Origin of the sequence: Variovorax sp. CF313 (assembly GCF_000282635.1) — a bacterium.
Classification (GTDB): Bacteria; Pseudomonadota; Gammaproteobacteria; order Burkholderiales; family Burkholderiaceae_C; genus Variovorax.
The window spans coordinates 1-46,110 of the sequence record NZ_AKIW01000010.1; the positions used below are offsets into that span (position 1 = coordinate 1).

Sequence of the window (46,110 nt, forward strand, 5' to 3'; positions counted from 1 at the left end):
GCGTCGTTGATGAAGTTGTGCGTGCGCAGGTCCGGCTGGGCGGTCTGGCCGACGTCGCCGGTGGACCTCAGGTGTCCGTTGGCGTCGTAGTTGTAGCCCATGATGCCTTGCGACAGGATCTGAGTGGTGCCGGCGCGCGCGGTCACGCTGAAACTCGAGCCGGTGCGATAGCCCTCGGCGCGCTCCACGGTGACGGCGGTGTTCGTGAAAGTGCCGTTGAGCGTGTCAGCCACCAGGTACGAGGTCGCGTTGCCCACGGCGTCATAGGTGTAGTCGACCACGCTCGCGGCGGCCATGTACTCGACCGTGCTCTGGTGGGTCAGACGGCCGTTCGCGTCATACTGGCTGCTCCGACCCTGCAGGGCGTCGGTGCCATTGACGGCGCGGTACTGGCGGTGTAGGTTGACGTAGTCCACACCCAGCCCATCGGGCATGGACTGGATGACGCGGCTTGCGCCGTCATAGCCACGCGTCTCCACCCGCGCGCCGTCGCGCCAGGTGGTGGTCAGGCGGTTGAGATTGTCGTAGTCGTACGTCTCCACCACATTGCCGCCCACGGCCGTCCACTGGCCGTTCTGCTGGATGATGCGCACACCGGCGTGCTCATCGCGCTTGCGGTTGCCGTTCTTGTCGTAGCTAAGGCGGTGGCCGTCTGCGCCCAGCACGCTGCCGTCGCCGGTGGCGGAATCCACAAGCGTCTGGCGGTTCATCTGGTCGTAGGCGAAGTAGCGGTCGCTCTCTTCGGCTTGCTCGATCTGTCCCACCAGGCTGCTCACGCCGCTGTAGTTCAGCTTGGTGTGGATGTGCGTGCGGTTACCGACCTTGTCGTAGTCGATGGAGATGTACGCGTTGGTGTCGGCCACCCAGCGCAGGCGACCGAGGGCGTCATACGCCATCTGGTTATCCTGGTAGGCGACTCCTCCTTGCGTGGTGGTCTCACGGACGTGACGGCCTGCCAGATCGTAGGCATAGGTAGTGACCTTGCCCACGCCCGCGTCGTCGATACGCAGGAGCTGGCCGGCCCTGTCGTACGAGTACTTGAGGTTCTGGCCCCGAGAGTTGGTCTGCTGCGTGAGCTGCCGCGCATTGTCGTAGGTGTAGCTGTAGCTTGCCCCGCCGATGTCGACGTGACCCGTGAGCTGCCCGAAGTAGTTGTAGCTCCAGGTGGCCAGCGCGCCGTTGGCGTCGTATTCGCCGACCTTGCGGTTCATCGAATCGAAAGCAGCGCGCGTCACCTGCCCCAGAGGCTGGGTGGTGCTGATGACGTTGCCGCGCAGGTCGTAGGCATAGCGCAGGATTTCGCCCGCGCCATTCATCTGGGTGAGTTTGCGTCCCGCTTGATCCCACGTGTTCGCCTCGATGATCGCCGTCGTCGAGGTCACCGATGGGCCGAACGGGCTTGCCCATCCCCAGATGTCGGCGGCCATGTGCGTGGTCGTCAACAGCCGGCCCAGGTTGTCGTAGGTAAAGCTCGTCGAGCGCCCCTCGGCGTCCACCGTGCCCACCTTGTCGCCGAAGACGTTGTAGTTGTTGTTGATCACACCGCCGTCGGCGTGCACTTCCTGAATCAGGTTGCCGCGCGCGTCGTAGACCTGGCCTTGCACATTGCCATTGGCATCCTTGACCGCCACCTGGCGGCCGAGCTTGTCGTAGAACAGCTGGGTGGTCGCGGCACCCGCTGTATCTTGGGCGCCGTTGGCGTCGGGTTGCTTCTGCTCGACGAGCTGATTGTTGGCGTTGTAGCGGTAGGTGGTGACCCAGGCGGCCGAGCGAGGGTCGCTGATCGAGATTACGTTGCCCCAGCGGTCCACGTTCTGGTTGACCGCCGGGCGCGTGGTGGTGCTCGCGCCCTGGATCGTTGGCGTCTGAGTTGCCGCCGCACCATCGGTGTTGTTTTCGCTGGCTGCGGCGCTGCCGGCTCCGGTGGTGTTCTGCGAGGCGAACAGCGGCGGAATGGCCGGCGTCCAGTACCCCGGCGTGTAAGGCGGCGTGGTGTCCTGGACCGAGATCGGCGTGGTCCCGACCTGCACTTGGTAGGAGTAGGGCACATAGTTGTAGCGCCACTCGTACACCGGCTGATATCCCGTGATGACGGGACGCTGCACCGGCACCTGCACTGGAACGGTTGTCGGCTGCCAGCCGACAACCGTCCAGACGTTGTCGTAGACCACGCGGTATTGCGTCTGATAGACCGTCTCGTACTGGATGTTGCCCCAGGCGTCGCGCACATAGATGGGGTTGTTCGACTCGTCGTAGCCGGAAATCATGGGGCCGCCCTGGACAGCGACTTGATAGGCCTCCACCCGTGGCACTTGTACCCATCCCCACACGGGCACTTGCTGCGTCTGGTACTGCGTCTCGTAGACGGTCTCGTAGATGATGTTGCCGCCTTCGTCCCTCGCGTAGATCGGGGTGGAGCCCACCTGGACCTGATAGGGAATCACGTTGACGCCCGAGCGCGTCTCCATGATGGGGGTGCGGGTGTTGTCCAGGATCCCCGTGGCCTGAGCAACCGATTGCGTGGTGCCCAGGGAGGTGTAGGTCGCCAGGATCTGGAACTCATAGCGTCCCGCTGGCAGGCTGGTGACATCGACGTTTTGCGTGCCAAGCGGCTGGCTTGACTCGTCGCTGCCGGCAACACCCTGAATAGGCAGTGTGCTCCAGGCACTGTTGCTGCCTTGGAGACGGTACCGGAACGTGACCGCGTTGCCTGCGCCGTCCGAGGCGACGTAGGGCCACTGGATCTTTGTCAGCGGGGTGCCGATGGGATTGTTGGACTCGTCGACTCCACCGGTACCAACGATCTGGACAGAGACCCCGGTGATTACAGGCAGGTTGACCGGCGGGACCCACTGAGGAAGCACCCAGCCCGTCGAACTGATCGGGCCCGTGGCGTGCGCATACGGCACGCCTTCGCCCGAACGGGTCCACAGCAACTCGTACTCGTAGTTGCCTGCGGCGATGGCCGACAGGTCGATCCCGTCGCGGCCGTTGCCGCGGTCGGAGACTGCCACCGTGGTCCAGGCACCGTTGCCGCCTGCGGCGCGGTAGCGGAACGTCTGCTCCACCGAGGCGCCTGGCGAGGGCCAGGTGAACAGCCCGCCCGTGTACAGGCTCGTCTGGTAGAAGCCCATGGGCACGCTGATCGTGGCCAGGGGAGGGGAGGTCAGCACCACCGTGCCGCGAGCGGTCACCGTCGCGACGCCCGCACTGGTCGTCTGGGTGACGCGGTACTCGTAGTTGCCCGGCGGCAAAGCGCTGGCGTTGTAGCGCAGCATGTCGCCGAAATTGACCATTGGCGCGTCGCTCCAGCCGGTCTCGCCGGTGCTGCCTGCGGCGCGGATCTGCAAGCGCATCGAACTGGACGGATCGGTCGGTGCGTCGATGTCGATCACCTGACCGCTGTAGCCCACCGTGCCGTCGGCGATCACGGGCTGCCAGTTGCCGTAGGTGTCCTTCTTGTAGATCGTGATCTTGGTGACTCGCCCGACGCCGCCATTCGCATCGTTCGCGGCGTCGTCCCAGCGCATCGTGAGGCTGTTGGTGTTCTCCGCCAGGTTGGTGACGATCTGCGTGCGGCTGCGCGGCTGGCCCGCGACCATTTGTGGCGGCGGCAAAGGCTGACCGTTCTCATCGGTTATGACGGGATTGCCGTTGGCGTCCAGCGGGACGGGCGTGACGGAGTACGGCTTTGTCGTGTACTCCATGACGACCTTGATGTCGCCGCTGCCGAGATTGCGCAGCGCCGACCAGGCCAGATTCACGACGTTCGTTCCAACGCTGCCGTTGGCCATGCCGCTTTCGTCGCGGGTGGGTGCGCTGGATCCGGCAATCGTGCCTTGGGTGAACAGACGGCTGACCTGCGCGCCACCGGTGGCGTCGCTGCGCTGCGGCGCGATGGTCGACGCCAGGTGACCCAGCAGGTCATAGACCATGTCGGTGCGGCGCAGATCGGCTGCCGCCACGGCGTCAGGCGTCGAGTAGCTGTTGAGCAGGTTGACATCGCCAGCTGTGCTGCCGTAGCTGGTGATGTTGGCCGTCTGGTTGCCTACGAGGTCGTACAAAGCGACCTTGTCGACCCCGTCGCCCGAGTTGGTGCGCCAGATGTGCCCGGCGTTGTCGTAGTTGAAATACTCCTGGCGCCCGCCGTTGACGCCCTTGCGGGTGACCTCGCCGAAGCCGTTGTATTCAAGCGCCGTGTCCACCAACCCAGCTTGGGCTTGCGTGACGGTCGTGACAGTGCCGCCGCTGACCTGACTGCGGGAGGCCGGGTCAATGACGTGCGTCTGCTGGCCCAACTTGTCGTACTGGTACGCCCGGAACAGCGTGCTCGAGGCGTTGTTTCCGTCGGTCACCAACTGCCATTCCTTGGCAATGTTGCCGCGCGCGTCGTACGAGCTGTAGTGGCTGTAGCCCGCAGCGTCTGTGCTCTGTGTGGCATGCCCAAGCTTGTCGTACTGCGTGTAGGTCACGCGGTCGGCATTGATTGCGGCATTGTTGTCGCCCCCTGTGTACCAAACTGCCGCACCGGCTGCGGTGTAGAGGACCAGGTTGCCATCGCCCTGCATGACCAGGCTGGCGCCACCCTTGGTAGCGGTCCCGGAGGACCAGATGGTTCCGCTCGGCCCGCTCAGAACCAGGTTGCCATCGGTTTGGAAAGTGAAACTGGTGGCGACCCTTCCGGAGGTCTGCGAATTCCAGACCGCCTGGTTGTTGTCGTGGCGATCGTAGACCACCAGGTTGCCGTCGGTCTGAAGCGTGAAGTTGTAGCGGCCGTCGGGCGAATAGATGCTCTGTCCTGGCGTCAGACTCTGACCTGGGGCCAGCGTCGTGGCGCCAACCGATGCATATGCGTCTGCGGAGGCGCTTGACTTGTAGACGTGCGTCTCGGTCTTGACGACGACGTTCCCATACGCATCACGCTGAAATCTCGTGCCGGCCACGAGGTTGCCGTTGGAGGTGGACGGCGAGACCGTCGCGCTCACTCGTCCGAGCGCGTCGTAGTAGCTGTAAGTGGCTCCGCCGTTCGCATCGGTGGTGCGCGTGAGGTTGCCGACCGCGTCGTACGCGTAGCTGGTCACCAGGTCCGCCCGTGAGGTGGTGCCGTTGCTGCTTGCGCTGTACTCCACATTGGCACGCGTCTCGCTGAGCTTCTGGCCCATGCGGTCGTACGCGTAGCTGGTCTTGCGGTCGTTGAGCACATCCGCGGTGGTTGTGGGCGGCGTCGCAGGCGCGCTGGCGGCGTTCCAGTTTGCGACCGCATTGGCGAACTCGGTGTGGACGCTGACCTTGCCGAAGGAATCAAAGGACTGGGTGGTCAGATAGCCCAGCGCGTCGACGCTGGCGATCTGCTGCCCGTTGAGGTTGTAGTAGTTGTTTGTGTAGATCCAGGTGTTCTGGGTCGCGTTCTTGAGCAGGCCGACGCGGGTGAGGTCGCCGAAGGCGTTGTACGTGTTGACCGTGGTGCGACCAGCACTGGCGTACTGCGACCCTGCCGGGGCGGAGGAGTCGTAGGTGTAGGTCTGAGGCTCAACGACCTTGGTCGCCCGCCCGGCACGGTCATAGGTCGTCGTGATCTTGCGGTCGGGGCCATGGTCGATGCCAGCCGCGTTCACTGCGGTGGTGACCTGTGTCGCAGTCAGGCTCGCTGGTGAACTGTCGGCCAGGGTGGTGGCGTTGGCGAAGCGCGTCAGCTCGATGACTTGCCCCCAGGTGTTGTAGACGTACCCGGTGACGAAGCCCAGCGCGTCGACGTCGTACTTGACGCGGCCCAGCACATCGTACGTCTTGTAGCTATAGCTGCCAGCCACGTCGCGGTTCGTGATGGCGTTGCCGAACACGTCGTATGTCGTGCGTGTCTCCAGCGTCGTAGCCACTTCGGTGCGCGAAGCAAGGCCGCCCGCGCCGTTCGTGGCGAGCGAATCGCCGGCGGGGCTGTACACGTTGACCGTCGGGAAAACCGTACGGACCTGATGTCCCACCGCGTCGTACTCATAGCTGGTGACGCGCTGCTCGGGGCGCCCCACAGCTTCTGTGCGCGACCTGAGGTTGCCCAGTGCGTCGTAAGTCAACTGGGTGATGACGCCCACGGTGGCGGAGTTCGCGGCATCGACGACCAGGTTGCCGTTGGCGTCCAGCTTGACCGCCGTCACTTCGACGGCTGGCGCGGTCTCCGTGGTCATATGACCCGCCGCGTCGTACACGTACGACCACACCGAGCTCTTCTTGTTGGTGAAGGTGACCTTCTGGCCCAGGCCGTTGTAGGTGTAGCTCTCGGTGTAGCCGAGTGCGTCGGTGGTGCTCAGCAGACGACCTGCGGCGTCATAGCTGAAGCTGGTGGTTCGGTCCGAAGTGGCTTGCGGCACGATGGCCGCAGCCACGGCGGCGGTCGTGTTGGCCGTGGCCGCCGGGATGGCATACCAGTAGTTGACCGTCTGGGTGATGCGATCGACGCCGTCGTAGACGTTCTTGCTCACGAAGCCCATCGGGTCGACGGTATAGACCAGGCGGCTGGCACTGTCGTACGTGCGTTTGACCGTGCGATCGTTGGCCGTATCGAGCGCGAGTAGTGCCTTGAGTGTGGCGTAGCTGGCGGTCCAGTTGTTCTGCAGCGTCGTCAGAACGATCGGCTTGGCATAGCTTGTCGTCTTGATCGCGTTGCCCGCGGCGTCGTAGAAGGTCTCCACCATCGCGCCTGTGGCGTCGACGTTCAGGATGAGGCGATTGGCTGCGTCGTAGGCAGCACGCGTGACGCGATCGCCGCCCGCGTAGTCGTAGACGCGCGCAGTTCTGGCCTGCGCGTCGGTCAGCTTGCTGGTCGTCGTAGGCACGGCCACCGGCTTCGAGTACGCATAGCGCGTGGTGACGTTGCCGTTCTTGTCGTAGACCGTCTCGGTGAGCGTGCCGAGTGCGTCCGTGACGAATGTTTGGCGGTTTGCCGTGTCGTAAACCGAGTCCGTGATCCGGTCGCCTGCAGTTGTAGTAACCGTCGTGAGCGACACCGCGCCGGTGATGGCCGTCGCGTACTGAATGGTCTTCAGTACATTGCCGTTCTTGTCGTAGACCAGCTGCGTGACCGCGCCGACGCCATCGGCGCGCCAGGTCAGGCGATTGGCACGGTCATAGACGAAGCGTTCGCGCACGCCGGTCGCCACTTGAACCACCGCTGCCGTGGTGGTGGTCGTGTAGCGGCTGGCAACTTCGGCCTGTTCCACCTGGAAGCCCGAGACGCGGAAGGCGCGAGCGTCATTCCCGGGGTACTTGAGTACCCCGAAATAGACACTTGCTGCCGGCGGTGCCACTCCTGTGACCGACACGCGATAGCGGCCCGAGCCCATGTCCTGGACCACATATTTCAGCGGATTGGTGGAGCCCATGAACAGCGCCAATCCGAACGAATTCGCGGCATTCGTGACGCTCGCGTTGCCGAACGACGGCGGCAGACCATCTTCCATCTCCACGATCACGGACAGCGTATAGCTCACGCCGGGGACTGGGGCCGGTGTCAGCGATTTGTACGCGTACGTGGTGACGCTCGGATCTCTGTCGACCCTGATCGCACCCGCCATCCCGGTCATCGTCGCCGCCGTGATGCCGCCGCCCTTGGCTTGCAGATCGGTCACGCCATTTGCGAACTCGCTCTGCGTCAGGAGGTTGGTGCCTGCTTGCTGAGGATTGGTCGCCAGCAGAACGGCCGCGGCAAGAGCGCTGGCGGTGGCTGCGGTCGCGACAGGGACCGGGGTCGCGTACGCAAGGTGCTCGACGACATTGCCGTTGGCATCATAGATATTGCGCGTAACGGCGCCCGTGCCGTCGATCGTGTAAATGGCCCGATTGAGCTGGTCGTACACCGTGCGCAGGCGTAGATCTCTCGTGGCATCGGCCGTGGGGGCGGGCACGCTGCCCACTGTCCAGCTCGCAAGCGTGATCCTGTTGGCGTAGGCCGTGCGGTCAATGACGTTGCCATTGCCGTCATAGACGAACTTGACGACCTCGCCCAAGCCGTTCACTGTCGCGACGATGCGCCCGTTCTTGTCGAGAACACGGTATTCGATCGCATCCTTGGCCGTGTTGACGATCGCGGCGACCTTGGCTTCGATCTGTGCGACCGTCGGCGCTGCTCCGAGCCCGGTGACGTCTATGGGGGCTGCGTAGCCGACGGTCTGGATGACGCGACCCTCGGCGTCATACTTGGTCCGTTGCAGGTTGCCTAGCGGGTCCAGCGTGAAGATCAGTTGATCTTCTGCGTCATACGCGTAGCGCGTGACTTGTAGATTGGGATCCGTGCGACTCGTGACATTGCCATTCTTGTCGTACGCATAGGCCGTCGTCAGGTTCAAGCCGGCGGGGTCCACGCGCGTCTGCGTGCGGCGACCGAGCTTGTCGTAGACGTACTGGGTCGTCACGCCGTTCGGATCGATGACGGTGAGGGTGTTGCCCACACCGTCATAGGTGTACTGCGTGAGAAGGTTAAGCCCTGCGGGGTCGACCGCACGGCTGAGGACCTGACCCTTGAGGTCGTAGGTGATGCGCGTGACGACACCGTTGGGGTCCGTCACCGTGTATTGCTGGCCCTTGGGGTCGTACGCGTACGTGGTGATCAGATTCAACCCGGTCGCGTCGACGGTGCGCGTGAGCACTCGGCTGGCGGCGTCATACCCCAGCGTGACAACCGTGCCATTGGCGTCCTTGGTGGTCGCTAGGCGACCGGCACGGTCGTAGGTGTTTGCGGTGGTCGTCAGCGCTGTCACCGCGGTGAGCTGATTGCCGTTCTTGTCGTACGTGTAGGTAGTGGTGTTGCCGTTGCCATCCACCACGCTCTGGGTCTGGCCCAGCCGGGTGTACACGGTAGTGACCGTGATGTTCTCGGGCGTCTTCACCGCCACGCTGCGCAGTGTCTGGTTGTAGGTGAAGGTGGTGACCTGGTTGAGCGCGTCGGTCTGCGTCATCACGCGCCCGAATGCGTCATAGGTGCTGGAGCGCACAGCAGCGAGCGCGTCGGTCGTGCTGACGGTACGCCCGAGCCGGTCGAAGCTTTGCTGGCGCACGTTGCCATTGGCGTCGGTGCTGCTCTTGACGCGTCCAAACGCGTCGTAGACGGCGCTCGTGATCGCGTTGATTCCAGAGGCATCGGATACCGTGCCGGTGACCAGCCCGCGGCGGTCCACCGTCATCGACTGAACCAATTGCTGTCCGCTGCCCAGGGCTTGCGTACGGCCCGTCAGTTCGCCGAAGGCGTTATAGCTCGACTGGGTGACGTTGCCGAGGGCGTCCGCGGCGCTCGCGACCTGACCGGCCAGCTTGTAGCTGAAGGTCTGTGTGGTGTCGAGCGTGGTGTTCTTGATGCCGGTGACGGCCGTGGTCAAGGCCAGGGTGACGAGCCCGCCGCTCAGGTCCGTCAGGCTGGCCAGCCGGGTGCCATAGCGTGTAGTTGAATCGAGCTGGCCGAGCGCGTTGTAGTGCTGCTCCGTGACCTCGCCCAGGGCGTTGATCGTGTGGGTGAGCCGGCTGTCCTTGTCATAGAAGTACAGCGTTCTGTTCCCGTACGCATCCGTCGTGCTGACGCGGCGGCCGGCCGCGTCGTAGGCGTGGGTGAGGCCGTACTGCGACCAGATCGCGTCAATTTGTGCTTGCGTCTGCCCGGCCACCAGCAATGCGCCGCCTTCGGCCGTCAACTCGCCCGTGAGCCGTCCCTGCAGGTCGTAGCGCGCATTGACTGTTTGCACTTCGGCCGTGCCCACGGCATTCGTCGTCTTCACGAGGTTGCCGACGTTGTCGTACTCGTATTGGAAGACGGTGCCTTCGTAGTTCGTGCGCTGGGTGACGCGGTTGAGCTTGTCGTAGACGCTGGCGGTTGTGCGTACGCCGCCAGCCGTGGCCGGCCGCAGGGTCGCCACGGTGGTGGCCGTCGTCATCTGTGACAGCAACGTGGCGTTGACCTGCGTGGCGTAGCGAGTGGACGTCGTGACGTTGCCGTTGGCGTCGTACACGAATTCCGTCATGTAGCCTTCGGCGTCGATCTGCGCCAGCACGCGGCCCTGATCGTCATACAACCAACGCGAGGTCTGATCCTGCGCGTTGCTGCCCGGAATCAGCTGCGCGATGCTTCCGTTTGCACGCAAGGATGCCGTCGTCGCGGTCGCGTAGGCAATCTGGGTGATCAGGCGCCCCTTGCCGTCGTAGCGCGATTCGGTGAGATAGCCTTCTGCGTCCAGCGTGCCCAGCAGCAGGCCATCGTTGTCGTAAAAGCGCCGCGTGACCCGGTCCTTGTTGGCGTCCGCAGTAGGTGTCGTGTTCTCGAGCGCAGGCGCGCTGGTCAGCGCACCCGTGGCGATGACCTGATCGTACTGTGTCGTGCCAGTCAGACGGGATGCCCCGTCGTAGCGCAGATCCGTGACGGCGCCAGCGGCATCGACGGTTCGTACCAGGCGTCCGGCGCTGTCGTAGATGCGCCAGGACTTTTGGTCGGCGGTAGTGCTTGCCGGGCGGATGTTGTTCAGGTTGCTCGCCGGCACCGAACTCGGGTCTGAGTAGTAGTTGCTGACAGCGGTCGCGTTGGCGGCCGTCGCATAAACGATCTTCTGCGTAAGTTGGTTGTTCCTGTCGTAGAGGTACTCGGTGACGCGGTTCGTTCCGTCAATCTCTGCGACCAAGCGACCGGCGAGGTCATACACGCGGCCTGTCACAACGCCAGTTGCATCGATTTGCTGGATCAGGCGACCGGCATCGTCATACGTGTTGGAGGCCGTGCCGAGGTTGGTCGACTGCGCCGAGCTCTGCGTGATGCTGGTCAGGCGCCCGTTCTTGTCGTAGGCGCTAGTTGTAATCAGCCCGTTGGCGAGCGTGACGACGGTCTTGTTGTTCGCGTCGTCATAGCTCGTGAGGGTGGTCTGCCCTAGCGCGTTTTGGCTCGAGAGCTGGCGACCTTTGCCGTCGTAGGTGAACTGGGTCGTGCCATTGGTGGCGCTGATGCTGCTCAGCAGCAGGCCTGCGCGGTCGTAGACATACTGGGTGATCGATTGGGTGGCGTCGGCCACGCCGTTGCCGCTGACGTCGACCGTGCCGAACACCGTCACCTTCTGCACCTGGCCGCGCGCGTCGTAGACCGTGTCGGTGCGGCTGGCCTGTGTGCGGTCCTGGGTGCCGCTCCAGGTGACCAGTTGCGCCTCTGTCGGCACGGCGGTCGTGGTCAGGGCAGAAACGTCGTATTTGCCGCCGGCATACTGCAAGGCCGACGTGCGCTGGCCGTAGCTGTCGTAGCGATACTCGGTGACTCGGCCTTCTGCGCTTACGACAAAACGCAACTGGTTCTTGCCCGCGGCGTCGTAAACGTAGCGCGTCGTCAGCGGTTGAGTGGGCGGCGCGGCGCCTGCACCGTCGGGATCGGGTGTCAGGTAGACCGTCTCGGTCAGCAGCTGATTGCGCGTGTCGAACGTCCGGGTGATCGTGTTGCCCGCGGCGTCGCGCTGCAGCGTCTGGTTGCCGTATGCGTCGTACTGCATCGTCACCGTGAAACCTTGGGGATCGGTGACGGAGGTGATGTTGCCGGCGGCGTCGTAGCTGAAGAGCGTCGTCTGCGAGACGCCACCCACTGCGGGTGCCTGGATCTGCGTGAGTTGGCCCGCGGCGTCGTAGGTGTAGACCGTTTGAAGACCCATGGGGTCGATCACGGTCGTTGCACGGTTGGTGGTGTCGTACGAATAGAGCGTGGTCCGCCCGTCGCCGGTCTTGACGCTGGAGACGCGGTAGTCAGCGCCGACCAGTGTGTACTTGAAAGCCAGGCTGGTGCCGTCGCTTTGCGTGACGGATGCCACGCGCTTGCTTGTGCCGTCGTAGGTGTAAGTCGTGACGTAGGTCTTTTCGTCCGCCACGACGTTATCGTCCGGCGTGAGGTCCACGGTTACGCTCGTCAGCCGATTGGACGCGTCGTAGGCGTAACGCACCCGGGTGAGGACGACGTTGCCGGTTGCCTCGGTGCGGATCTGCGTGAGGTTGGTTCCGGTGTAGTCGAAGTAGGTGGTCTCGCCGTTGGCGTCGGCGATCTTCTGCAGGGTGCCGTTGGCGTTGTAGGTATAGCTGAGCGTGTTGCCGGCAGGATCCTTGGCCGTCAGCAGGCGCCCAAGGGACGTCGACTCGTAGCTCTCCTGCAAGCCGGTGTCGCCGTCGGTCCAGTTCAAGCGCTGGGCAGTGGCGTCATAGGCGATCGTGTCGAACGCCCCCGCGCCCGCGGAGCTGACGTAAAGACTTCGCGCTGCGTCCCAGGTGTAGGTTGCCGCAGCACCATCTCGGTCCACGCGTACCAGCGTGCTGCTCGCGGCGCCCAGCGTGCCGCTGAGCAGTTTGACGCTCTGACCGTAGGCGCCAACCACCCAGTTGTCGCCGTTATCGTCGTTGAGCAGCCCCTGGCTGTTGTAGGTCCGCACGGCGCTGATGTCCAGGCCGCGCCCGACTAGCTTGTCGTCGAAGTCCTGCAGGACCAGGTTGCCGTTCGCAATGTTGACGAACGCCTGCTCGCCGTTGCGCCCTTGGCCGGCTGCACCTTGCGTGCCGCGCTGCCCAAGGGTTGCCAAAGACGTCAAACTCAGGCCGAGACTGTTGCCGCTGACGATCGCTACCATTTTTATACCCGTGTCTTGGATGGATCCACTCCGCGCGCATTCGGCCTGCCTTGCGCCCGCTGCCTGGCAGATCGGATGCAATATCCAGGGCTATGTCCCTGGTGGCTGCCCATCCGACCTGCAGGTCAAGGATCGGCGCACGGTTCCTGGCAATACATCCACGCGCCGTGACATTTGTTTAGCGGGCGCCAAAGTGTTCGGCGCCGCTGGGTCACTAAACAACTTTGCGAAGCGACGGATAAGCTCCATGCAAGCCACATCGACTGGGGCTGCACAGGTCGCGAGGACGGTCGGGCTCGCGGATGTCCGTTGCGATTCGAATGAATACGAAAGGCTGAAAAATGGGATCGATTCAAAAGGAAATGCCGCTGTTCGTTGATGGTGCGGAAAGCTGTGTGAGCAGCAGAGCGCCAGAGCAAGATGCCAAGGAGGGCTGGTCGGTCACGGTTCGCCCCTACCGCAGCAAGCCTGCCGAAGATCTGCTGACCGATTACTCGTGCAACAGCTGCACTTGCTTCCTGGCCGGCAACCGTGTGCTCATGGCCGACGGTTCGCAAAAGGCGGTGGAAGACGTGCAGGTGGGCGACATGGTCATGACCATGTCGGGGCCCGATCGCGTTCGCATGCTTGAGCGCCCGGTGCTGGGCATGACACGCCGCGTGCTGGAAATCCGCGGCGTGGGCGACGAGTGCCTGTTTGTGACCGACGAGCACCCGCTGTGGACGAGTCGCCGCACAGACGATGGAACAGTCGAGAACTGGGGTGTGTACAACCTGAGCCACTACCTCTACGAGCAGCGCAATGCCGTGGAGCCCAAGATCGAAGGTGCGCCCCATGCACTGGCCTTCGATCTGCCGGAGCAGGTGGCACATACGACGGGCTGGCTGCACGTGCGTCCGATCTACCATCACATGGAGCCGTCGACGCAGCTGTACAACATCGTGACCACCAACGCGTGCAGCGTGTTCGTCGAAGGCTTTGCTGCCTATTCGCACGGAACGGGCAGGCAACGGCCTGAAGCAGGCTGGACCGGAATGCAGGCCGACTCGCACGCTGAATCGTTCGTGCGCAAGTTCAGCCTGCAGAGTGCCTGACTGCGGTTCCTTGAAACCACGGGAGAAAGATGCGGCCGGACATACGCGGCCGTGTCTTGCTGGCTGCGTGCAGATTCGAGGCGGCCTCCTTCGGTTGCGCAGCCAGGGGGGCGAGCTAGAGGTAAAAGCGCCCGGACGATTCCTCAAAGGGTTGGTCGACTGGTGCGACGGTGATCGCTCCTTGAGCGAGGTTGAAGCGTTGGCGCAGAGGAAGTGGGGCGCCAGCTCGTTCGCAGGGTTCCTGCGCGCAATGCTCTCGTCGGGGGTGTTGGTCGACGCCTCGACGGTCGCATTGCGTGCGCTGGCCTCATCTTCGGCGGCAGCAGTTCAAACTTCCGCAGGCGAAAACGAGCTTGATTGGCAGGCGGTCAGCGAGCCGGCTCGATGGCCCAAGTCGCGCGTTGCTGGTCTGGACGAGGCGCTGGAGCTCGTCGCGCATGCGCTTGCGCCCTACATTGCTGAAGGCTCAGCCGCGATGCGTGTGGTAGCCGTTCGATCCTTCATTTTTGCTCCTGAGGGCTCTCGAGGTGAGTCATTGACTGGCGCCGACTTGGCCCGGATCGCAGGGCGAGAGGTGGAGGTGCATGCGCGCTCGTCGTCCTTGATGTGGCGCGACATTTATCGCGCCATTGCGAATCCAGAAAGCCTGCAACAGGCGCACGCTTTAGTGGTTGTTGCTGCGATTCGTTCTGAGGAGCACGATGAAGACTCTCGATCGCGTACACGTCGGCAGTTGCTCACCACCGGAGCGGCTTTGCAGCGCGCAGAAGATGCACTGCGGCAGGTGCCCTTTGAGCTCTCGCAAGATCTCGAATTCGAGTCAAGTCGCCTGAGCCTTCTCTGCGGTGTCGAGGCGCACGAAATCATCGGTTGCGCCACCATTCGGTCACGTGTGCCGCAGCGTTCGGCACCCGAGCCCTCGTTAAAACTCCGCTGGATGCCTGCGGCCCCTGTTCACGGCAGCGAACAGGTCACCCATGTCGTACGCGCAGAGCTTTTGGGCGCCAATACAGCAGGCATTGTCGGCTGGGGTCGCTCTCCTGATGCGAAGACAGCATGTGACATCGCTGTGTCCGAAATCGTGGAGCGCTACAGCTATCGAAGAGTGAGCCTGCCGTTGACCCGCGCGACTGGCATGGCGATGAGGCTAACGGTGGATCCACGCCGCTGGGGATGCTTTGCGTCTGAGCAGTACGCGAATGCTGTGCTGGGCGTCGCAGCATACGACCCCAATGAGGAGCGACATTGGGTCAAAGGGCGGAGTTTGGAGAAGGACGGTGACGTCTGGCTGCCCGCGGAATGCGTCTTCAGCATTGGCAGCTTGCCCGCAAAAGCGCGTATTTCGCCGTTGATGAAGGTGACATCCTCGGGCTGCGCAAGCGACGTCGACGTTGCCGTGGCGCGCGAGCGCGCCGCGTATGAAATCATCGAGCGAGACGCGTTTCTGCGCCATTGGTTGGCGCAGCGACCGTGCTCTGAAGTCTCTCCAACTTCGCTTTCGGTTGACCTCGCTGCGCGAGTTTCTTCCTTGTCCAAACTGGGTCTGCGGGTCGTTCTCGGGGCGGTACAAGGTGACTTGGGGCCTGTGGCGATCGCAGGGGTGATCTCGCCAAAGCAAGGCTTTTTCGTTTTGGGCTCTGCCTGCGCTGGCAGTGCTGAAGAGTCGCTCGGCAGAGCTTTGACGGAAGCATCTGTGGCTGCGAATGCGCGCCTGCTCGGTACGCCGCGTCGGCCCATCAGTCCAAGCGCCATCCATTCACCAAGCGACCATGGTGACCTCTACGCGCAGCGCAGGTATTTTGAGAAAGCGCTAGCGCTCTTTGCGGACGCAAGCAGCGAAACTATGGAGGCGCTGGAAGCCAGGTGGCCACGCAGTGTGAAGCAGCGGCTACGCAGTGCCGGCAAGCCCGCATGCTGGGTTGATCTCAGCGCAAGCGAAGCTCCTGCGTCTTTGGATGGACGGCGAATTCATACGGTGCGTGTGCTGATCGCCGATACGATTCCGATCGCGTTCGGACGAGACGCCGTGCCTCGCGGCATGGCGCACTTTGTGAAACGTGGTCTCTTTCCCCATCCTCTGGCCTGATAGCAGGTCCCTCTCATGGCGATTTCGACTGTTCTTGATCACTTCCGCACTGTCATGCAGTGGGCGACGGCAAACGATGCTGAAGCGCAACTGGACATGCGCACATTCGAATTACGTCTGCAACGCCAAGGCGCTGGATTTCGGCTTCACCCCATGTTTCCGGCACGGGTGGGCGGCCAATTCGTTCACTCGCAGGTTCTCACGGAGCATGCAGTAGGGTTCGGTGGCTGGTTGCCGTATCGGCCCTACACGTCTCGCTGGTCCACAGACAAGCTGTTGTTCAAGCGGGATGCCGCGGCTCAGGGAATTCGAGTTCCGACTCAATGGAAGCTTGGCGAGCAGCCCGATGCCGACTTCATCCTGAAGCGATCGGAAGGTTCGTTCGGCTATGACATCAGTGGTCCGTATCAGGCAGGCACACCGATCACCGATGCGGTGCAGCCGAATCTCGCCGCCGGTCGAGGTCAGGCGTTCCCCGAGCAGTTCATAGCTGGCCGCATGGCCAAGATTTGGTTTTGGGGTTCACAACCATTCTTTGCGCATGTGCAGGACTATCCGGTTGTTCAGGCCGACGGCGTTCATACAGCCATAGCTTTGGCGAAAGCAAGAATTGCTCAAGACATCGGCGCGGCGGGACTGGTGAGCGATGAGATCGTGCGCTCGACGTTAAGGTTCCAGAGCATCGACCCGGATGGCGTTCCAGAGAACGGCCGAGCCTTTTGGATCGACTTCCGCTACGGGCGTACCTTTGAAGATCGGCGAAAGAGCGTCGACGTGAACGGCTTGCCGGATCTTCTGCAGTCAAGTTCCTTTCAACTGAATGAAATGGGGGAGTTTGCGGCTCAGATACTGCAGCAAACCGCGAGCGTGCCGTTGATGTGCAGCGTGGACGCGGTTGTTGACGCGGAGCAAAGACTTTGGTGGCTCGAGATGAACACAAATTCGATTCTTCCGCACCAAGGTTATGAGCTAATACTCTCGACTCTTTTCGAACTCCGAGCAGATCGCTCGACTGCACCGAGTTGACGTCGGTAAGAGGATTGCCGTCCTGGGCGTGATCCTCACCCTGAAGGAAGTTGGTCATCCAGGCGCGGGAAATGGAGCTGTGGGTTCTAGGATCGGCGTGCTCCAAGGCATTTAGCGGTCCATTTCCTGGATAAAAAGTTTGACGTGGTTCAATTGGTTATGCGGCACCGTGGGTTGAGTTCTCATCGAGGACCGCCGTAAATAGGAATTGACGGAGTCGCGTGCGGGAGGCGATTTCGTCATGCAATAGGGTGTTCGGGTGGCTCTAGCTATCGCGAGTCTGGACCTGAGATAAACGTACGGTCTGGGCTCGCGGGCATCCTCGTCCGCTACACCGAAGGCTTCGAGACGGCAGACCTGCAAGCAGCCCAACGGTTGCTGAGAGACTCGGCGGCGTAGAGCGTGCCCCCGGCGCGCGGGGCCGTGAACCCAACCGGCGAGCGATCGTGCTCAAGCTGCCTGACGGGGCAGCACAAGGCCGTTCGGAATGGCAATGGTCTTGGGCTCCAGGAATGCTTCCATGCCGAAGATGCCAAACTCTCTGCCGATGCCCGACTGCTTGACGCCGCCGAATGGCGCGATCAATTCGGGCGTGATGCGATTGACCAGCACCGTGCCGGCGCGCAGCCGCGAGGCCACACCGAGGGCGCGCATCGGCTGCGACGAGAAGACGTAGGCCTGCAACCCGTACACGGAGTCGTTCGCGATGGCAACGGCTTCATCCTCGTCGTCATAGCCGATCACCGAGAGCACCGGCCCGAAGATTTCCTCGCGTGCGATGTCCATGTCGTTGCGCACGTCGGCGAATACGGTGGGCCGCACGAACCAGCCCTTGTCAAGACCGTCCGGGCGGCCTTCGCCGCCGGCCACGAGCGTCGCGCCCTGCGCCAGACCGCGGCGGATGAAATGCTGCACGCGCTCGAACTGCGCTTTGCTCGCGAGCGGCCCGACGGCGGTGGCGGCGTCGCGCGGATCGCCCACGCGCATGGCGGTCACCGTGGCCTGCAGGCGTTCGATCGCCTGCGTCATGTGCACGTTCGGGATCAGCAGTCGCGTGCCGGCCACGCAGGCCTGGCCGTTGTTCATGAAGGCCGCGTTCAGCGCCATGGGCAACACGGCGACCAGGTCGGCGTCGTCCAGTATCACGGTGGCCGACTTGCCCGAAAGCGCCAGGCTCACGCGCTTCATGGTATCCAGGCCTGCGCGCGCAATGAGCTTGCCGGTCTGCGTGGAACCGGTGAACGAGATCTTTGCGATTCCCGGGTTGGTGGAGATCTCGTCGCCGACATCGCCGCCGCGCCCGAGCAGTACATTGACGACGCCGGCCGGCAGGCCCGCGTCATGCAATGCCTCGGTCACGACCTGCGCCTGCAGCGGGCCCAACTCGCTCGGCTTGACGACCGAGGCACAGCCCGCGGCGATGGCCGATGCCAACTTGCTGCAAATGCTTCCGGCCGTGCTGTTCCAGGGGGCGATGAGGCCGGCGACGCCGACGGGCTCCATCACCACAGTGGCGTCGCCCAAGCGGCGTTCGAAGACGTAGTCTTGCAGCATCCGTGCCGTGCTCGCGAAGCATTGCGAGGCGTAGTTGCTGACCCATTGCGAGCGGGCCAAAGGGCCGCCGTACTCCTCGATCGTGGCCTCGCAGATCTGGTCGGTGCGCGCCAGCACGGCCGCCTCGAGGCGCTTGAGCATCTCGATGCGCTGTGCCTTGGTGCTGCCGGCCAGCCCCGGCTGTGCCCGATTGGCCGCATCGATCGCTCGCTTCGCATCGTCGCGGTTCGCCAAGGTCACTGTGCCGATGACCTGCTCGGTTGCGGGGTTGACGATCTCCAGCCGCTCGCTGCCCTGTACGGGCACGAAGGTCCCATCGATGTATGCCTGATAGATGTTCCACATGGCTTGTATTCCTGTGCCTTGGAGGTGATTGCTCGACGACGGCGGACGCGACTCACCCGCGCGCGACGTCGATCACGGCCTTTGCGAAGGCCTCGGGTGCTTCCTGCGGCAGGTTATGGCCGATGCCGCCGCTCACCAGCCGATGCTCGTAGCGCCCCGAGAATTTCTTCGCATAGGCGCTGGGCTCGGGGTGCGGCGCACCGTTGGCGTCCCCCTCCAGCGTGATGGTCGGCACGCCGATCACGGGCGCCTTGGCGAGTCGGTCTTCCAGTGCCTGGTACTTCGCCTCGCCGTCGGCCAGGCCCAGGCGCCAGCGGTAGTTGTGCACGGTGATGGCCACGTGGTCGGGGTTCTCGAACGCGACGGCGCTGCGATCGAAGGTGGCCGCATCGAAGTTCCACTTCGGCGACGCGATCTGCCAGATGAGCTTGGCGAAGTCGTGGCGGTTCTTCTCGTAGCCCGCGCGGCCGCGCTCGGTCGCGAAGTAGTACTGGTACCACCATTGCAACTCGGCCTGCGGGGGCAGGGGGATCTTGCCGGCCTCCTGGCTGCCGATGAGGTAGCCGCTGACCGACACCAGCGCCTTCACGCGCTCCGGCCACAGCGCGGCCATGATGCATGCCGTGCGTGCGCCCCAGTCGCAGCCGGCAACGGTGGCTGACTGAATTTTCAGCGCATCCATCAGCGCGATGATGTCGACGGCGACGACCGACTGCTGGCCGTTGCGCGGGGTGTCGACCGACAGGAACCGGGTGGTGCCATAGCCGCGCAGGTACGGCACGATCACGCGGAAGCCCGCGGCGGCCAGTTGTGGTGCGACGTCGACGAACATGTGGATGTCGTAGGGCCAGCCGTGCAGAAGAATCACAGGCGCGCCGTTGGCCGGACCTGCTTCGAAATATCCGATGCTGAGGCTGCCGGCGTCGATGCTCTTGAGCGGCTCGAGGCGTCTGACGGCGCCTGTGCCGGCAGATTGGGCGAAGGCGGGCACGATCGAAGTCAGCTGGACGGCAGCTACGCCGAGCGCCGCCTTGGCCAGGAAAGAGCGACGGGGCAACTGAGAGGAATCGGTCATTTGAAATTTCCTTGAATCCGAAGTGATTGATGAGCACCGGAATGGTGGTCAGCCGGATCCGCATGCGCCTTCCGGACTGATGGGAAGATTGTTCGGCGCGCGGAGCGTCTGGAGCCCGGTTTGCGTATGCCTCTGTATCTGGGCCGGCTTCGTCAACACTAAATTTCAATCGGAGCATTCGCGCAGGCCAGTCGTTTGCAAAGTAAGCGGGTACTCGTTGCCACCAGGCGCGCACGGCCTTCACTGAGCCTTTCGCAAATTTCGCGCGAACAGGTGCTCGCACAGGCCTCGCAGCCAACGATTCGCCGGATCCTGGTTGTATCGGGCGTGCCAGTGCTGCTTGACTGTGAAAGGCGGCACGGGCACGGGGCAATCGAACACCGAAAGGCCGGTTGTCCGTGCCAGCGTCTCGCCGATCTGTCGCGGCACCGTGGCGATCAAGTCGGTGGTCGACACGATCGCGGCCAGACCGAGAAATCCCGGGAGTTCCAGCAGGATGCGTCGCACCACGCGGTGACGCTGCAGCGCGGCTTCCAGCAACTGAACGCCAGTTCCACCGGAGATGCCGACGTGCGCTTCGGCCCGGTATTCGCGCAAGCCCATGCGCTTGCCGTTCACACGCGGATGCTTGGCGTTGACCAGGCACACCCAGTCCTGCGGATAGAGCACCTGTTGGAAGAAACCTGACTCGAGCCAAGGCACAAGGCCGATGGCCAGGTCGGCTTGGCCCGATTGCAACGCCGGCCCGGTCTGCTCGTCGATGCGTGCGGCCTCCAGGACGATGCCCGGCGCAGCCGCGCGCACGTGCGCCAGCAGTTGCGGCAGCAATGTGATGTGGCTCGCATCGGTCATGCAGATGCGGAAGCGCCGCGTGGCGCTGGCCGGCTCGAAGGCCGGCTCGGGCGCAGCGACACGACGCAATGCCGCCAAGGCTTCGCGTACAGGAACGATGAGTTCCGTCGCGCGCGGCGTTGGCTGCATGCCGTCGACCGTGCGCACGAAGAGTTCGTCCCCGAGTTGCTTTCTCAAGCGGCCGAGCCAATTGCTCACGGTCGGCTGGCTCTGCCCCATCTGCTCACCCGCGCGCGTCACGCTGCGTGTGCTGTAGACGAGGTCGAACAGGCACAGCAGCTTGACGCTGACCATGCCGGTCCCCGTATCCGTCGGATAGTCGTCCGCTTCCATTTCAAAACGGAATGTAGATCATTTCATCCATGTCATTGGCGACATGGCCTGAAAAAACTATCGTTGTGTCATTCCATCAGGAGACACGCATGAAGATCTACTTTCTGGGCGCAGGCGCCCTCGGATGCGCCATCGGGGGCACCCTCGCGGCGGGTGGCTCCGATGTGACGCTCATCGATCCGTTCCAGGCCCACGTCGACGCCATCCGACGCGATGGCCTGCGCATGAAGGACGGCGACAACGAGCGCATGGTGAAGGTGCGTGCCGTCACCAGCGTCGAAGGTTTGCCTCCGGCCGATCTGGTGATCGTGCTGGTCAAGTCCTTCCATACGCGTGCAGCCATCGAGGGCGCGTTGTCCGTCGTCGGTCCGGACACCGCCGTGATGTCGTTGCAGAACGGAATGGGGCATGAAGACATCCTGGCGGAGGTCGCCGGCGCGGAGCATGTGCTAGCCGGCAAGACCTATGTCGGCGGCGTGTTCCTCGGGCCGGGCCACATCATCGCGGGCACACGCAACAAGCGCACGGTGATCGGCGAACTCGGTGGCCGCATCAGTGCACGGGCTGCGGCCATTGCCGCCGAATTCGAACGCGCTGCGCTGCCGTGCGAGGTCAGCGACAACATCATGGGCGTGATCTGGGACAAGCTCCTCATCAACGTCTCCACGGGTGCATTGAGTGCGATCACGGGGCAGGTGTACGGCAGCCTCTACGCAGTGCCGGAGATCGAGGCAGCGGCCCTTGCAGCAGTGGGCGAAGCAATGGCTGTTGCCGAAGCGGGTGGCGTGAAATTGTCCATCGGTTCGCCGCGCGACGCCTGGATGATGGCCGCCGAAGGGCTTCCTTACGAGTTCAAGACCTCGATGCTGCAAAGCCTGGAGAAGGGTTCCATCACCGAGATCGACTTCATCAACGGTGCCGTTGTGCGCGCGGGCCTGAAACACGGCGTGCCGACCCCGGTGAATCAGACGCTGGTCGCTGCCATCAAGGGCATCGAACGCCGTATGGAGGCGAAATGACCCGTCCGCGCGCTTACGTCGAACATGTCGCCATCTGGGTGGCAGACATCCATTGGCACATCCGGTTCTTTCATGATGTCTGCGGCATGACGATGCGCGAGGTGCAAGGCACCGTCGAGGAGCCCATCCAATACTGGACGCTCGGCGGCATGCAGTTCATGGCCAAGCCTGACTACGCCGGACCCGAGGGCCGCCTCGGCCACATCGGCGTGATGTGCGAAGACCTCGAGGCCGCACTCGCCGCTGCACAAGCCTTCGGCGTCACCGAGATGCCGCAAGGCCGCAACTGGCTGCGCCTGCCGGATGGCCTGGCCGTCGAATTCATCCAGGCCAGCGCAGGCACCGTGGCCCGCGCGCTTGCCATCGATCCACGCGCCTGAACCTTTCAATCCAGGAGAGACACCCATGACATCACTGACCATCGAAGACAAGTATTGGGACGACGCCGTCGTCGGCGCCACCTGCGTCAGCCCGCCCTACGAAGTGACGGAGGCGCGCGTGATGGCTTACGCAGACCTCAGCGGCGACCACACCCCCGTGCACACAGACGAGGCTTATGCCCGCATGACGCCGTTTGGCACTCGCGTGGCACACGGCCTGTTCGGCCTGTCGATCGCCGACGGGTTGAAGACCAGGAGCGACATGCGCTTCATGCCCGGCATGTCGCTGGGCTGGGAATGGAGCTTCGTTGGCCCGATCAAGCTGGGCGACACGGTGCGAGTGAGGTTCCACGTGGGCACCAAGCGCGAATCGAAGAGCAAGCCGGGCTGGGGCATCCTCGTGCTGCCGTCCGAACTGATCAACCAGCGCGATGAGGTCGTGCAGAAGGGCGAGCACCGCGTGATGGTGCCAAGGAGGCCGGCATGAGCGCGTCGTCGCAACAAGCGCTGCCGCTGGCTGGCATGCGCGTCATCGACTACAGCCACTTCCTGGCCGGTCCGTATGTGGGGCGCTGCCTCGCTGCACTGGGTGCGGAAGTCATCAAGGTCGAGCGCCCGAGGTCGGGCGACGCAGGCCGCCAGCATGCCTGGTTCGTCGGTGACCACAGCGGCTACTTCCTGCAGCAGAACATGGGCAAGAAGGGGTTGAGCGTCAACACCAAGGATCCCCGCGGCCGCGCACTGATGAAGAAGCTCGTCGACAGTGCCGACGTGTTCGTCGAGAACTACCGGCCCGGTGCACTCGACAAGCTCGGCCTGGGGTATGCCGAACTGGCCGAAACCAACCCCGGCCTCGTCTACTGCTCGATCTCGGCCTACGGACATACCGGCCCTGACTCGCACCGCGCCGGTTTCGGCCTAATCGCCGAAGCCAAGAGCGGGATCATGCAGATGGTCGGCAATCCCGGTGAAGCGCCGCCTCTGCTGCGGATCTCGCTAGGCGACATGTACACCGGCATCCATGCGGTGGCGGCCATCAATGCGGCCCTCCTCGGTCGGGTGAAGTCCGGGCGCGGGCAGCACATCGACATGGCGCTGTACGACACGTTGGTGTCGATGCACGAATACGCGGTGCAGTGCTACACGCTGTCGGGAGGCAAGGAAGTACCGGTGCAGACAGGGCACGACATGCCCAACTCGACGCTCTACGGCGTGTTCCGCGCGCAGGACGGCGACGTCGTCATCGCGGCGCAAGTCGACGACGCCTGGAAGAGGTTCGCTGCGTTGGTGGAACAGACAGGTGGCCCGGCAGGCTTCGGCACCGACACGATGTTGCATACCTCGGCGGGTCGCAACGCACAGCGCACCGGCATCCTCGAAGTGGTGAAGCCCTGGGTATCGGCAAGACCGGTGGCGGCACTTCTGAAGATGCTGGACGGCATCGACGTGCCGGCCGCGAAGGTCCAGCGCATCGACGAAGTGCTGGCCGACCCACAGATCCAGGCGCGCGGAATGGTGGTCGAGCAGGACCACCCGGTGCTCGGAAAGATCCGCCTGCCGAACCTGCCTTTTCGCATGTCGGGCGGCGATACCTCGATCATGCAGGTCGCGCCCGAGTTGGGCGAGCACAACGCGGAAATCGCAGCCAGCCTGGGTTTCGACGCCGCACAGATCGCAGACATGCAGGCCGACGGCGTGCTTTACAGCGCATAAGGAGCTTCTCGAGATGACCGACAAGTACGCCGTCATCGGCAACCCCATCGGGCACACGAAGTCGCCCTACATCCACGGCAGTTTTGCAGCCTCGACCGGACAGGACATCGACTACAGCGCGATCGAAGGATCTCTCGATCACTTCGCCGACGATCTGCATGCATTTCGCAGCGCTGGCGGACGCGGCATGAACGTGACGGCGCCGTTCAAGCTTCAGGCCTTTGCCTTGGCCACGGAAAGGCTTGAACGCGCGCAACTTGCAGGCGCGACCAATGCACTCAAGTTCGAGGGTGACCGTATCGTGGCCGACAACTTCGATGGCCTGGGGCTCACCAATGACATCCAACGCAACCTTGGCTTCGCGCTCAAGGGGGCGCGCATGTTGGTGCTCGGCGCAGGTGGTGCGGTCCGTGGCGCACTGCTTCCGTTTCTCGAACAGCAACCAGCGGTGCTGGTGCTCGCGAACCGTACGCAGGGCAAGGCGGACGATCTTGCAAGGCAGTTCGCGGCTCACGGCAAGGTCGAGGGATGCGCCTACGGCGATCTTTCGGGCGAAAAATTCGACATCGTCATCAACGGCACCTCGGCCAGTCTCAGGGGCGAGTTGCCGCCCTTGCCGGTCGAGGCCCTGCAGGGCGCGCGCCTGGCGTATGAACTGGCCTACGGCAAAGGGCTCACTCCCTTCCTGCGTTTGGCGCAAAACGCCGGCGTGCCAAGGCTGGCCGATGGTGTCGGCATGCTGGTCGAGCAAGCCGCGGAAGCCTTCGCATGGTGGCGCGGCGTGCGCCCCGACACCCGCGCCGTGATCGACCGCATGACCATTCCCTTGGTCTGACAGCTCATTTCGGAGACGCATCATGAAGATCCTCATGCTTCACGGCATCAACCACAACATGTTCGGCAAGCGCGATCCGAAGCAGTACGGCACGACAACCCTCGAGGAAATCGACCAGCGGCTGCAAGCTCTGGGCAAGGAGCTGGGTGCCGGGATCGAGAGCTTTCAGACCAACAGCGAGGGCGAGATGTGCGAGCGCATCCATCGCGCCTTCTCGGAGGGCGTGGACGCAGTGCTCATCAATGCCGGTGCATGGACGCACTACAGCTACGGAATCCGCGATGCGCTGGCAATTCTGACGGTGCCCGTGGTGGAGGTGCACATGTCGAACATCCATGCGCGGGAGAAGTTCCGCCACCACTCGGTCTTCGCAGAGATCGTGCGGGGACAGATCTGCGGTTTCGGCGTAGACAGTTATGAGTTGGGGTTGCGCGCAGCCGTTTCCGCTGCGACGCCAGCGCAGAACTGATCCTCAACTTGTGCGGGAAGCGGAGGTCGGCTTTGCAGCAGCGGAAGCCGACCTCCGGCCGCCTGCGGCGAGTGCCCGGTACCGCGCGTGCAGGAGCTGAACGGCCTTGCCGAAAGCGGTTCTGCACGAAGGCAGACTACCCAGCGAGTACGCTCCAGCGACAAGGATGCGCGCCGATGCGCGGCCCATCCCCAGGCCCCTCGGGAATCCGTCGATCCAGGCTCCTGCGCCGTGTGCGCGGCACTGGCGCGCAGCGGTGGCGCGGCTTCAGGGCCCCAGGCGGATGTTCGCGTCCTTGATGATCTTCGCGTAGATGGCGGCGTCCGCCCGTACCACCACCTTCTGGAACGCTTCGGGCTTGCCGCCCGGCCACCTGCAGGTCCAGCGCCTCGATCTTGGCACACCGCGGGTGCCTCGCGGCAATGGCAGCACTGCTCCCGGCGATTGGCGAAAAGCGTCAGGCGGCTGCGTTGCACGGCCTCGGGAGGTCGCTGAGATATTCGACTCCGACCAGGGCAGCCAGATCATGAGTGCTACAAGCGCAGTACATGCGACACAACGAAATACAAGCAGGATCGAAGTTGCCTTCACAGTGCATTCCCGCGATCTCCGGCGTCTTGCGAAGTCGCCTCCGACCGCCATCTCAGACCGCTCTTCGGTCACTCACCGAAGGGCAATCGGAGCACCGTTGTGTCATTGCTGAAATCGAACACCGCCTTTGTCGATCCGCTTTCTGGCCACAACCGCCCCGAGAGGCTGTGGAAAGCAGAAAAAAGCAAGCCATATTCCTGCACATGGGTCTTACCCGATGCACGGGACAAGGACACTTTTTGGTTAATGCCCTGTAACGCCATTGAAGTCGATGGCTCGCATCGCGATGCGTGCCGGCTTCCTGGAATGCTGGCGGCAAAACGAGAACGTTCATTGATCAAGCGGTGCACGCACCGAGGGGCGCCGGCTCCCGCATGCAACCGTACACGAATGCATTCACGCATGCATTCAAGCGAATCTGGCTGGATGACAGCCGACCACTACTAGAGGAAATGATTCAACTGAGCAGACTTGTCGAAGAACAACTTCGCCACCGCGCGCACCTCAGCGCGACGGGCCAACATTTTGGCCGAGCTTGCCCCCTCCGAATGACGTTTTCGGCGACGTCAGAAGGGCATGTCATGTTCACACGTTACGCCATCCGCACGCTGCTTTGCATTGCTGCCGTCCCCGCCATCTCCGATGAGTCGGCGCCCACTCATGATCGCGTGTTTCTGAGCAAGACCGAGATCGAGAGCACCTTGATCGGCAAACCCATCGTTTCAAACAATCTCGCGACCGGCATGGTCTCGAGCTGGCAGTTCTACGCCGACGGCCGCGTGGACTTCGCCAACCGGAGCGGCCCCGGCCGAGCGTCGGGCAAATGGTTTCTCAACCCCGATGGTGCGATGTGCGTGACGATGATTTCGCGAACCGGGTGCCGCTACTGGTTCAGGATCGAAAAGGACGGCGCCCTCGCGAACGCCAACACCAGGGAACCGAATGCGCCTACGGTGGCCGAGATACGGTTCGAGTAACGGTACGAAGCGACAACCCCCAAGCCAGGTACGCGACGTCTCCGGGCCTCGGCGCCAGCGGATCGAGCTCCTTGCTGGCGAGCCAGGAATACACCGGCAGCACGCGGTCGGCCAGAGAGGCGGTCAGGCGTGCGCGGGCTCGCCCTTGGGCCTGGGCGCAGGTGCGGAAGACGCCACGCCGAGCCCCTGGTAATAGTGGCCGACCTTGGTGGCGAGGAACTGCCCGAGCGGCACCTGCTCCTGGCCGACGAAGCCGAGCGCGGGAAGCTTGCCTTGCCGCAGCAGCTCGAACACGCCGACGACGCCGGCGGCGGTGGTCAGCTCGATGGCGGTGCGGTCCTTGCCGCGCAGCGGCGCTCCGAACACCCGCGCGACGCGCGTCTCCTGCTCGAAGCGGCCGTCGCGACGGCCCGAGGCCGAGGCGAACAGGATCACCACGTCTTCGCGGCTGTGCGGAACGGCATGCTCCAGCACCTGGCGCAGCAGGTCGCGGCGCTCGATCAGGCGCAGGTCGTGCAGCAGGAAATTCATCGCGTCGCAATGGCCGGGATAGCGGATGGTCTTGTAGTCGAGGTTGCGCACCTTGCCCGCGAGCGTCTCGCACAGCGTGCCCAGGCCGCCGGAGGTGTTGAAGGCTTCGAAGGCCTCGGCGTCGAGCGTGAAGGTCTCGTGCCCTTCCATCGGCTGCACCGACACCAGCTGGCCGTTCACGATGGCGTCGCACGGGTTGCAGTACTCGTTGATGACGCCGTCGATGCTCCAGGTGAAGTTGTAGCGCAGGCTGTTGGTGGCATTGCGCGTGAGGGCGCCCACGCGCAGGCGCAGGTCGTAGAGTTCGTCGAAGCGGCTGGCAAGATAGCCGCCGAGCATGCCGATCACGCCGGGCGCCAGGCCGCTCTGGGGCATGAGGACCGAGGTGGCCGTCTTCGATATGTCGCGGATGGCTTTCGTCGCCGCCACGTCCTCGGTGAGGTCGAAGTAGTGCACGTCGCATGCCGCCGCTTCGGTGGCCACGCGCTGCGCGAGGAAGAACGGCAGGCAGTTGATCACCACCGAGTGCGCGCGCAGCGCGGTGCGCAGGTATTCGTTGTTTTCGACGTCGAGCGCAATGCGCCGCACCAGCGGGTCGCTTTCATCGTTGCGGCCCGGTCTCACGTCGGCCAGCGTCACGGGCAGGCGGTGGTACTCCGCGATCATGTCGGCCACGGTGCTGCCGACCTTGCCGGCGCCCAGGACCAGCACATTTTCGATCTTCACTTTCGTCATTTCATTTCTCCTGCGGGGCACCGTTGCCCTGTGAAAAGAACTGTAGAAGCGAGTCTTGACGGATGGTAGAGAGCAGATCGGCGAAAGGGCTGAACGCTTCGTCGTTTCGACGACGCGGTTCGTCAGGTTGGGCGCTTCCAATCTCGATCTCGAATGAGTGCTCCTTGTGATCCTGCTTGCCCAGCCGCTGCTCGAGGCGATTCAACGTCCGGCGGCCGCAGGCGGAGTTGATTTCGACGAGGCACTCGACGGCCGCGACGCGGCCGCCTCGGCCACCAGCCAATCGCGAAACGCCTGCACCAGGCGATTTTCGGCGGCGACTTCCGGCACCACCACGTAGTAGGCCCGCTGCGTCAGCAGCGCCTCGCGGAACAGCACCACCAGCCGGTCGGAGGCCAGCTCTTCTTCGATGAGGAACTTCGGCACCAGCGCAACGCCGAGGCCATTCGCCGCCGCTTGCGCGAGCATGGCGAAGTGCTCGAAGCGCGGGCCGCGCATCGCATGCGCGGCGCTCACCTTGACCTGCTCGAACCACTCCGACCACTGCATGGGGCGCGACGACTGATGAAGAAGGCATTGGCCCGCAAGGTCCTCGCGCGTGTGGATGCCGCTGCGGCGCTTGAACTCGGGGCTGCACACCGGGACCACGCTCTCCCCGAGCAGATAGTCGCAAGAAGCGCCCGGCCAGAAATCGGCGCCGAAGTGAATCGCCGCGTCGAAGGGCTCGCGCGCGAAATCGAAGGGCTCGGTCCGCGCTGCGAAGTTGACCGTCACGCCCGGATGCAGCGCGGCAAAACGCTTCATGCGCGGGATCAGCCATCGCGTTGCGAATGTCGGGAGCACCGCGAGGTTGAGCACCTCTCCCATCCCGCCCATGGTCACCACGCGCTGGGTGGCGTTGGACACGCTGTCCAGGCCGCCGCGAAGCTCGGCCGCATACACGCGGCCGGCTTCGGTGAGCACCACGCGCTGCCGTACGCGATGAAAAAGCGCCGTGCCCAGTTGCTCTTCCAGCAGCTTGATCTGCCGCGAAATGGCGCTCTGCGTCAGGTGGAGTTCCTGCGCGGCTCGAGAGATGCTGGCGTGGCGCGCCGCGCTTTCGAAGGCCAGCAGCTGGCCCATGGGGGGAAGAAATTCGCGTCTGAACATGATGACTAAAACGTAAGATCGCTAGCGTAATTCTCTAATAAGGCGTGGCAGATGACGGCCCGCGTTGATTCCAGTTTGACATGAAATTGTTCCGGCTTCTCGCTGTCCATCGATCGCTGCGTTGACGATGGTGATGCTCCCGACACCGGCGCCCGGGCATTCGCTTCGCGCGGGTCACAATCCACTCATTTCCGCTGCAGGGGCTGCCATGGACCAACGACTCGACGACCTGGACCGCCATCTGTTGACGCTGCTCCAAGCCAACGCCCGCGAGCCTGCCGCCAACCTCGCGCGCAAGCTCAAGATCGCACGGACCACCGTGGTCGCGCGCATTGCCCGGCTGGAGCGCGAGGGTATCGTCTCGGGGTATGGCGTGCGCCTTGGCCAGCGGCTCGAACAGGCCGCGGTGCGAGCCTTCTGCGGCCTCAGCGTCAATGCGAAGGGCGCCCCCGCGACCATCAAGGCGCTCGAGCGGTTGCCCGAGGTGGAGGAGGTATGGGCCGTGAGCGGCCAGTTCGACTACATGGTCCTGCTGCGCTGCGGCACTCCCGAACAGCTCGACAAGCTCCTCGACCAGATGGGGCAGATCGACGGCATCAACCAGACGCACACCTCCATCGTGCTGAGCCGCAAGATCGACCGCCGCAGCACGGTGGAGTGAATGGCCAGCCCCACGGACATGACCCGCAATGCCGGCGCCTTCCTCGGCGTGCTGATGCTCGACACGCGCTTTTCGCGGCCGACGGGCGACATCGGCAATCCCGAGACCTTTTTCCGCCATGGCATTCCGGTCCGGTTCCATGTGGTCACTGGCACATCGCCCGAGCGCATCGTGAAGCAGGCCGACCCTGCGCCACAGGGCGCCGCGTACACGACATCGAGACGCTGCTGGCTACGCGATGGGCGAGCCGGGCTGGAGGGCGAACTGCGCCAGGAGTCAATTTTTCCTGCGCTTATAGACAAGTCCATCGCGGAAAAATCGATTTTGTGATTATTCTCTCGCCCGAAAACCGAGTGAAGGGAGGGCGGGGCGAAAGAGGAAATATCGGGCACACCCTGCAATGGCTGTGGTTCCGGTGCCGGATCGAAAACAGATCGCGGACCTCGATCGCCCTGCTGCGCGATGATTTTCAACCGATGGTCGACGCTGCACATCGAGCCGAAGCGCCGAGCGGAATTCTGGCGCGAGGCGGGCCAGAAGGCGAAGACGCCGGTGACCCCGAACGTGCCGTGGCCCGACGATTTCGAAGCCACGCTCACGACGCGCGGCTTCGAGGAGCTGGCGCTCAACCATGTGCAGGTCTGCTCGCCGCATGACGTCGAGTGCACGGCCTCGGACCTGGCACGCCTCGAACGGCCGTTTCTCTTCATCGATCTCTATACCTCGGGGAAATGCGACGTCCTGCAACTCGAACGAGGCATGCAGGCGGCGCCGGGGCAGCCGTTCCTGATCGACGGCAGGCGTGAATACCGGCTCGACCATCGGCAGTCGGTCAGCATGCTCGCATTGGCCATACCCTTTGCGGCGCTGGGTCCTCACGCGAGTGCCGTTGAAAGCCTGATTGCGCGCCCCCAGCCACAAAACGCCGCACTCCACCTTCTGGCCGGCCAGATGCGCATGCTCAGCGCGTGGCCGCATGCATTCGAAAAGGCCGAATCCGAGAGGCTGTCCGATCTGCTCGTTGGAGCCGTGCATGCTGTTCTTCTTGGCGCAAGGGAAGGGGAGCTGACGACGGTTCGCAGGGAGCGCAGCTTCTTCAGGCGCAAGGTGCGGCAGGTCGTCGAACAGATGTATGCCGATCCCGCCCTGAATCCCCAGGTCGTCGCCGAGAAGCTGGGCATCTCGGTGCGCAGCCTGCATGCGCGGATGGCCCAGGACGGAATGACTTTCGGCGCCGAGCTGATGGCGCACAGGCTGGAGCGGGCCCATGGCCTGTTGCGAGGAGCCCGGCGCGGCAGCGCCACGATCGGCGAGATCTGCGCCCGCTGCGGCTTTGTATCGGCTGCGCATTTCTCACGGCGTTTTCGAGCTCGTTTCGGCATGGCGCCGAGCGCGGTCATGGCCGATGGCGAGCGTGAATGCGCGGTGGGACACGCGGAATGCGCTGCCGAGCATGAGGAGCCGGTGGCTCAGCCTCAAACGTATTCATGCTCGCGTCCTCCCCGCGACCCATCGTCTGCGGAACCGAATCCGGGATGACGCATCCGCGATGCAGCCTCCGGCTGCTTGCCCCCTACGAAATGACCAGACCACACAACCATCACCGCGGTTCTCCGGCCAACTGCTCACAGGAACCCTTGCGATGAATATCAAGGAAATCTACGCCCAGTTCAGGGCCCCCGTCCGAAGAGGGGCGCGGGTGGAGTTTCAGGGGAAGCCGGGAACGATCACCAAGGTGTATGGCCTGGCCGTGCGCGTCCGGCTGGACGGAATGACTCTTTCCAGGCCGTACCTCCTGAGTGAATTGCAATGGCTGGATCAGGAGGCTCAGCAGCCCCAGGCAGGCGGCGAACCGAGCCTGGCCTGAACGGGCGCCGCCAGCGGCGAGCTGCCTATCGCAGCACCAGCACCGGAACGTGCGAGTGCGTCAGCACATGCAGCGTCTCGCTGCCCATCAGCAGGCGCGCCAGGCTGCGTCGCCCGTGCGAGGCCATCACGATCAGGTCGCACTGCTGGTTCTTCGCGGTCGCGATGATGGCCTCGGCGACCTGGTTCGACTTCATGACGATGGCCTGGGCGTTGCGAACCCCCTTGCCGAGCGCGAGGGCTGCGACCCTGTCGACCAGGTGCTGCGCGGCCTGGTCCGTCTGCGCCTGAGAGGCCTGGATGTCCCGCTGGCTCAGCATCATCGAGCCTTCGAAGTAGCCGACGGGCTCGATGTGCGCGACGGTGACGCCCACCAGTTCCGCATTGGTCAACAAGGCCAGCTCGATGGCGGTATTGACTGCTTGCTCCGACAGCGCAGAGCCGTCGGTCGGGACAAGAACACGCTTGTACATGGCACGCTCCTTGGCCCCCGGCACCGCGGGTGCCCTCATGCTTCAGTCTAGTTCGCGATTGCGGCCATGCAAGGGCACCGTCAGCCCCCGCGCTCCGGCCACCGATGCCGCGTTCCCCCCGAGCGGCGGTCCGCCTTCTCCGCGACCACCCCCTGTGCAAGCAACTGCACTCCACGCTGTTCCAGATGCCGCAGGCACTGCAGGAAGATGTCGAGGTGCGCAGGCTCGATGCCTTCCAGCAGTTCCGTGTTCAGCTCTGCGATCCGCGGAAACAGCCGGCCGAACAGTTGCCGGCCCGAAGCGCTCAGCTGCACATGCACCTCGCGCCGGTCCTGCGAGTCCTGCCGCCGCTCCACCAGCTTCTTCTCGACCAGGCTGCGCAGTCCGCGCGAGGTGCGCACCCGGTCCAGGTGCAGGTGCGTGGCGAGCGTCGACGAGGTCATCTCGCCCTCCTGCGCGAGCGTGGCGACCATGCCCCACTCGCGGCGCGTGATGCCGAAGCCCCCTTCGACCAGGCGGGTCGCCATGCCGCTGCCTGCGCGCACGGCACGCGACAGCCGGTACAGCAGCAGATCGTCCAGGGAGCGGGGCGAGCGCAACGCTGCTGCATCGGGAAAAGCTTGTTGCATAGGAATGACGGAAGGGAGAAGGGGCAGGAAATGTGGTTCGCCCGCCTCGGCGGACGGATAGTGAATTAGATCAACTGTTTGTGTATGCGTATAAACCGGTAACAAATTTGAACGAATGGAAACAGTCCGGGCGCGCGATTTTCGCCGTGAAAACCGTGCGCGCCCCCCGTTCACGACAACTGCCCGCAGGAGAACCGATGCCCGTATTTCTTTCCAGGCGCAAGCTCATGGCGTGGGGCGTCGCCCTGGCCGCTTGCGCCCCCTTGGTCCATGCCCAGACGCCCGCCGCGCTCGAGGGCGGACCGCTCACGCTCGTGGTCGGCTACGCCGCGGGCGGCAGCACTGACCGCATCGCGCGACTGATCGCCGAGCGGCTGACGCCGAAGCTCGGCATCCAGGTGAGCGTGGAAAACCGTCCGGGCGAGGGCGGCCGGCTCGCGGCCAGGGAAGTGAAGCGCGCCCCCGCGGGGCAGAACGTGCTGATGCTCGGCAACCCCGCCGTGATGGTGGTCGCGCCGCTGGTGTTCAAGGACGCGGGCTACGACCCCGACAAGGACTTCGTGCCCGTCTCGCAAGTCAGCAGCTACGACTTTGCGCTGGCGGTCGGCAACAAGCTCCAGCTCGACCGCGCGATGTTCCTCGTGGGCCGGCTCTGGGCGCACCCTGAAGAGGCGGTCTTCGGCGTGCCGGCCACGGGCAGCCTGCCCCACTTCTTCGGCCTGATGGTGGGCGATGCGCTGAGCGTGCAGCCGGAGATCAAGGGCTATGGCGGCTCGGCGCCGCTGTCGGCCGACCTGAGCGGCGGCAGCCTGCCGATCGCGATCGACACGCTCGACTCGCTCTATCCGCAGCACGTGGCCGGCAAGATCCGCATCCTGGCCACGTCAGGCAAGAAGCGCGCGAGCTTCGCGCCCAACGTCCCCACCTTCCGCGAAGCCGGCATGAAGATCGATGCCGACGGCTGGAACACCTTCTTCGCGCCCAGCACGATGGCGCCCGCCAAGGTGCAAGTGCTGTCCAACGCGATTCGCGACGTCATGAAAGACCCGGGACTGCAGAAGGCGGCCGACGCGCTCTACATCACGTCCGTGGTCAGCAACGCGGCCGAGACCGCGCAGATGCTCAAGAACTATCGCCAGCAATGGGAGCCGGTCGTGCGCCGCTCCGGCTTTCATCCTTGATACTCCCCCAGGCTTCGCGCACTTCGTGTCGCTTCGCCTACCCCCTCGCCGGGGGCGACACCTGCGGCCCGGCAAAGCCGGTTCCGCGGTGCCCCACGAACAGACCGGCCGTGCTTGCTTTCAGGCTGCTAGTGCGCGCATCTCGGTGATCAGGTCGGCCTTGCCCTCGAAGCCGATGCCCGGCAGCGGCGGCAGCGTGACGTAGCCGTTCTGTACCTTCACGCCGTCGGGGAATCCGCCGTAGGGCTGGAACAGGTCGGGGTAGCTCTCGTTGCCGCCGAGCCCGAGGCCGGCCGCGATGGCCAGCGACATCTGGTGGCCGCCGTGCGGAATGCAGCGCGAGGGCGACCAGCCGTGTGCCTTCAGCATCTCGAGCGTGCGCAGGTACTCCACCAGCCCGTAGCTCAGCGCGCAGTCGAACTGCAGCCAGTCGCGGTCGGGCCGCATGCCGCCGTGGCGGATGAGGTTGCGCGCGTCCTGCATGGAGAACAGGTTCTCGCCCGTGGCCATGGGGCCGGCGTACACCTCGCCGAGCTTGGCCTGCAGTTCGTAGTCGAGCGGGTCGCCGGCCTCCTCGTACCAGAACAGCGGGTACTGCGACAGCGCGCGGCCGTAGTCGACGGCCGTCTGCAAATCGAAGCGGCCGTTGGCGTCCACCGCGAGCTGCTGGCCGGGGCCGAGGATCTTCAGCACCGACTCGATGCGCTCGCAATCTTCGGCCAGCGTGGCGCCGCCGATCTTCATCTTCACCACCGAGTAGCCGCGCTCCAGGTAGCTGGTCATCTCGCGCTGCAGGCCTTCCAGGCCCTTGCCGGGGTAGTAGTAGCCGCCGGCCGCGTACACGAACACGCGCGGGTCCGGCGTGCCGGTGCCGTAGCGCTCCGCGAGCAATTGGTACAGCGGTTTGCCGGCGATCTTGGCGGTGGCGTCCCACACGGCCATGTCGATGGTGCCCACGGCCACCGAGCGCTCGCCGTGGCCGCCGGGCTTCTCGTTGATCATCATTCGGGCCCAGATCCTGTGCGGATCGAGGTTGTCGCCGGTCTCGTCGAGCAGCGATGCCGGCTCGGCCTCCAGCAGGCGCGGCAGGAAGCGCTCGCGGATCAGCCCGCCCTGGCCGTAGCGGCCGTTGGAGTTGAAGCCGTAGCCGACGACGGGCTTGCCGTCGCGGATCACGTCGGTGACCACGGCCACGAGGCTCAAGGTCATCTTCGAGAAGTCGATGTAGGCGTTGCGGATGTCCGACTTGATGGGACGGGTGGACTCGAGGATGTTGACGATTTTCATGGTCGGTGGTTCTGGGGAAGAAAGAGGAGACAGGTCAGCGGTGCAGCGACGATCCGCCGCAGATGGCGATGTCCTGCCCCGTGATGGCCGCCGCGTGCGGCGACAGCAGGAAGGCCGTGAGCGCGGCGATTTCCTCGGGCTGGATCAGCCGGCCGATGGGCGGCAGGCGCGGCGCACTGCCCGCGCGGGCCGGGTCCTGCAGCATCGAGGTCTGCGTGGCGCCGGGCGACACCACGTTCACGGTCACGCCCTGCGCCGCGACCTCCGCGGCCCAGCTGCGCGCGAGCGCGATCAGTGCTGCCTTGGTGGCTGCGTACTGGCCGCGGCCGGGCAGGCCCTGCGCGACGCGGCTGCCGACGAACACGACGCGGCCGCGGCCGCGCGCGGCCATCGCGGGCACGAGCGCGTCGGCCAGCCGCGTGGCCGCGTCGACATGCAGGCGCCACATCAGCTCGCCGCCTGCGTGGTCGAGGGCGCCCAGCGGGCCGACGCGCAGCACGCCGGCCGCATGCACGAGCGCTTGTGCGTCTTGCAAGTCGCCCGTCGCACGGTCGATGGCGCCGGCATCGCACAGGTCGACCGCCACATGTGCGAAGCTCGGGTGAGACAGCGTGGGATCGGCCAGGTCGAGCCCGCTCACGCGCCAGCCTTCTTCGAGCAGCCGCGAGGCGGTGGCGCGGCCGATGCCGCCGCTGCTGCCCGTCACCACAGCGTGTGGAGGCAAGGGCGGGGCGGCCTCATTCGACATGGATGTTGCCCTCCACGATGATCTTCTTCGAGCGTTCCATGTCGGCCTGCTGGAACTTGACGAAATCGTCCACGCTGCCCGGCGTGAGCAGCAGGCCCTGCGCATTCAGCGTCTCGCGCATGTCGGTGCCCAGCGCCTTGTTGACCTCGGTGTTCAGCCGCTGCGTGACGGCGGCCGGCAGCTTCGCCGGACCCCACAGGCCGTACCAGCTGTAGAACTCGTAGCCCGGGATGCTCTCGCCCACCGTGGGCACGTTCGGCAGGCTCGCGGCGCGCGCGGCCGAGGTGACGGCGATCACCTTCAGCATGCCGCTCTTGTGGTACTGCAGCGAGCCGAGGATAGGGTCGATGAAGCCGTCGATCTGCCCGCCGATCAGGTCCTGGAACGCGGGCGCCGTTCCCTTGTACGGCACGATCAGGTAGTCGAGCCCGCCGCCCGCGCGCTTGAGCAGCTCGGTCGACAGGTGGCCCGCCGATCCGATCGAACCCACCGCGAAGGTCATCTTGCCGGGGTGCGCCTTGGCATACGCGATGAGCGACTTCACGTCGCTCACCGGCAGGTTCTTGTTCACGGCCACCGACAGCGGCGCCTTCGCCACCAGCGCCACCGGCGTGAAGTCCTTCACCACGTCGTAGGGCACGGACTTCATGGTCATCGGCGCGGTGGTGAAGGTCGAGGCGTTGAACAGCAGCGTGTACCCGTCGGCCGGCGCCTTCGACACCACGTCGGCACCGATGATGCCGTTGCCCCCGGCGCGGTTCTCCACGATGAAGCTCTGGCCCGTCTGCTCGCCGAGCTTCTGCGCCAGCAGGCGGCCGATGGTGTCGAGCGTGCCGCCCGGCGGAAACGGGATCACCATGCGCACCGGGCGGCTGGGCCAGGTCTGCGCGAAGCCGGTGGTGGACGCGGCGGCCAGCGCGAGGGCGGCCAGCGCGGTGCGCAGGAAATGATTGCGTTGCATGTCTCTTGTCTCCTTGTGTTTTTCATCGGGGCACCGCGGCCCCGTGGGCTCAGCGCTTCGAGAGGCCTGCCTGCTCGACGGCGGCGCGCAGCGCATCCATCTCGCGTGCATTCGGCGCCTCGGTGGGCGGGCGCACGGTGGCGTTGTCGAGGACGCCGGCCAGGAACATGCCGCCCTTCATGCGCGCATGCGCCTCGCCGGTCGGCTCGCCGCCGCCGTACACCGCGTCCTTCAGCGGCGTGATGAGCGCCTGCACCGCCATCGCCTTCTTCAGGTCGCCGGCCTTCACGGCGTTCCACAGGTCGATGATGAGTTGCGGTATGAAGGTCGCGAAGCCGACCAGCGCGCCGTCCACGCCTTGCACCATCGAGGCCAGCAGGTATTCGTCGTGGCAGGTCAGGATGGCCTTGGACGCATCGGCTTCGCGGATCGCCTGGATGTCGCGGGCGTACTTGTTCATGTCGCGCTGGCCCACCTTGAAGGCCTGCAGGTAGGGCAGGCGGGCCAGCTCCGCCAGCAGCTGCGACGAGTACGAGGCGCGCGTCCAGGCCGGATACACATGGCAGACCAGGTCCAGCTCCGGCGCGGCGCGGTGGATGGCCTCGAAGTACTGCAGCGCATGGCCGGGCGTGAAGCCGAAGCGCAGCCAGTGGTGCGGCGGCATCACGTCGAGCGCCACCGCGCCTGCGGCCTGGGCGGCGCGGGCATGCTCGGCGGCCTCGGCCAGGCCTTCGCACACGATGGACGAGATCACCGGCATGCGGCCGCGCAGCTCGTCGGCCACGATGCGCGTCACCTCGGCGCGTTCGGAAGGCGTCAGCGAGAACACTTCGCCGGTGTGGCCGTTGGTCATGATTGCCACCACGCCGTCATGCCCCGCGAGCCACGAGGCCAGCTTGCGCAGCGCGGGTTCGTCGATGCGGTGGTCGGCCGTGAAGGGGCAGGAAATGGCGGGAATGATCCCGCGATAATTCGCGATGGAAGGCATGCTGTGTCTCCGTGGTGGTTCAAGGTGCAGGAATGGGGTGCATCTTTTGCCGGCGGGGCATGGGCCGTCCAATACTCGAATCGCATACAACTATTCAACCGACCGCGCTGCGCATGGGCCCTGGCAACCGACCGCTCGACCTGGAATGGCTGGAAGATTTCCTGGCCCTGGCCGAGTCCGGCAATTTCTCGCGTGCGGCACAGGCGCGCTCCATCGCGCAGCCCGCGTTCAGCCGCCACATCCGTTCGCTGGAGGAGTGGGTCGGCGTCGACCTGTTCGATCGCAGCGCGCACCCGACGGCGCTCACGGCCGCGGGCAAGCGCTTCCAGCCCTTGTTGCAGGAAGTGCTGGCCGGCCTGCAGGCCGCGCGCATCAAGGCCCGCGCCGCGCACGACCTCGACGCAGCCAGCCTGAGCTTCGCAGCCACGCACGTGCTGTCGCTGACCTTCTTCCCGCGCTGGCTCGGCACTGTCGAATCGCGCCTGCACACGGGCCCGATCCAGACCGTCTCCGACAGTTCGTACGCCTGCGAAGACCTGATGCTGCAGCGCCGCGTGCAGTTCGTGCTGTGCCACGGCCATGCGGGCGCGCCGGGGCGGCTCGACGAGGCGCAGTACCCGGTGCAGCGGTTGAGCGAAGACGTGCTGGTGCCGGTGTCCGCGGCGGACGCGAAGGGCGCACCGCTGCACGTGCTCGGCACGGGCCGGTCGCCCTCCGTACTGGCCTACAGCGAGGCCTCGGGCCTGGGGCGGATCATGCGGGCGATCCAGGACAGCGAGTTCGGCAAGGACTTCGCCGCGTCGCTGTCGGTGGTCTTCACAGCCCACCATGCCGCGCTGCTGCGCACCATGGCGCTCGAGGGCCGCGGCCTCGCTTGGCTGCCGATGAGCCTGGTGGCGGAAGACCTGCGCAGCGGCGCGCTGGCCGATGCCGGTGCGGGCGGCTGGCGCGTGCCGGTGGACATCCGCCTGTACCGCCAGCAGGCGCAGATGGCGCCGGTGGCCGAGGCGCTGTGGAAGCTGGTCAGCGAGGGTGCCTCAGCTACCTGAGCCGCTGCTGCCAGCAACGCTTGAAACTGATATGGCTTGTTCGGGGGACACCGTGGATCCGGCTTTGCCGGGCCACCGGTGTCGCCCCCGGTGAGGGGGGTGGCGCAGCGACACGAAGTGCGCAAAGCCTGGGGGAGGTCTAGTTCGCGCAGCGCGCTTCCAGCACGTCGAGGAACGAGCGGTCCCAGCGGCCCTCCTTCATCGCAAGGATCGTGCGCGCTTCCGTCTCCAGGTGCGCACGGGCCTTCTCGATCAGCAGCTCGGCCTCGTCGGGCGAGAAGGCCATCAGGCCGTCCTGGTCGCCCACCACGATGTCGCCCGGGTTCACGATCATGCCGCCCACCGACACCGGCACGTTGATCTCGCCGGGGCCGTCCTTGTACGGGCCGCGGTGGTTCACGCCGCGCGCGTACACCGGGTAGTCGCGCTCGCGGATCTCGGCCACGTCGCGCACGGCGCCGTCGAGCACCAGGCCCACGGTGCCGATGGTCGCGGCATAGAACGACAGGATGCCGCCGATGACCGCGTTCGTGACGTCGCCGCCCGCGTCGATCACCAGCACGTCGCCGGGCCGGCAGAACTCGAAGGCGCGCATCGGCGTGAGGTTGTCGCCGCCGCGCGTCTTCACGGTCACGGCCGTGCCCGCCATGGTCTTGTGCCCGGGGCGGTGGTACGGCTGCAGGCCCACGCTGCCGATGTTGCGGTGCATGTTGTCGCTGAGCGCAGCCACCGGGATGTCGTGCAGCGCGGCGATGATGTGCGGCGCAGCCTGCGGGGCCGACGGGTTCTTGCGGATGGCTTTGTAGGGCATGGGTTCGTCCTTGTGAATTCAGTGCAGTGCAGCCACGGCGCGCGCGATGCGCTTGCAGCCTTCTTCGAGCGTCTCGATCGACGTGGCGATGGACAGGCGGAAGTACGGCGACAGGCCGTATGCGGTGCCCGCGACCACGGCCACGCCCTCGCTTTCGAGCAGGTACATCACCACGTCACCGTCTTCTGCCAGGCGCTTGCCCTCGGGCGTGGTCTTGCCGATCAGGCCGCCGCAGTTGATGTAGAGGTAGAAGGCGCCGGGCGGCGTGGCGCAGCCCAGGCCGGGAATGGCGTTGATGAGCGCCAGCGTGCGGTCGCGCCGCTGCCTGTACACGGCCACGCTCTCGGCCACGAAGCTCTGGTTGCCGTTCAGCGCGGCCGCCGCGGCCGCCTGGCTCACCGAGCAGCAGTTGCCGGTGGATTGCGACAGCAGCGTGTCCAGCGCCTTGATCAGGTCCACCGGCCCGGCCGCATAGCCGATGCGCCAGCCCGTCATCGCGTAGGTCTTGGAGACGCCGTTCACGATCAGCGTGCGGTCGCGCAGCGCGGGCGCCTCCACGAGGATGTGGGGCGTCGTTTCGCCGTCGAAGCGGATGTGCTCGTAGATCTCGTCGGTCATCACCATCACGTGTGGATGGCGTTGCAGCACCTCGGCCAGTGCGCCGTATTCGGCCGCCGTGTAGCTGGCGCCGGTCGGGTTGCTCGGCGAGTTGATCAGCAGCCAGCGCGTGCGCGGCGTGATGGCCGCCTCCAGCTGCGCGGGCGTCAGCTTGAAGCCGTTCGCCTCGGGGCAGGCCACGGTGACGGGCGTGCCCTCGCAGGCCAACACCATGTCGGGGTACGACACCCAGTAGGGCGCGGGAATGATCACCTCGTCGCCCGGCTCCAGCGTGATGGCGAAGGCGTTGTAGATCGCGCTCTTCGCACCGCTGGTCGCGATGATCTCGTTCATCGCGTAGCGCAGGCCGTTCTCGCGCTCGAGCTTGGCGGCGATGGCTTCGCGCAGCTCCACCGTGCCCGCCATCAGCGTGTAGCGCGTGGCGCCGCGCTCGATGGCGGCGGCCGCGGCCTGGCGGATGTGGGGTGGCGTGTCGAAGTCGGGCTCGCCCACCACGAGGTTCACGATCGACTTGCCCTGCCTGCGCAGTTCGTTGGCGCGGTCGGCGGCCGAGGTGCTGGGCGAGGGCTTGATGCGCCGCACGCGGGCGGCAATGCGGGAGGCAGCGTGGGAGGTGGTGGCTTGCATGGACCGAACGGTACGCACATCGATCGGGCGAGGCCAAGACGACTTTTCACTGGTCGTATAGGCGCAGCTTATGGTGAGTCCCCCTACCGGCCGCGCAGGGGCGGTGCTAGGCTTGGCTTTTGCTTGGGGACAAGGCGTGAACCTGCGACGCCTCAAATATTTCGTGAAGATCGTGGACATCGGCAGCCTCACGCAGGCCGCCGAAGTCCTTTTCATTGCCCAGCCCGCGCTGAGCCAGCAGCTGGCCACGCTCGAAGGCGAGGTGCGCCAGCAACTGCTGGTGCGCACCAAGCGCGGCGTGACGCCTACCGAGGCCGGCAAGGTGCTGTACCGCCATGCGCAGATCATCCTGCGCCAGTGCGAGCAGGCCCGCGTCGACATGGAGGCGGCCGGCGAGGGGCTCTCGGGCCAGGTGTCGGTGGGCCTGGCGCCCGGCACAGCCGCATCGGCGCTGTCGCTGCCGCTGCTGCGCACCGTGCGCGCGCGCCACCCCGGCATCCTGCTGTACCTGAACGAGAACTACGGCACCACGCTGAGCGAACTCATCATGAACGGCCGCATGGACCTGGCCGTGCTCTATGGCGACAAGGCCATCCACGGCCTCACCTTCGTGCCGCTGCTCAAGGAGCCGCTGTTTCTGGTCGGGCCGGCCGCGATGCCGGTGCCCGCGCAGCCGGTGAAGCTGGCCGACCTGCGCGACATCGAGCTCTTTCTGCCGCGCCCGTACAACGTGGTGCGCAAGCTGGTCGACGCGGCCTTCGTGCGCGCCGGCATGGTGCCGCGCGTGGTGGCGGAGATCGAATCGGCCTTCACGCTCACGGCCGCCATTGCCGACGGGTTGGGCGCCACCATCCTGCCCGCGTCGATGGCGCGCGAGGTGGTCGCGAGCTGCGGAGCCTGGCAATTCCCCATCGTCGACCCGGTCATCGAGGCGCCGCTGGCGCTGTGCCAGTCCGACCACCTGCCGCTGTCCGAACCCGCGCAGGCCGTGAAGGACATCCTGCTCGAACTCGTGGTCGACCTGGCCGGCAAGGTTGCGTCGACGCCCGAACCCGAGCTTGCCGCGCTGTCATAAGCCGGCCTTATCCCGGCACAGCCATTCCGTCTTGGGCTTTGTGTCCATGGCCCGTTACCTTTCATGCATGCCGTCACGCGTTCGCGGAACGCGTCGGCCACCACAGCCCCGGCATGAAGCAGGAACAGATCAAGACGCTCATCGACGCTTTGGCCGCATCGGACCTGGCGGAACTGGAGTTCAGCGAGAACGGCAGCACGCTGCGGCTGGTGAAGCTGTCGGCTCTGGCGGGCGCGTCCGCTGCGCCGAGGCAGCCTGCCGCGCGCAGGGCGCCAAGGCACTCCCCCGAAGAAGCAGTGCCGCTCGACGCTGCCGAATGCCTCGCCCCATTGCACGGCGTGGTGCACCTGCAGCCCGCGCCCGGCGAGCCGCCTTTCGTGCAGCCTGGGCAGGCTGTGGAAGCCGGCCAGCTGCTGTGCGTGATCGAGGCGATGAAGATGTTCAACGAGGTCCGCGCCGAGTGCGAGGGCACCGTGCGCCAGGTGCTCGTGCAATCGGGCCAGGAAGTGGAAGCGGGGCAGCCCCTGTTCCGCTTCGCATGAGGAGGCACGCGCGATGTTCGATACCGTGCTCATTGCCAACCGCGGCGAGATCGCCCTGCGCATCCAGCGCGCCTGCCGCGGGCTCGGCCTGCGCACCGTGGCCGTGCACTCCGAGGCCGACCGCGACGCGATGTACGTCGCGCAGGCCGACCAGGCGCTGTGCATCGGGCCGGCAGCGCCGGGCCTGAGCTATCTGAACCAGTCTGCCATCCTGTTCGCCGCCGAGTTGAGCGGCGCGCAGGCGATCCATCCCGGCTACGGCTTTCTTTCGGAGAACGCGGGCTTCGCCGCACGCGTCGAGGAAGCGGGCCTCGTGTTCGTCGGGCCCAGTGCCGCCTGCATCCGCACGATGGGCGACAAGGTCTCGGCCAAGCGTGCGATGCGCAAGGCCGGCGTGCCCTGCGTGCCCGGTCCCGACGAAGGGCTGCCCGAGGACCCGGCCGCCGTGCTCGCCCTGGCGCGCGGCATTGGCTACCCGGTGATCGTGAAGGCCGCGGGCGGCGGCGGCGGGCGCGGCATGCGCGTGGTGCACGAGGAGGTCGCGCTGCTCGACGCCATGGCCCTTACGCGCGAGGAAGCGCGCCAGGCCTTCGGCAACCCCGAGGTCTACATCGAGAAGTTTTTGCTGCACCCGCGCCACGTCGAGATCCAGGTGCTGGCCGACAGCCATGGCAACGCCGTTTGGTTGGGCAGCCGGGACTGCTCGCTGCAGCGCCGCCACCAGAAGGTGATCGAAGAGGCGCCCGCGCCCGGCATCGACGACGCGCTGATGGCCGAAGTGGGCGAGCGCTGCGCGGCCGCGTGCCGCCAGATCGGCTACTGCGGCGTGGGCACCTTCGAGTTTCTCTACGAGAAGGGCGCCTTCTATTTCATCGAGATGAACACCCGCCTGCAGGTCGAGCATCCGGTGACCGAGATGACCACCGGCATCGACATCGTGCAGCAGCAGCTGCGCATGGCGCGCGGCGAGCGCCTCTTGCTCGCGCAGGCCGACGTGCGCTGCCAGGGCCACGCCATCGAGTGCCGCATCAATGCCGAGAACCCCGACACCTTCGCGCCCGCGCCCGGCCGCATCACCGGTTGGCAGGTGCCCGGTGGCTTCGGCGTGCGCGTCGATTCGCACGCGGGCGCCGGCTACCGCGTGCCGCCGTACTACGACTCGATGATCGCCAAGCTCATCGTGCACGGCGACACCCGCGCCGATGCGCTCGACCGCATGCGCCTTGCGCTGGCCGAGACGCGCATCGAAGGCATTGCCACCAACGTGCCGCTGCACCGCGCGCTGCTGCGCGACGAGGGCTTTGCCGCGGGCGGCGTCGACATCCACCACCTCGAACGCTGGCTGCAGCAAAGGAGCGCGGCGTGAGCGCACAGACATCTTCGACCTCGCCGTCCACCAGCCTGCTGGGCACCACCGCGCTGCTGTTCGAAGCGCCCGGCGACATGAGCCTGCCTTCGCAACAGCGCATCTGGGCGCTGGCCCGCGAGGCCGAGACCTGGCCCGAAGTGCGGGAGGCCGTGCCGGGCATGAACAACCTGATGCTCACCTTCACGCGTGCGCCGCGCCACCTCGATGCGCTGCGCACGCGTTTGTGCGACGCCTGGGACTCCGCTACTGCCTTGCCGCGCGAAGGCCGCGTGGTCGAGCTCCCGGTGGTCTACGGCGGCGAAGGCGGCCCGCACATGGCCGACGTGATGGCGCACACGGGCCTGGGCATCGATGCCGTCGTCGAGCTGCACAGCGCGCCGCTCTACCCGGTGTATGCGCTCGGCAGCCATCCCGGCTACTGCTACCTGGGCGGCATGGACCCGCGCATCGCGACGCCGCGGCGCAAGGTGCCCGTGCTGAGCATCCCGGGCGGTGCGGTGTCGATCGGCGGCGCGCAGACCGGCGTGTCGGCCTCGGCCGGCCCCAGCGGCTGGAACACCATCGGCAGCACCTCGATGGTGTTCTTCGATCCGGCGCAGGACCCGCCCGCCATGCTGCAGCCGGGCGACATGATCCGCTTCCGTGTGGAGGGCATCGTCCGATGATCGAAATCCTTTCCTCGGCCGCGCTCGCCACCGTGCAGGACCTGGGGCGCACCGGCAGCCTGCGCTGGGGCGTCGGCACCTCCGGCGCCATGGACAACCTCGCGCTGGCCGCGGGCAACCTGCTGCTGGGCAACGAACTGGGTGCCGCCGCGATCGAGGTGCCGGTGTTCCCGTTCAAGGTCCGTTTCGCCGAGGATTGCGCGTTCGCACTCACGGGCGCCGACTGCGCCGCCCGCCTCGACGACCAACCGCTGCTGCCCTGGTGGGTGCACCAGGCGCGCGCCGGCCAGGTGCTCACGCTGGGCCTGCCGCAAGGCGGCGCGCAGCGCGGCAGCCGCGCCGTGCTGTGCGTGGCTGGAGGCATCGACGTGCCCGAGGTACTGGGCTCGCGCAGCACGCAACTGCGCGGTGCCTTCGGCGGGCACGAGGGACGCGCGCTGCGCCGAGGCGATGTGCTTCGCGCAGCGGCCACGGGCAGCACTTTCCGTACCGGCTTCGGCCTGGTGCCGCCAGCGATCGCGCTGCCGCTGGAGCGCGACGGCGTCGCGGCCGTGCGCGTGCTGCCCGCCGCCGAGTACATGGCTTTCGAGCCGGCCTCGCGCGAGGCCTTCTGGGCCGGCGAATGGAAAATCACCCCGCAGAGCGACCGCTACGGCTACCGCCTCGAAGGCGAGCCGCTGCGCCCCATCGCGCCGATGGAACTGCGCTCGCACGGCATCGTCCCCGGCGTCATCCAGGTGCCTCACAGCGGCCAGCCGATCATCCAGATGCGCGACGCCCAACCGTCAGGCGGCTACCCCAAGTTCGGCACCGTGATCGAGGCCGACATGTGGCGCCTCGGCCAGGCGCCCATCGGCAGCCGCATGCGCTTCATCGAAACCACGTGGGACGAGGCGCTGGACGCGCTCGACGAAGTGCGCGCGTGGCTCGACAAGGTGGCGCGCGTGGTGGAACTGCATCGGGGGGCGCCTCGATGAAAAGCTGTCTTTCTGTTCGTCGTGCTGCTTGTTCGGGGCGCGCTCACGCCGACGGGGTACCTTGCTCCGCGAATGTCCCCCGGCCTGCGGCCTCCTCCTTTATTTCGCTGCGCAAGGCACCCCGCCGGCGTGAGCGTTCAGCAGAGCGGTTGAACTGCCAGCACAAGCAGAGCGCCCATCGTGCACAGGGCACCGGGTGCTC

Annotated in this window: 37 protein-coding genes; 21 read left to right on the forward strand and 16 right to left on the reverse strand. The window is 65.4% G+C overall.

Features of this window, described 5'->3' with window-relative positions; all coding sequences use genetic code 11:
• A partial coding sequence (locus tag PMI12_RS02905) for a Rhs family protein (protein WP_007828941.1) occupies window positions 1–12,617 on the reverse strand: 12,617 nt, incomplete at its 3' end.
• Window positions 12,618–12,979: 362 nt separating this feature from the next.
• Between PMI12_RS02905 and PMI12_RS02910 the strand changes: the two genes are divergently transcribed.
• From PMI12_RS02910 to PMI12_RS02915, 3 genes are all read left to right on the forward strand, one after another.
• The gene (locus PMI12_RS02910) at window positions 12,980–13,711 is read left to right on the forward strand and encodes a Hint domain-containing protein (protein WP_042672738.1); all 732 of its coding nucleotides are present in this window, start codon (window positions 12,980–12,982) and stop codon (window positions 13,709–13,711) included.
• 181 nt (window positions 13,712–13,892) lie between these two features.
• Window positions 13,893–15,797, forward strand: a complete 1,905-nt coding sequence (locus PMI12_RS27985; RefSeq protein ID WP_157632118.1) for a YcaO-like family protein — start codon at window positions 13,893–13,895, stop codon at window positions 15,795–15,797.
• A 15-nt stretch (window positions 15,798–15,812) separates the two neighbouring features.
• A complete protein-coding gene (locus PMI12_RS02915) occupies window positions 15,813–16,823 on the forward strand; it encodes a hypothetical protein (RefSeq protein ID WP_007828947.1) in 1,011 nt (336 codons plus the stop codon).
• Between the two features lie 450 nt (window positions 16,824–17,273).
• Here the strand turns inward: PMI12_RS02915 and PMI12_RS02920 are convergent, their stop codons facing one another.
• From PMI12_RS02920 to PMI12_RS02930, 3 genes are all read right to left on the reverse strand, one after another.
• Window positions 17,274–18,722: an aldehyde dehydrogenase family protein gene (locus tag PMI12_RS02920; RefSeq protein WP_007828949.1), complete on the reverse strand. Its 1,449-nt coding sequence runs from the start codon at window positions 18,720–18,722 to the stop codon at window positions 17,274–17,276.
• A 52-nt stretch (window positions 18,723–18,774) separates the two neighbouring features.
• Complete coding sequence (locus tag PMI12_RS02925) at window positions 18,775–19,797, reverse strand: alpha/beta fold hydrolase (protein ID WP_007828951.1); 1,023 nt, start codon at window positions 19,795–19,797, stop codon at window positions 18,775–18,777.
• 240 nt (window positions 19,798–20,037) lie between these two features.
• Window positions 20,038–20,982 (reverse strand): LysR family transcriptional regulator, encoded by a 945-nt coding sequence (locus PMI12_RS02930; protein ID WP_007828953.1) that lies wholly within the window; start codon window positions 20,980–20,982, stop codon window positions 20,038–20,040.
• 89 nt (window positions 20,983–21,071) lie between these two features.
• Here PMI12_RS02930 and PMI12_RS02935 point away from each other — a divergent pair, with 89 nt between their 5' ends.
• From PMI12_RS02935 to aroQ, 6 genes are read left to right on the forward strand one after another with little or no spacing between them, the layout of a single operon-like run.
• Window positions 21,072–22,001, forward strand: a complete 930-nt coding sequence (locus tag PMI12_RS02935; protein WP_007828954.1) for a ketopantoate reductase family protein — start codon at window positions 21,072–21,074, stop codon at window positions 21,999–22,001.
• Window positions 21,998–22,381, forward strand: coding sequence for a VOC family protein (locus PMI12_RS02940; protein ID WP_007828955.1), 384 nt, complete (start codon window positions 21,998–22,000; stop codon window positions 22,379–22,381). Before PMI12_RS02935 ends, PMI12_RS02940 begins: the two co-directional genes overlap by 4 nt.
• A 34-nt stretch (window positions 22,382–22,415) precedes the next feature.
• A complete protein-coding gene (locus PMI12_RS02945; protein ID WP_042672752.1) occupies window positions 22,416–22,868 on the forward strand; it encodes a MaoC family dehydratase in 453 nt (150 codons plus the stop codon).
• The gene (locus PMI12_RS02950) at window positions 22,865–24,094 is read left to right on the forward strand and encodes a CaiB/BaiF CoA transferase family protein (RefSeq protein ID WP_007828972.1); all 1,230 of its coding nucleotides are present in this window, start codon (window positions 22,865–22,867) and stop codon (window positions 24,092–24,094) included. Before PMI12_RS02945 ends, PMI12_RS02950 begins: the two co-directional genes overlap by 4 nt.
• Before the next feature lie 13 nt (window positions 24,095–24,107).
• Window positions 24,108–24,929, forward strand: a complete 822-nt coding sequence (gene aroE, locus PMI12_RS02955; protein WP_007828974.1) for a shikimate dehydrogenase — start codon at window positions 24,108–24,110, stop codon at window positions 24,927–24,929.
• A 22-nt stretch (window positions 24,930–24,951) separates the two neighbouring features.
• Window positions 24,952–25,398: a type II 3-dehydroquinate dehydratase gene (gene aroQ / locus PMI12_RS02960; protein ID WP_007828976.1), complete on the forward strand. Its 447-nt coding sequence runs from the start codon at window positions 24,952–24,954 to the stop codon at window positions 25,396–25,398.
• Window positions 25,399–25,665: 267 nt separating this feature from the next.
• On the opposite strand, the gene PMI12_RS29550 is transcribed toward aroQ, so the two are convergent.
• Window positions 25,666–25,800 carry a hypothetical protein gene (locus tag PMI12_RS29550; protein WP_272943553.1) on the reverse strand — a complete coding sequence of 45 codons (135 nt, stop codon included), beginning with the start codon at window positions 25,798–25,800 and terminating at the stop codon, window positions 25,666–25,668.
• Window positions 25,801–26,570: 770 nt separating this feature from the next.
• On the opposite strand from PMI12_RS29550, the gene PMI12_RS02965 reads away from it, so the two are divergent.
• Window positions 26,571–26,966: a hypothetical protein gene (locus tag PMI12_RS02965; RefSeq protein WP_007828978.1), complete on the forward strand. Its 396-nt coding sequence runs from the start codon at window positions 26,571–26,573 to the stop codon at window positions 26,964–26,966.
• Between the two features lie 123 nt (window positions 26,967–27,089).
• On the opposite strand, the gene PMI12_RS02970 is transcribed toward PMI12_RS02965, so the two are convergent.
• Genes PMI12_RS02970 through PMI12_RS02980 form a run of 3 tightly spaced genes read right to left on the reverse strand, consistent with a single transcriptional unit; the run spans window position 27,090 to window position 29,381 of the window.
• Window positions 27,090–28,232 (reverse strand): saccharopine dehydrogenase family protein, encoded by a 1,143-nt coding sequence (locus PMI12_RS02970; protein WP_007828980.1) that lies wholly within the window; start codon window positions 28,230–28,232, stop codon window positions 27,090–27,092.
• Between the two features lies 1 nt (window position 28,233).
• Complete coding sequence (locus tag PMI12_RS02975) at window positions 28,234–28,437, reverse strand: hypothetical protein (protein ID WP_042672740.1); 204 nt, start codon at window positions 28,435–28,437, stop codon at window positions 28,234–28,236.
• On the reverse strand, window positions 28,434–29,381 hold the full coding sequence (locus tag PMI12_RS02980) for a LysR family transcriptional regulator (RefSeq protein ID WP_042672741.1): 948 nt from the start codon (window positions 29,379–29,381) through the stop codon (window positions 28,434–28,436). Before PMI12_RS02980 ends, PMI12_RS02975 begins: the two co-directional genes overlap by 4 nt.
• 208 nt (window positions 29,382–29,589) lie before the next feature.
• Between PMI12_RS02980 and PMI12_RS02985 the strand changes: the two genes are divergently transcribed.
• The 4 genes from PMI12_RS02985 to PMI12_RS03000 all read left to right on the forward strand — a co-directional run bounded on the left by PMI12_RS02985 (window position 29,590) and on the right by PMI12_RS03000 (window position 31,909).
• Window positions 29,590–30,042, forward strand: a complete 453-nt coding sequence (locus tag PMI12_RS02985) for an Lrp/AsnC family transcriptional regulator (RefSeq protein WP_007828984.1) — start codon at window positions 29,590–29,592, stop codon at window positions 30,040–30,042.
• Window positions 30,043–30,372: a hypothetical protein gene (locus PMI12_RS29615; RefSeq protein WP_007828986.1), complete on the forward strand. Its 330-nt coding sequence runs from the start codon at window positions 30,043–30,045 to the stop codon at window positions 30,370–30,372.
• Between the two features lie 132 nt (window positions 30,373–30,504).
• Window positions 30,505–31,581 (forward strand): helix-turn-helix transcriptional regulator, encoded by a 1,077-nt coding sequence (locus PMI12_RS02995; RefSeq protein WP_007828987.1) that lies wholly within the window; start codon window positions 30,505–30,507, stop codon window positions 31,579–31,581.
• A 103-nt stretch (window positions 31,582–31,684) separates the two neighbouring features.
• Window positions 31,685–31,909, forward strand: coding sequence for a hypothetical protein (locus PMI12_RS03000; protein ID WP_007828990.1), 225 nt, complete (start codon window positions 31,685–31,687; stop codon window positions 31,907–31,909).
• Between the two features lie 25 nt (window positions 31,910–31,934).
• Here PMI12_RS03000 and PMI12_RS03005 read toward each other — a convergent pair whose 3' ends face one another.
• Together PMI12_RS03005 and PMI12_RS03010 are read right to left on the reverse strand one after the other, a co-directional pair.
• Complete coding sequence (locus tag PMI12_RS03005; RefSeq protein WP_007828992.1) at window positions 31,935–32,381, reverse strand: universal stress protein; 447 nt, start codon at window positions 32,379–32,381, stop codon at window positions 31,935–31,937.
• An 80-nt stretch (window positions 32,382–32,461) separates the two neighbouring features.
• Window positions 32,462–33,010: a MarR family winged helix-turn-helix transcriptional regulator gene (locus tag PMI12_RS03010; protein ID WP_007828994.1), complete on the reverse strand. Its 549-nt coding sequence runs from the start codon at window positions 33,008–33,010 to the stop codon at window positions 32,462–32,464.
• Between the two features lie 197 nt (window positions 33,011–33,207).
• On the opposite strand from PMI12_RS03010, the gene PMI12_RS03015 reads away from it, so the two are divergent.
• Window positions 33,208–34,191 (forward strand): tripartite tricarboxylate transporter substrate-binding protein, encoded by a 984-nt coding sequence (locus PMI12_RS03015; protein ID WP_007828995.1) that lies wholly within the window; start codon window positions 33,208–33,210, stop codon window positions 34,189–34,191.
• Between the two features lie 120 nt (window positions 34,192–34,311).
• Here PMI12_RS03015 and PMI12_RS03020 read toward each other — a convergent pair whose 3' ends face one another.
• From PMI12_RS03020 to PMI12_RS03035, 4 genes are read right to left on the reverse strand one after another with little or no spacing between them, the layout of a single operon-like run.
• Window positions 34,312–35,478 carry a mandelate racemase/muconate lactonizing enzyme family protein gene (locus PMI12_RS03020; RefSeq protein WP_007828997.1) on the reverse strand — a complete coding sequence of 389 codons (1,167 nt, stop codon included), beginning with the start codon at window positions 35,476–35,478 and terminating at the stop codon, window positions 34,312–34,314.
• Window positions 35,479–35,512: 34 nt separating this feature from the next.
• The gene (locus tag PMI12_RS03025; RefSeq protein WP_007829000.1) at window positions 35,513–36,226 is read right to left on the reverse strand and encodes an SDR family NAD(P)-dependent oxidoreductase; all 714 of its coding nucleotides are present in this window, start codon (window positions 36,224–36,226) and stop codon (window positions 35,513–35,515) included.
• Window positions 36,216–37,187 (reverse strand): Bug family tripartite tricarboxylate transporter substrate binding protein, encoded by a 972-nt coding sequence (locus tag PMI12_RS03030; RefSeq protein WP_007829001.1) that lies wholly within the window; start codon window positions 37,185–37,187, stop codon window positions 36,216–36,218. Before PMI12_RS03030 ends, PMI12_RS03025 begins: the two co-directional genes overlap by 11 nt.
• Window positions 37,188–37,236: 49 nt before the next feature.
• Window positions 37,237–38,175 (reverse strand): dihydrodipicolinate synthase family protein, encoded by a 939-nt coding sequence (locus PMI12_RS03035; RefSeq protein ID WP_007829002.1) that lies wholly within the window; start codon window positions 38,173–38,175, stop codon window positions 37,237–37,239.
• A 113-nt stretch (window positions 38,176–38,288) separates the two neighbouring features.
• On the opposite strand from PMI12_RS03035, the gene PMI12_RS03040 reads away from it, so the two are divergent.
• On the forward strand, window positions 38,289–39,224 hold the full coding sequence (locus tag PMI12_RS03040) for a LysR family transcriptional regulator (RefSeq protein WP_007829003.1): 936 nt from the start codon (window positions 38,289–38,291) through the stop codon (window positions 39,222–39,224).
• 139 nt (window positions 39,225–39,363) lie between these two features.
• On the opposite strand, the gene PMI12_RS03045 is transcribed toward PMI12_RS03040, so the two are convergent.
• Together PMI12_RS03045 and PMI12_RS03050 are read right to left on the reverse strand one after the other, a co-directional pair.
• Entirely contained in the window at window positions 39,364–40,035 is a 672-nt protein-coding gene (locus tag PMI12_RS03045; RefSeq protein WP_007829004.1) for an RraA family protein, read from the reverse strand.
• Between the two features lie 18 nt (window positions 40,036–40,053).
• Complete coding sequence (locus PMI12_RS03050; RefSeq protein WP_007829005.1) at window positions 40,054–41,280, reverse strand: aspartate transaminase; 1,227 nt, start codon at window positions 41,278–41,280, stop codon at window positions 40,054–40,056.
• A 136-nt stretch (window positions 41,281–41,416) separates the two neighbouring features.
• Here PMI12_RS03050 and nac point away from each other — a divergent pair, with 136 nt between their 5' ends.
• The 5 genes from nac to PMI12_RS03075 all read left to right on the forward strand — a co-directional run bounded on the left by nac (window position 41,417) and on the right by PMI12_RS03075 (window position 45,908).
• Window positions 41,417–42,355, forward strand: coding sequence for a nitrogen assimilation transcriptional regulator NAC (gene nac, locus PMI12_RS03055; RefSeq protein ID WP_042672744.1), 939 nt, complete (start codon window positions 41,417–41,419; stop codon window positions 42,353–42,355).
• A gap of 113 nt (window positions 42,356–42,468) precedes the next feature.
• Complete coding sequence (locus PMI12_RS03060; RefSeq protein WP_007829007.1) at window positions 42,469–42,897, forward strand: acetyl-CoA carboxylase biotin carboxyl carrier protein; 429 nt, start codon at window positions 42,469–42,471, stop codon at window positions 42,895–42,897.
• Between the two features lie 13 nt (window positions 42,898–42,910).
• Window positions 42,911–44,263: an acetyl-CoA carboxylase biotin carboxylase subunit gene (accC, locus tag PMI12_RS03065; protein WP_007829008.1), complete on the forward strand. Its 1,353-nt coding sequence runs from the start codon at window positions 42,911–42,913 to the stop codon at window positions 44,261–44,263.
• Window positions 44,260–44,931: a 5-oxoprolinase subunit PxpB gene (pxpB, locus tag PMI12_RS03070; protein ID WP_007829010.1), complete on the forward strand. Its 672-nt coding sequence runs from the start codon at window positions 44,260–44,262 to the stop codon at window positions 44,929–44,931. Before accC ends, pxpB begins: the two co-directional genes overlap by 4 nt.
• Window positions 44,928–45,908: a biotin-dependent carboxyltransferase family protein gene (locus tag PMI12_RS03075; protein WP_007829011.1), complete on the forward strand. Its 981-nt coding sequence runs from the start codon at window positions 44,928–44,930 to the stop codon at window positions 45,906–45,908. Before pxpB ends, PMI12_RS03075 begins: the two co-directional genes overlap by 4 nt.
• Window positions 45,909–46,110 lie beyond the last annotated feature (202 nt).

What these genes read in the sequence shown, in the direction of transcription:
- PMI12_RS02910 (WP_042672738.1), top strand. Translation starts at nt 12,980, where the DNA reads ATGCCGCTGTTCGTTGATGGTGCGGAAAGCTGTGTGAGCAGCAGAGCG.
- PMI12_RS02915 (WP_007828947.1), top strand. Translation starts at nt 15,813, where the DNA reads ATGGCGATTTCGACTGTTCTTGATCACTTCCGCACTGTCATGCAGTGG.
- PMI12_RS02920 (WP_007828949.1), bottom strand. Translation starts at nt 18,722, where the DNA reads ATGTGGAACATCTATCAGGCATACATCGATGGGACCTTCGTGCCCGTA.
- PMI12_RS02925 (WP_007828951.1), bottom strand. Translation starts at nt 19,797, where the DNA reads ATGACCGATTCCTCTCAGTTGCCCCGTCGCTCTTTCCTGGCCAAGGCG.
- PMI12_RS02930 (WP_007828953.1), bottom strand. Translation starts at nt 20,982, where the DNA reads ATGGAAGCGGACGACTATCCGACGGATACGGGGACCGGCATGGTCAGC.
- PMI12_RS02935 (WP_007828954.1), top strand. Translation starts at nt 21,072, where the DNA reads ATGAAGATCTACTTTCTGGGCGCAGGCGCCCTCGGATGCGCCATCGGG.
- PMI12_RS02940 (WP_007828955.1), top strand. Translation starts at nt 21,998, where the DNA reads ATGACCCGTCCGCGCGCTTACGTCGAACATGTCGCCATCTGGGTGGCA.
- PMI12_RS02950 (WP_007828972.1), top strand. Translation starts at nt 22,865, where the DNA reads ATGAGCGCGTCGTCGCAACAAGCGCTGCCGCTGGCTGGCATGCGCGTC.
- aroE (WP_007828974.1), top strand. Translation starts at nt 24,108, where the DNA reads ATGACCGACAAGTACGCCGTCATCGGCAACCCCATCGGGCACACGAAG.
- aroQ (WP_007828976.1), top strand. Translation starts at nt 24,952, where the DNA reads ATGAAGATCCTCATGCTTCACGGCATCAACCACAACATGTTCGGCAAG.
- PMI12_RS02965 (WP_007828978.1), top strand. Translation starts at nt 26,571, where the DNA reads ATGTTCACACGTTACGCCATCCGCACGCTGCTTTGCATTGCTGCCGTC.
- PMI12_RS02970 (WP_007828980.1), bottom strand. Translation starts at nt 28,232, where the DNA reads ATGACGAAAGTGAAGATCGAAAATGTGCTGGTCCTGGGCGCCGGCAAG.
- PMI12_RS02980 (WP_042672741.1), bottom strand. Translation starts at nt 29,381, where the DNA reads ATGTTCAGACGCGAATTTCTTCCCCCCATGGGCCAGCTGCTGGCCTTC.
- PMI12_RS02985 (WP_007828984.1), top strand. Translation starts at nt 29,590, where the DNA reads ATGGACCAACGACTCGACGACCTGGACCGCCATCTGTTGACGCTGCTC.
- PMI12_RS29615 (WP_007828986.1), top strand. Translation starts at nt 30,043, where the DNA reads ATGGCCAGCCCCACGGACATGACCCGCAATGCCGGCGCCTTCCTCGGC.
- PMI12_RS02995 (WP_007828987.1), top strand. Translation starts at nt 30,505, where the DNA reads ATGATTTTCAACCGATGGTCGACGCTGCACATCGAGCCGAAGCGCCGA.
- PMI12_RS03000 (WP_007828990.1), top strand. Translation starts at nt 31,685, where the DNA reads ATGAATATCAAGGAAATCTACGCCCAGTTCAGGGCCCCCGTCCGAAGA.
- PMI12_RS03005 (WP_007828992.1), bottom strand. Translation starts at nt 32,381, where the DNA reads ATGTACAAGCGTGTTCTTGTCCCGACCGACGGCTCTGCGCTGTCGGAG.
- PMI12_RS03010 (WP_007828994.1), bottom strand. Translation starts at nt 33,010, where the DNA reads ATGCAACAAGCTTTTCCCGATGCAGCAGCGTTGCGCTCGCCCCGCTCC.
- PMI12_RS03015 (WP_007828995.1), top strand. Translation starts at nt 33,208, where the DNA reads ATGCCCGTATTTCTTTCCAGGCGCAAGCTCATGGCGTGGGGCGTCGCC.
- PMI12_RS03020 (WP_007828997.1), bottom strand. Translation starts at nt 35,478, where the DNA reads ATGAAAATCGTCAACATCCTCGAGTCCACCCGTCCCATCAAGTCGGAC.
- PMI12_RS03025 (WP_007829000.1), bottom strand. Translation starts at nt 36,226, where the DNA reads ATGTCGAATGAGGCCGCCCCGCCCTTGCCTCCACACGCTGTGGTGACG.
- PMI12_RS03030 (WP_007829001.1), bottom strand. Translation starts at nt 37,187, where the DNA reads ATGCAACGCAATCATTTCCTGCGCACCGCGCTGGCCGCCCTCGCGCTG.
- PMI12_RS03035 (WP_007829002.1), bottom strand. Translation starts at nt 38,175, where the DNA reads ATGCCTTCCATCGCGAATTATCGCGGGATCATTCCCGCCATTTCCTGC.
- PMI12_RS03040 (WP_007829003.1), top strand. Translation starts at nt 38,289, where the DNA reads ATGGGCCCTGGCAACCGACCGCTCGACCTGGAATGGCTGGAAGATTTC.
- PMI12_RS03045 (WP_007829004.1), bottom strand. Translation starts at nt 40,035, where the DNA reads ATGCCCTACAAAGCCATCCGCAAGAACCCGTCGGCCCCGCAGGCTGCG.
- PMI12_RS03050 (WP_007829005.1), bottom strand. Translation starts at nt 41,280, where the DNA reads ATGCAAGCCACCACCTCCCACGCTGCCTCCCGCATTGCCGCCCGCGTG.
- PMI12_RS03060 (WP_007829007.1), top strand. Translation starts at nt 42,469, where the DNA reads ATGAAGCAGGAACAGATCAAGACGCTCATCGACGCTTTGGCCGCATCG.
- accC (WP_007829008.1), top strand. Translation starts at nt 42,911, where the DNA reads ATGTTCGATACCGTGCTCATTGCCAACCGCGGCGAGATCGCCCTGCGC.
- PMI12_RS03075 (WP_007829011.1), top strand. Translation starts at nt 44,928, where the DNA reads ATGATCGAAATCCTTTCCTCGGCCGCGCTCGCCACCGTGCAGGACCTG.